General features: G+C 69.5%; 48 protein-coding genes, 1 tRNA gene, 1 pseudogene and 1 other annotated feature (1 of these 51 running past the window's edge). Of the genes and pseudogenes, 18 read left to right on the top strand and 32 right to left on the bottom strand.

Features of this window, described 5'->3' with window-relative positions:
• The 3 genes from GSY69_RS00785 to GSY69_RS00775 all read right to left on the bottom strand — a co-directional run.
• A protein-coding gene (locus tag GSY69_RS00785; protein ID WP_160952014.1) for a DEAD/DEAH box helicase crosses the window boundary here: on the bottom strand, positions 1–900 show its 5' end (the start). Its footprint begins 2,556 nt before the window's first position; 900 of the gene's 3,456 nt are visible here — the first part of the coding sequence; it begins with the start codon at positions 898–900; the stop codon falls past the left edge of the window.
• An 88-nt stretch (positions 901–988) separates the two neighbouring features.
• Positions 989–1,720 (bottom strand): hypothetical protein, encoded by a 732-nt coding sequence (locus tag GSY69_RS00780; RefSeq protein ID WP_160952013.1) that lies wholly within the window; start codon positions 1,718–1,720, stop codon positions 989–991.
• Complete coding sequence (locus tag GSY69_RS00775) at positions 1,717–2,424, bottom strand: hypothetical protein (protein ID WP_160952012.1); 708 nt, start codon at positions 2,422–2,424, stop codon at positions 1,717–1,719. Before GSY69_RS00775 ends, GSY69_RS00780 begins: the two co-directional genes overlap by 4 nt.
• A 420-nt stretch (positions 2,425–2,844) precedes the next feature.
• Here GSY69_RS00775 and fdh point away from each other — a divergent pair.
• The 3 genes and pseudogenes from fdh to nrfD all read left to right on the top strand — a co-directional run.
• A pseudogene (gene fdh / locus GSY69_RS00765) lies at positions 2,845–6,132 on the top strand (formate dehydrogenase); the annotation flags it as partial.
• A 242-nt stretch (positions 6,133–6,374) separates the two neighbouring features.
• Entirely contained in the window at positions 6,375–7,601 is a 1,227-nt protein-coding gene (locus GSY69_RS00760) for a 4Fe-4S dicluster domain-containing protein (protein WP_160952009.1), read from the top strand.
• Positions 7,598–8,719 carry an NrfD/PsrC family molybdoenzyme membrane anchor subunit gene (gene nrfD, locus GSY69_RS00755; RefSeq protein ID WP_160952008.1) on the top strand — a complete coding sequence of 374 codons (1,122 nt, stop codon included), beginning with the start codon at positions 7,598–7,600 and terminating at the stop codon, positions 8,717–8,719. Before GSY69_RS00760 ends, nrfD begins: the two co-directional genes overlap by 4 nt.
• 100 nt (positions 8,720–8,819) lie before the next feature.
• Here the strand turns inward: nrfD and codB are convergent, their stop codons facing one another.
• From codB to selD, 4 genes are all read right to left on the bottom strand, one after another.
• Entirely contained in the window at positions 8,820–10,190 is a 1,371-nt protein-coding gene (codB, locus tag GSY69_RS00750; RefSeq protein ID WP_160952007.1) for a cytosine permease, read from the bottom strand.
• Complete coding sequence (locus GSY69_RS00745; RefSeq protein WP_160952006.1) at positions 10,190–10,684, bottom strand: nucleoside deaminase; 495 nt, start codon at positions 10,682–10,684, stop codon at positions 10,190–10,192. The genes codB and GSY69_RS00745 overlap by 1 nt, the downstream gene beginning before the upstream one ends.
• 125 nt (positions 10,685–10,809) lie before the next feature.
• Positions 10,810–10,980, bottom strand: a complete 171-nt coding sequence (locus GSY69_RS00740; RefSeq protein ID WP_160952005.1) for a hypothetical protein — start codon at positions 10,978–10,980, stop codon at positions 10,810–10,812.
• A gap of 29 nt (positions 10,981–11,009) precedes the next feature.
• Positions 11,010–12,089: a selenide, water dikinase SelD gene (gene selD, locus GSY69_RS00735; RefSeq protein ID WP_160952004.1), complete on the bottom strand. Its 1,080-nt coding sequence runs from the start codon at positions 12,087–12,089 to the stop codon at positions 11,010–11,012.
• Positions 12,090–12,315: 226 nt separating this feature from the next.
• Here selD and GSY69_RS00730 point away from each other — a divergent pair.
• From GSY69_RS00730 to selB, 3 genes are all read left to right on the top strand, one after another.
• Positions 12,316–12,410 (top strand) — tRNA-Sec (locus GSY69_RS00730).
• 62 nt (positions 12,411–12,472) lie between these two features.
• A complete protein-coding gene (gene selA / locus GSY69_RS00725; protein WP_160952003.1) occupies positions 12,473–13,843 on the top strand; it encodes an L-seryl-tRNA(Sec) selenium transferase in 1,371 nt (456 codons plus the stop codon).
• Positions 13,840–15,633, top strand: coding sequence for a selenocysteine-specific translation elongation factor (gene selB / locus GSY69_RS00720; RefSeq protein WP_160952002.1), 1,794 nt, complete (start codon positions 13,840–13,842; stop codon positions 15,631–15,633). Before selA ends, selB begins: the two co-directional genes overlap by 4 nt.
• 49 nt (positions 15,634–15,682) lie before the next feature.
• On the opposite strand, the gene GSY69_RS00715 is transcribed toward selB, so the two are convergent.
• The 3 genes from GSY69_RS00715 to GSY69_RS00705 all read right to left on the bottom strand — a co-directional run bounded on the left by GSY69_RS00715 (position 15,683) and on the right by GSY69_RS00705 (position 19,425).
• Positions 15,683–17,422 (bottom strand): ABC-ATPase domain-containing protein, encoded by a 1,740-nt coding sequence (locus GSY69_RS00715; RefSeq protein ID WP_160952001.1) that lies wholly within the window; start codon positions 17,420–17,422, stop codon positions 15,683–15,685.
• Positions 17,423–17,599: 177 nt separating this feature from the next.
• Positions 17,600–17,998: a DoxX family protein gene (locus GSY69_RS00710; protein WP_160952000.1), complete on the bottom strand. Its 399-nt coding sequence runs from the start codon at positions 17,996–17,998 to the stop codon at positions 17,600–17,602.
• A gap of 8 nt (positions 17,999–18,006) precedes the next feature.
• Entirely contained in the window at positions 18,007–19,425 is a 1,419-nt protein-coding gene (locus tag GSY69_RS00705; RefSeq protein ID WP_160951999.1) for a dicarboxylate/amino acid:cation symporter, read from the bottom strand.
• Between the two features lie 178 nt (positions 19,426–19,603).
• Here GSY69_RS00705 and GSY69_RS00700 point away from each other — a divergent pair, with 178 nt between their 5' ends.
• Positions 19,604–19,996, top strand: coding sequence for a universal stress protein (locus GSY69_RS00700; protein WP_160951998.1), 393 nt, complete (start codon positions 19,604–19,606; stop codon positions 19,994–19,996).
• Between the two features lie 151 nt (positions 19,997–20,147).
• Here the strand turns inward: GSY69_RS00700 and GSY69_RS00695 are convergent, their stop codons facing one another.
• From GSY69_RS00695 to GSY69_RS00660, 8 genes are all read right to left on the bottom strand, one after another.
• On the bottom strand, positions 20,148–21,593 hold the full coding sequence (locus tag GSY69_RS00695; RefSeq protein ID WP_160951997.1) for an amidase: 1,446 nt from the start codon (positions 21,591–21,593) through the stop codon (positions 20,148–20,150).
• Positions 21,590–22,249: a CoxG family protein gene (locus GSY69_RS00690; protein WP_160951996.1), complete on the bottom strand. Its 660-nt coding sequence runs from the start codon at positions 22,247–22,249 to the stop codon at positions 21,590–21,592. The genes GSY69_RS00695 and GSY69_RS00690 overlap by 4 nt, the downstream gene beginning before the upstream one ends.
• A gap of 24 nt (positions 22,250–22,273) precedes the next feature.
• Positions 22,274–24,721 carry an aerobic carbon-monoxide dehydrogenase large subunit gene (gene cutA, locus GSY69_RS00685; protein ID WP_160951995.1) on the bottom strand — a complete coding sequence of 816 codons (2,448 nt, stop codon included), beginning with the start codon at positions 24,719–24,721 and terminating at the stop codon, positions 22,274–22,276.
• Positions 24,718–24,906, bottom strand: a complete 189-nt coding sequence (locus GSY69_RS00680) for a hypothetical protein (RefSeq protein WP_160951994.1) — start codon at positions 24,904–24,906, stop codon at positions 24,718–24,720. Before GSY69_RS00680 ends, cutA begins: the two co-directional genes overlap by 4 nt.
• On the bottom strand, positions 24,903–25,361 hold the full coding sequence (locus GSY69_RS00675) for a (2Fe-2S)-binding protein (RefSeq protein ID WP_160951993.1): 459 nt from the start codon (positions 25,359–25,361) through the stop codon (positions 24,903–24,905). Before GSY69_RS00675 ends, GSY69_RS00680 begins: the two co-directional genes overlap by 4 nt.
• On the bottom strand, positions 25,358–26,272 hold the full coding sequence (locus GSY69_RS00670; protein WP_160951992.1) for an FAD binding domain-containing protein: 915 nt from the start codon (positions 26,270–26,272) through the stop codon (positions 25,358–25,360). The genes GSY69_RS00675 and GSY69_RS00670 overlap by 4 nt, the downstream gene beginning before the upstream one ends.
• 6 nt (positions 26,273–26,278) lie before the next feature.
• The gene (locus GSY69_RS00665; RefSeq protein ID WP_202410703.1) at positions 26,279–27,751 is read right to left on the bottom strand and encodes a uracil-xanthine permease family protein; all 1,473 of its coding nucleotides are present in this window, start codon (positions 27,749–27,751) and stop codon (positions 26,279–26,281) included.
• A gap of 200 nt (positions 27,752–27,951) precedes the next feature.
• Positions 27,952–29,631 carry a PucR family transcriptional regulator gene (locus GSY69_RS00660; protein WP_160951991.1) on the bottom strand — a complete coding sequence of 560 codons (1,680 nt, stop codon included), beginning with the start codon at positions 29,629–29,631 and terminating at the stop codon, positions 27,952–27,954.
• A 113-nt stretch (positions 29,632–29,744) separates the two neighbouring features.
• Here GSY69_RS00660 and GSY69_RS00655 point away from each other — a divergent pair, with 113 nt between their 5' ends.
• Entirely contained in the window at positions 29,745–30,548 is an 804-nt protein-coding gene (locus tag GSY69_RS00655; protein ID WP_160951990.1) for an oxamate carbamoyltransferase subunit AllH family protein, read from the top strand.
• A gap of 22 nt (positions 30,549–30,570) precedes the next feature.
• Positions 30,571–33,591 (top strand): bifunctional FdrA/YlbE family protein, encoded by a 3,021-nt coding sequence (locus GSY69_RS00650; RefSeq protein WP_160951989.1) that lies wholly within the window; start codon positions 30,571–30,573, stop codon positions 33,589–33,591.
• 58 nt (positions 33,592–33,649) lie between these two features.
• Here GSY69_RS00650 and GSY69_RS00645 read toward each other — a convergent pair whose 3' ends face one another.
• The 7 genes from GSY69_RS00645 to GSY69_RS00615 are packed head-to-tail and all read right to left on the bottom strand — an operon-like array spanning position 33,650 to position 42,620.
• A complete protein-coding gene (locus tag GSY69_RS00645; protein WP_160951988.1) occupies positions 33,650–34,816 on the bottom strand; it encodes an XdhC family protein in 1,167 nt (388 codons plus the stop codon).
• Entirely contained in the window at positions 34,809–35,966 is a 1,158-nt protein-coding gene (locus GSY69_RS00640) for a VWA domain-containing protein (RefSeq protein ID WP_160951987.1), read from the bottom strand. Before GSY69_RS00640 ends, GSY69_RS00645 begins: the two co-directional genes overlap by 8 nt.
• A complete protein-coding gene (locus GSY69_RS00635; protein WP_160951986.1) occupies positions 35,923–36,846 on the bottom strand; it encodes an AAA family ATPase in 924 nt (307 codons plus the stop codon). Before GSY69_RS00635 ends, GSY69_RS00640 begins: the two co-directional genes overlap by 44 nt.
• The gene (locus GSY69_RS00630) at positions 36,839–37,510 is read right to left on the bottom strand and encodes a nucleotidyltransferase family protein (protein ID WP_268892131.1); all 672 of its coding nucleotides are present in this window, start codon (positions 37,508–37,510) and stop codon (positions 36,839–36,841) included. The genes GSY69_RS00635 and GSY69_RS00630 overlap by 8 nt, the downstream gene beginning before the upstream one ends.
• Before the next feature lie 13 nt (positions 37,511–37,523).
• Positions 37,524–38,471, bottom strand: a complete 948-nt coding sequence (locus GSY69_RS00625) for a carbamate kinase (RefSeq protein WP_160951984.1) — start codon at positions 38,469–38,471, stop codon at positions 37,524–37,526.
• 7 nt (positions 38,472–38,478) lie between these two features.
• Positions 38,479–40,494 carry a hydantoinase B/oxoprolinase family protein gene (locus GSY69_RS00620; protein ID WP_328698702.1) on the bottom strand — a complete coding sequence of 672 codons (2,016 nt, stop codon included), beginning with the start codon at positions 40,492–40,494 and terminating at the stop codon, positions 38,479–38,481.
• Complete coding sequence (locus tag GSY69_RS00615) at positions 40,491–42,620, bottom strand: hydantoinase/oxoprolinase family protein (protein ID WP_160951983.1); 2,130 nt, start codon at positions 42,618–42,620, stop codon at positions 40,491–40,493. The genes GSY69_RS00620 and GSY69_RS00615 overlap by 4 nt, the downstream gene beginning before the upstream one ends.
• 345 nt (positions 42,621–42,965) lie before the next feature.
• Here GSY69_RS00615 and GSY69_RS00610 point away from each other — a divergent pair, with 345 nt between their 5' ends.
• A complete protein-coding gene (locus GSY69_RS00610) occupies positions 42,966–43,958 on the top strand; it encodes a GTP pyrophosphokinase (protein ID WP_160951982.1) in 993 nt (330 codons plus the stop codon).
• A gap of 192 nt (positions 43,959–44,150) precedes the next feature.
• Complete coding sequence (locus GSY69_RS00605; protein ID WP_160951981.1) at positions 44,151–45,341, top strand: acyl-CoA dehydrogenase family protein; 1,191 nt, start codon at positions 44,151–44,153, stop codon at positions 45,339–45,341.
• Between the two features lie 72 nt (positions 45,342–45,413).
• On the opposite strand, the gene GSY69_RS14345 is transcribed toward GSY69_RS00605, so the two are convergent.
• Together GSY69_RS14345 and GSY69_RS00595 are read right to left on the bottom strand one after the other, a co-directional pair.
• The gene (locus tag GSY69_RS14345; RefSeq protein ID WP_407924996.1) at positions 45,414–45,716 is read right to left on the bottom strand and encodes a DUF3072 domain-containing protein; all 303 of its coding nucleotides are present in this window, start codon (positions 45,714–45,716) and stop codon (positions 45,414–45,416) included.
• Positions 45,717–45,869: 153 nt separating this feature from the next.
• Complete coding sequence (locus GSY69_RS00595; protein ID WP_160951980.1) at positions 45,870–46,130, bottom strand: hypothetical protein; 261 nt, start codon at positions 46,128–46,130, stop codon at positions 45,870–45,872.
• 213 nt (positions 46,131–46,343) lie between these two features.
• Between GSY69_RS00595 and GSY69_RS00590 the strand changes: the two genes are divergently transcribed.
• The 7 genes from GSY69_RS00590 to GSY69_RS00560 all read left to right on the top strand — a co-directional run bounded on the left by GSY69_RS00590 (position 46,344) and on the right by GSY69_RS00560 (position 55,271).
• Positions 46,344–46,820, top strand: coding sequence for a VOC family protein (locus GSY69_RS00590; protein WP_160951979.1), 477 nt, complete (start codon positions 46,344–46,346; stop codon positions 46,818–46,820).
• A 234-nt stretch (positions 46,821–47,054) separates the two neighbouring features.
• Entirely contained in the window at positions 47,055–49,868 is a 2,814-nt protein-coding gene (locus GSY69_RS00585; protein WP_160951978.1) for a cation-translocating P-type ATPase, read from the top strand.
• 504 nt (positions 49,869–50,372) lie between these two features.
• Positions 50,373–50,684 (top strand): transposase, encoded by a 312-nt coding sequence (locus GSY69_RS15305; protein WP_160951977.1) that lies wholly within the window; start codon positions 50,373–50,375, stop codon positions 50,682–50,684.
• Positions 50,645–50,774 (top strand) — a sequence feature (AL1L pseudoknot). Its footprint overlaps the gene before it by 40 nt.
• Positions 50,775–50,851: 77 nt before the next feature.
• Positions 50,852–51,043, top strand: coding sequence for a hypothetical protein (locus GSY69_RS00575; protein WP_202410702.1), 192 nt, complete (start codon positions 50,852–50,854; stop codon positions 51,041–51,043).
• A 32-nt stretch (positions 51,044–51,075) separates the two neighbouring features.
• Positions 51,076–52,359, top strand: a complete 1,284-nt coding sequence (locus tag GSY69_RS00570; protein ID WP_160951976.1) for a nitrilase-related carbon-nitrogen hydrolase — start codon at positions 51,076–51,078, stop codon at positions 52,357–52,359.
• Between the two features lie 936 nt (positions 52,360–53,295).
• On the top strand, positions 53,296–54,705 hold the full coding sequence (locus tag GSY69_RS00565; protein ID WP_160951975.1) for a hypothetical protein: 1,410 nt from the start codon (positions 53,296–53,298) through the stop codon (positions 54,703–54,705).
• A gap of 140 nt (positions 54,706–54,845) precedes the next feature.
• Complete coding sequence (locus GSY69_RS00560) at positions 54,846–55,271, top strand: hypothetical protein (protein WP_160951974.1); 426 nt, start codon at positions 54,846–54,848, stop codon at positions 55,269–55,271.
• 524 nt (positions 55,272–55,795) lie between these two features.
• Here GSY69_RS00560 and GSY69_RS00555 read toward each other — a convergent pair.
• From GSY69_RS00555 to GSY69_RS00535, 5 genes are all read right to left on the bottom strand, one after another.
• Positions 55,796–56,362 carry a hypothetical protein gene (locus tag GSY69_RS00555; protein ID WP_160951973.1) on the bottom strand — a complete coding sequence of 189 codons (567 nt, stop codon included), beginning with the start codon at positions 56,360–56,362 and terminating at the stop codon, positions 55,796–55,798.
• Positions 56,363–56,382: 20 nt separating this feature from the next.
• Positions 56,383–56,739: a hypothetical protein gene (locus GSY69_RS00550; RefSeq protein WP_160951972.1), complete on the bottom strand. Its 357-nt coding sequence runs from the start codon at positions 56,737–56,739 to the stop codon at positions 56,383–56,385.
• Positions 56,736–57,170: a helix-turn-helix domain-containing protein gene (locus GSY69_RS15070; RefSeq protein ID WP_160951971.1), complete on the bottom strand. Its 435-nt coding sequence runs from the start codon at positions 57,168–57,170 to the stop codon at positions 56,736–56,738. Before GSY69_RS15070 ends, GSY69_RS00550 begins: the two co-directional genes overlap by 4 nt.
• Positions 57,142–57,366: a hypothetical protein gene (locus tag GSY69_RS00540; RefSeq protein WP_160951970.1), complete on the bottom strand. Its 225-nt coding sequence runs from the start codon at positions 57,364–57,366 to the stop codon at positions 57,142–57,144. Before GSY69_RS00540 ends, GSY69_RS15070 begins: the two co-directional genes overlap by 29 nt.
• Positions 57,367–57,406: 40 nt before the next feature.
• On the bottom strand, positions 57,407–57,671 hold a 265-nt coding region (locus GSY69_RS00535; RefSeq protein WP_160951969.1), incomplete at its 5' end, for an integrase core domain-containing protein.

Below are 57,671 nucleotides of genomic sequence, written 5' to 3'. Positions count from 1 at the left end.
CTTGTCCGACGCCTGCTCGAGCAGGTTCCACAGAAGCGAATCGCGGAAGTCGTCGAGGTTGAGCAGGTTCCCGTCCCCCGGATAGCCCTGGTAGTCCGCGAGGTAGAGGCGGTAGATCTGTCCCAGGAGCGCAGCCTGCTCCCGGTCGTACGCACGCAGGCCGGAGGCGTGCATGAAGGTGCGCCAGCTGAGGTCGCCCCGAATCCAGTTCTCCCGCTTGCCGCGCTGCAGCGGCCGCATGGCGACGTGGACGGGGGTGCCCGCGGCCAGGTCCTCAAACGACGCCGAGCGGGCGGCAGTGCGATCGAACCAGCTGGCGCGGGGTTTGACGATGAGGTCGAAGCCCAGCGCAAGGGGTTCGGCGCGGGCCGTGGTCGGAGCGCCGGCGACCACCGGGCTGAGCAGCCGCCTCCACTCCGGCACGGCCGCCCGCTCGGGGGCGTTCGGCACGTGCGAATCGGCCAGCGTGCCCTGGGCCGCCTCGGCGGGGAGAGGCGGCGGCCCGGCCTGACCGGGGCCGGCATCCGGGGCCGAGGTGCCCGGGCCGGGCAGGGCCGAGGTCAGCTGGGCGCGCATGGCGTCGAGGCTGACCCGGTAGAGCACTGCGGCAGCGTGCTTGCAGTTGACCTTGACCGGGCACGTGCAGATCGCCCGCACGGGGTCGTAGCGGGTCACGCTGCCGCCGGCGGCGGTGCCGACGGCCTGCAGGTGCACGGTGGTGACATACGGGTGCGGGCCGGTTCCGGCAACGTCGCCCACGAGTGTTCCGGTGGGGGTCTGCCATTCGACGTCGCCCACCGAGCCATCACCGGCGTACTCGCGTCCCCGTTGGGCCACCGTGCCTCCCACCAGGCGCGCGATCGCCTGCTCGGTGACGTAGGGCAGCGGGTCCGGGGACATGGCGCCATGCTCTCACGCGGCACGGACACGGGCCCCGTGGCATCCACAGGGCCCGTGCGAGGTCGCTCGGGGGTGCTGAGCGGGCGGCTCAGCGGCGCACGGCGCGCGAGGTGGCACCCGTCGCCCAGCTGGTGCGGCCGAAAGTCACGCGGTAGGTGTGCGCGGGCCGCACCGTGACCGTGGCCCGGCCGCCGCGCAGGCGGGTAGTGCGCACCGTCTTCCAGTGCCCGCCCGTCTTCGCCTGCACCCGAGCCCGGGGGCTGTACGCCGTGTACCGGGCGGACTTCGGGTCGAAGCGCTGCGCGCGCACGCTCAGGCGAGTCGAGCGGCCGTGACGGGCCGGGCTCAGCTGGGTGCGCGCCTTCGCGCGCAGGTAGAACGCGCCCTTCGTGCGGTCCGTGCGCGTCCGGCCTGCCGAATCCCAATCGGCCATGACCACGCGGGAGGGTCCGAGCTCGTAGCGGCCCAACCCGGTGCGCCTGGCACACACGCGCACGGAAACGGTGCCCTGAGCGCCCTCGTAGTTGTAGAACGCGGACGCAACCGTGCGCTTGCCCTTGCGGACCCGCGCGTCCACGGCCCACACCTCGGCGGCGGCCGACTTCCGCTTGACCATGTGCACGCGGACCTTGGAACAGCCGCTGGCGGAGACGACCCGGTCCTTGGCCGACAGGCGGGTCACGTCGAGGGACAGGCGCCCGGCGGCCGCCGCCGGCGCAGCGGGCACGATCCCGGCGCCGACGAGGGCGAGCGCGCCCAACAGCGCGGCGAATCCGAGCCACATGCGCGCACCGGCCGGCGCGGCCGTGCCGCCGCTCATCGGCGAACGCTGCGCGAGGTTGCGCCCGTGGCCCAGCTGACCTGCCCGAACGTCACGCGGTACGTGCGCTTGGCCTTCGACTTCACGGTCACCGCCGCACGGCCGCCGTGCAGCCGGACCGTCCTGAGGTTCTTCCAGTGGCGCCCGGACTTCACCTGGAGGCGGGCCGTCGGGTTATAGGCGGTGTAGCCGAACTTGTCCGGGTTGTAGCGCTGAGCGCGCGCCGTCAACCGCACCGAGCGCCCGTGGCGGGCGGCACCGAGCTGGGTCCGAGCCTTGGCGCGAACGTAGAAGGAACCGCGCGTGTAGTCGGTGAAGCTCTTGTAGCCGCTGAAATCGTACGTATTCACGGACACGCGGCTCGGGCCGATCGTGTACTTGCCGAATCCTGAATAGATACACACCTGAACGCGTGTCTTCGAACGGTCTCCATCGGTACCGAAGTCTGCGTGGCTTTTGACGGCGCCGTTGCGGCTGACTTCGGCCATGACCGACCATTCGTCGGCGTTGGTTCCACGATGTGTCATCCGCACGTCGGTGTTCTTGCACTCGTAATCACTCATCACGACGTTGCCGGCCGACAGCCTGGTGACGTCGTAGGACACGTACGTGTCTGCCGAGGCGGTGCCGACCGGGACGAGGCCGCCCAGGATGAGGGCACCGGAGGCGAGGATGGACGCTGCGATCGCGCGGATGCGCTTCATGGGAACTCCAACAGGGTGATCGAGACGAGAAGGACACAGGGATGCCAGGAGTATCGACCAGAGGAGTGTTATCGGCAGCAATCGGTGAGCGCGCACATCGGCGGCGCGGCCCCGATGGAAAGTTCGACGCTCATATAAGCACATGTCGACGCTTACTGGCAATTCGCTGAGTAAGAACCGGATGGAGGCTCCACCCCTTCCAGCCGCGGTGGAGGAGCCAACCGCCTCGTGTCTTTTCGCAAACCCGGCATGCCGAAAACCCGCACCGCCGGCTCACGTCTCCGACTGCTCCGAAAGACGCACTGCTGCGGAGCCCGCAGATCCCCGCCAACCCGCGGCGCCTCGGCGGCGGGCCAGGGCGACAGCACCCCGCGCCGCGGCGCGGAACCCGTGTCCGGACCCGGGTGTAGCATCCGCACCATGGCGCGTTTGAGCTTCCTCGAGTGGCCTGTCATCCGACAGTTCACCTCAGGCGACGTGACCGGCCGCGGGCCGGCTGTCACGTCGGGCAAGACGCGCGCCGTCGAACCCCGCACCACCACCGCGGACCGGGTGGTCCAGAGCGTGTGCCCCTACTGCGCCGTGGGCTGCGGCCAGCGCGTCTTCGTCAAGGACGAGAAGGTCGTCCAGATCGAGGGCGACCCGGACTCCCCCGTCTCGCGCGGACGGCTGTGCCCCAAGGGCGCCGCCAGCGAGCAGCTGGTGAATTCGCCGCGTCGCGTGAAGAAGGTCCTCTACCGCCGCCCCAAGGGCACGGACTGGGAGGAGCTCGACCTCGACACGGCCGTCGAGATGATCGCGGACCGCTTCCTCGAGGCCCGCCGCAACCACTGGCAGGACGCGGATCCCCAGGGCCGGCCCCTGCGCCGGACCATGGGCATCGCCAGCCTGGGCGGCGCCACCATCGACAACGAAGAGAACTACCTGGCCAAGAAGCTCTTCACCGCCGCGGGCGCCATCCAGATGGAGAATCAGGCGCGCATTTGACACTCCGCCACGGTTCCCAGTCTGGGAGCCTCGTTCGGACGCGGCGGAGCCACGCAGTCCCTCCAGGACATGGCGAACTCCGACTGCATCGTCATCCAGGGCTCGAACATGGCCGAATGCCATCCCGTCGGGTTCCAGTGGGTCAGTGAGGCCAAGGCGCGCGGCGCCAAGGTCATCCACATCGACCCGCGCTTCACGCGCACCACAGCGGTGGCGGACAAGCACGTGCCCATTCGCGCGGGCACGGACATCGTGCTGCTCGGCGCGCTCATCAACTACGCCATCACGAACGAGCTGTGGTTCAAGGAGTACGTGAGCGCGTATACGAACGCGCCCATGATCATCAACGAGAAGTTCAAGGACACCGAGGACCTCGAGGGCCTGTTCTCCGGCTTCGACTCGGAGACCGGTGCATACGACATGGCCACCTGGGCCTATGAGATGGAGGACGACGGGACCTCCCAGGCCGGCGGCGAGCGCGGCCAGGGCGACGGGTCGGCGGACGAGGGCGATGCGGAGGGCCACGGCGCCTCCTCCGGCGAATCCCACGGCAGCGGCGGCCCACCCATCGGCTCCGGGCGGCCCAAGCGCGATGAGACCCTGCAGCATCCGCGCAGCGTCTTCCAGATCCTCAAGCGCCACTACGCCCGCTACACCCCCCAGCTGGTCGAGGAGACCTGCGGCATCTCGCCCGCGGACTTCGAGTACCTGGCGAAGACGATCACGGAGAACTCCAACCGCGACCGCACGACGTGCTTCGCCTATGCGGTGGGCTGGACCCAGCACTCGCAGGGCGCGCAGTTCATCCGCACCGCGGCGATCCTCCAGCTGCTGCTGGGCAACATGGGCAGGCCCGGCGGCGGCATCATGGCGCTGCGCGGCCACGCGACGATCCAGGGCTCCACGGACATCCCCACGCTGTTCAACCTGCTGCCCGGCTACCTGCCCATGCCCAAGGTGGGCACGCACGACACGTTCCAGCAGTGGGTGGACGCGGTCGGCACAAAGGAGCAGAAGGGCTTCTGGGCCGACGCGGACGTCTACGCGGTCAACCTGCTCAAGGCCTGGTGGGGCGACGCGGCAACGAAGGACAACGACTGGGCCTTCGACTACCTGCCCCGCCTGTCCGGGGCCCACGGCACCTACCAGACGGCCATGGGCATGCTGCGCGACGAGGTGGACGGCTACTTCCTGCTCGGCCAGAACCCGGCGGTGGGCTCCGCGAACGGGCGCATGCAGCGCATGGCGATGTCCCACCTCAAGTGGCTCGTCGTGCGCGACTTCAGCCTCATCGAATCCGCCACCTGGTGGAAGGACGGCCCCGAGATCGAGACCGGTGAGCTCGTCACGGAGGACATCGACACCGAGGTCTTCTTCCTGCCCGCCGCCAACCACACGGAGAAGGCCGGTTCGTTCACCCAGACCCAGCGCATGGTCCAGTGGCGCCACCAGGCAGTGAAGCCGCCGGAGGATGCGCGCAGCGAGCTGCAGTTCATGTTCGAACTGGGCGTGAAGATCCGTGAGAAGCTGGCCGGCTCCACCGACTGGCGCGACCGCCCGCTGCTCGACCTCACCTGGGACTACCCCGTGGACGAGGAGGGCGACCCGGACCCCGTCTCCGTGCTCGCGGAGATCAACGGGCGCTTCGAGTCCGGCCCGGACGCCGGCAAGCCCCTGTCCAGCTACACGCAGATGAAGGCCGACGGCTCCACCTCCGGGGGGTGCTGGATCTACACCGGTGTGTACGCCGACGGGGTCAACCAGGCCGCCCGCCGCGTGCCCGGCAAGGACCAGGACGAGATCGCCTCGCAGTGGGCGTGGGCCTGGCCTGCCAACCGCCGCATCCTCTACAACCGCGCCTCCGCGGACCCGGAGGGCAGGCCCTGGAGCGAGCGCAAGAAGCTCATCTGGTGGGATGCCGAAGCCGGCAAGTGGACCGGCCCGGACGTCCCGGACTTCCCAGCCGACCGCGCCCCCGGTGCGCAGCCGGAGCCCGGTGCCGGCGGCCCCGCAGCCCTGGCCGGCGATGACCCCTTCATCATGCAGGCCGACGGCAAGGGCTGGCTCTTCGCGCCCAACGGCATGGTCGACGGCCCCCTGCCCACCCACTACGAACCGCCGGAATCGCACGTGGGCAACCCGCTCTACGCGCAGCAGAACAGCCCGTCGCGCGTCATGTTCGCCCGCGAGGACAACCTCTACGCCCCGGGTGCCGGCGAGCCCGGCGGGGACGTCTACCCGTACGTCTTCACGACCTACCGCCTCACGGAGCACCACACCGCCGGCGGCATGAGCCGCACCCTGCCCTACCTCTCCGAACTGCAGCCGGAGATGTTCTGCGAGATCTCCCCCGAGCTCGCCGAGCTCACCGGCGTGGAGCCCTACGGCTGGGCGACCATCGTCTCGCCGCGCGCTGCGATCGAGGTCCGCGCGCTGGTCACCGAGCGGATGAAGCCGCTCAAGGTGCGCGGCCGCACGGTCCACCAGATCGGCCTGCCCTACCACTGGGGCGTGGGCTCCGAGGCCGTGGTCAGCGGTGATTCCGCCAACGACCTGCTGGGCCTCGTCCTCGATCCGAACACGCAGATCCAGGAGGCGAAGTCCAACGCCTGCGCCATGGTGCCCGGGCGCCGCCCGCGCGGTCCTGAGCTGCTCGACATGATCGACAAATACCGTTCGGAGGCCGGCATCACCCTCGCCACGGGCCACACCCGCATCACCGTTCCCGACGAGCAGTCCGGCACCCTGCCGCCCGGGGTCGACCCCAGCGCCGGGGAGTCCTTCCACTGGCCCTCGGCCGGCGCCGCCGAGGCGGAGGAGGAAGAGGCCGCCGTCGAACACGAGGCCCAGGCGGCCCAGGATGCGCGCACCGGCGCGTCCGGCGCCCAACCGGACGGCGGCCCGAACGGGAAGAGCCCGCACGGCACCGGCACCGCAGGCCACGAGACGAGCGAGGAGGACTGATGCGCGGCAGCCTCACGCACGAATTCTCCGGCCCCACGGACCCCATCGCGGACGTCCACTGGGACCACGAGCACGCGCACAGCCGCAAGGGCTTCTTCACGGACACGTCGATCTGCATCGGCTGCAAGGCCTGCGAGGTGGCGTGCAAGGAGTGGAACCGCAACCCCCAGGACGGCGACCTCCAGCTGCTCGACTCGTCCTACGACAACACCGGGTCGCTCGGCGCCAACACGTGGCGCCACGTGGCGTTCATCGAGCAGAGCCAGGACCGGATCGAACAGGCCCGCGAATCCGGTCGCGCCCTCGTCAGCCTGGGCATGCCGCAGGTCGGGCCCCCCGCCGCCCGCGCAGGCGCGCCGGTGACGAGCGCGCCAGGGACCAGCGCACCCGGGGCCGGCTCGGGCGGCGGGTGCGGGGGCAGCTGCGGGTGCGCCTCGGGCGCGGATCCCGCAGCCGAGGCGCACGCCGGCTCCCAGTCCGGCTGCGGTTCCTGCGGCACGGGCTCCGGCCGCGTCACCGAGGCGCAGGCGATGTCCGCCATCGACGCCGCCATGGCGGGCCAGTCCGACCTCGACGTCGCCCCGCCGGACACTCCGGAGTTCCGCTGGCTCATGTCCTCGGACGTGTGCAAGCACTGCACCCACGCCGGATGCCTGGACGTGTGCCCCACGGGGGCGCTCTTCCGCACCGAGTTCGGCACCGTGGTCGTCCAGGCCGATGTGTGCAATGGCTGCGGCACGTGCGTGGCCGGCTGCCCGTTCGGCGTCATCGAGCGCCGCGACGACGGCACGATCAGCCCGCCGGACGGCCACGCGGAGAAGCCCAAGGTCGACCAGGAGATCCCCAACCCGCGCACCGCGAACAAGTGCACGCTCTGCTACGACCGCCTTGTCGAGGGCCAGACGCCCGCGTGCGCGCAGACCTGTCCCACGACGTCGATCAAATTCGGCGACCACGACGACATGGTCTCCAAGGCCCACGCGCGCGTCGAGCAGCTCCACGCGCAGGGCATGAGCGAGGCCCGGCTCTACGGGGCCAACGACAACGACGGCGTGGGCGGCACCGGCTCCGTGTTCCTCCTGCTCGACGAGCCGGAGGTCTACGGGCTGCCGCCGGATCCGCACGTGCCCACCCGTGACCTGCCCACCATGTTCAAGCGAGCCGGAATCGCCGCCGCGGGCATGCTCGCCGCCTCCGCCGTGGCCTTCCTGGGAGGACGTCGATGACGTCGGAGTACGACAGCTACCGCCCGCCGGACACCGGCAAGAAGAAGCGCCGCGGCGGCCGCGGCGGCGGTCCCGGAGGCCGCGGCAAGCGCGGGGGCATGTTCGCCGGGCGGCGGGGCGGCGGCGACGGCTCGCGTGAGATGCCGATGGTCGAGGACGTCGAGTTCACCTCGTACTACGGCCGCCCCATCGTCAAGCACGCCCCCTGGGGCTCCCCCATCGCCCTCTACCTGTTCCTGGGGGGCATGGCCGGCGGCTGCGGGCTGCTGGCGCTGGGCGCCCAGCTCACCGGGCGGGCCACGCTGCGGCGCAACACGCGCCTGACCGCGCTGGGTGCGATCGGCGTGGGCGCGGCGGCGCTCGTGGCGGATCTGGGCCGGCCCGAGCGGTTCCTCAACATGATGCGCACGCTCAAGGTCACCTCGCCCATGAGCCTGGGCTCGTGGATCCTCTCCGGCTATTCGGCGGGGGCCGGTGTCACCGCCGTCAACGAGATCGACCGGCTGCTGGGGGAGCGGCTGCCGCTGGGTCCCCTGCGCCGGCTGCTGCGGTTCGCCGAGGCGCCGGCCGGGTTCGAGGCCGCCCTCTTCGCCACGCCGCTGGCCGCCTACACCGCCGTGCTGCTGGCCGACACGGCCACGCCCACGTGGAACGCCGCGCGCAATGAGCTGCCGTTCGTCTTCGTGTCCTCGGCCAGCCTGGCAGCGGCCGGCTCGGCCATGGTGACGACACCGGTAGCGGAGACGATGCCCGCGCGCATCCTCGCCGCGCTGGGCGTGACCGGCGACGTCGTCGCGATGCGCGCGCTCAAGGAGAACATGCACCCGGTCGAGGCCGAGCCGCTCGAGGAGGGCCCCTCGGGGGCCAAGCTCGAATGGGCCGAGCGGCTGGCCATCGCCGGCGGGATCGGCGCCGTGGTGGGCGGCGGCAACCGGATCGTTGCCGCGGCGAGCGGGCTGAGCCTCATGGCCGCCTCGGCGCTCACCCGCTTCGGGTTCCTCGAGGCCGGGATCGAATCGACGAAGGATCCCAAGTACGTCGTCGAGCCGCAGAAGGCGCGCCTGGCCGAGCGCCGCGCCCGCGGCGTCACCGACGACTCCATCACGACGGGGGCGTAGGCGCCGGTCGGCACGCCACGCGCGGGGCAGCGCTCAGCGGCCTCGCTCGGCGGCCAGCGCCGACGAAGGACGTCCGCGCCCACCCCGCCCGAGGTGCGGCTCAGGCGGCAGCCTGCTCGCGCCTCGGCGCCGTGAAGCGGCTGAGCGCCCACGCGAGCACGAGCGCGACCACGATGCCGTTGAGCGGCGCGATGCCCAGCGCGAACGTGTTCGACACCCACGCGGCAAGGGAGCCGAGCGCGTAGGGCACGAGGCCCTGCCAGCGGATCCGCTCCGTCAGCGATTCGACGGGCGGCTGGCCGCGGCGCCACCGGGCCAGCCAGTCGCCGATGAGCACTCCGCCCAGCGGCGGGATGAAGACGCCCAGCAGGCTCAGGTAGCCCGTGATGTGGCCCTCGATGCCGGTGAGCGCCAGGATCGTGCCGATGATCACCCCGCCGATGATGTAGGGGCCCTTGCGGCGATCGCCGGTGATCTCCGCGCCGGCCACGCCGAACGCGTACGCGGCGTCCGCGTTGGACTTCCACAGGTTGCCGAAGAGGAAGAACAGGCCCCAGCCGATCATCCCCATGCTGATGAGGAGCGTGGTGAAGTCGCCCTCGCCGAATGCCAGCGCCGCGACGGCCCCGAAGAAGACCATGAGGCCGTTGCCCACGATGAAGCCGATCCCGCACGCCACGACGGCGTTGCGCCCGCTGCGGGCGAAGCGCGTCCAGTTGGCCGCCTGCGTACCGGCCGAGGCGAAGGTGCCGACGATCGCCGTGACCGCCGCGGCCCATGTCATCGAGCTCGAGGGCTCGATGGCGAGCATGCCGGACAGGCCGCCCACCTCGGCGAAACCCTTGAACGTCAGCCAGAAGGCGAGGATGAGGATGAGCGGCGTGGAGACGAGGGAGACCCAGTACATGCCCTCGTAGCCGAACAGGGCCGTGAGCATCATGAGCGCGGAGACGACGATCATGATGAGCGCCGGACCCCACCAGCCGGTCCAGCCGAATGCGAGCCCCGTCATCTGCCCGATCGTGCCGACGGCCACGCCGTACCAGCCCACCTGGGTGCCGCCCAGCAGCAGCGAGGCCAGTTTGGAGCCCACCGTGCCGAAGCTGTAGCGGGCCATGACCACGGTGGTCAGACCGGTGCGAGCGCCGAGGAAGCCGACGGCGGCCACGTACGTGCCGAGCACGAGCGAGCCCACGACGAGCACACCCAGGAACTCGGAGAAGCGGAACGCCGCCCCCACGGATGCGCCGGCCATGAGGGTGGGCGCGAAGATCGTGAAGCCCACGAGGACCACAGTGATCGAGAACGCCGAGCGCCGGGCCGAGCGCGGAACCGGGGTCAGGGGGTAGTCGCGATCGACGGGCTCGGCCGCCCGTTCTTCCGCCGGCGCTGCGCCTGCTGCCGCGGGGGCCGCTCCGGTGTCGACGGCGCCGTCGCCCTGTGCCGGGCGCCGAGGTTCGGGCGCGCCCATCAGCGCGCGCCCTTGGTGCTCGCGCCCTCGTCAACGCCGATGTCCTCGCTCCACAGCGCGGGGCGCTCGGCGAGCATGCGCTCCATGAGCGCGATGCACGCGGGGTCGTCGAGCACGTCGACCTGCACGCCGCGCTCGGCCAGGAGGGCCTCGGACATCTCGAAGCTGCGGTTCTCGCCCACGACGATCCGCGGGATCTCGTAGAGCAGGGCCGTTCCGGCGCACATGATGCACGGCGAGAGCGTCGTGTAGAGGACGCTCTCGCGGTAGACCGCGGCCGGCAGGCGGCCGGCCTTCTCGATCGTGTCCGTCTCGCCGTGGAGGATCGCGCTGTCCTGCTGGAACCGCTGATTGTGGCCGGCGGCGAGCACCCGGCCCTCGTGGACGAGCACGGCGCCGATCGGCACCCCGCCCTCGTCCCAGCTCGTGCGCGCCTGCTCGATGGCGAGGTCCATGAAGCGGCGGTCGTCGTCCGGCGTGGCGGTCCAGGGCATGCGGGCTCCTCGGCGTGTGCGGATGGCTCCGGCGGGGCGGGAGGCGCGTGTCCGCCGGTCGTGCTCAGGATAAGCCCCGCGCACCCCCGCCGAGGCGCGGGCCGGGTCAGCGCCGCCGGGCGCCGCTATCGCCGTCGCAGCCAGGCGACCGCGGCCAGCGTGGTCGCGGCGCAGCAGGCGAGGATCGTCACGAAGAAGCAGGGCACGGCAAGGCCGTCGCCGATGCGCCCGGTGGCCCGCATGCCACCCACCACGAAGAAGAGCACCAGGCTGGCGGCGGCTATCCCTGAGAACACGGGGGCGGGCCAGTGCAGCACCCGGCGCATCAGCGCACCTCGATGCCGGCGCCCTCGACGAGCTCGCCGATCACCGGGTAGCCCGGCACTTCGCCGGCCACGAGGAGCCCGCCGGAGGTCTGGGCGTCGGCGAGCAGCAGGAGCTCCGCCTCGCCGATGCCCTCGCCCGCGCGCACGTGCGGGCGCACCCAGTCGAGGTTGCGCCGTGTGCCACCGGAGACGAATCCGTCCCGCAGCGCCTCGCCGGCGCCGTCGACCAGGGGCACGGCGGCGCTGTCGAGCACCGCGCCCACCCCGGACGCGCGGCACATCTTGTGCAGGTGGCCCAGCAGCCCGAAGCCGGTGACGTCCGTGGCGGCCTGCACCCCGGCGGCCAGCGCCGCCGCCGCGGCGTCCCGGTTGAGCATGGTCATCGTGGCGATGGCCGCCTCGAAGACCTCGCCGGTGGTCTTGTGGCGGTTGTTGAGCAGTCCCACGCCGATCGGCTTCGTCAGCGTCAGGGGCAGGTCCGCGCGGGCGGCGTCGTTGCGCAGCAGGCGGGCGGGATCCGCCGTGCCCGTGACGGCCATGCCGTACTTGGGCTCCGGGTCGTCCACGGAGTGGCCGCCGATCACCGGGCAGCCGGCCTCCTCGCCCACCGCGAGGCCGCCGCGCAGCACCTCGGTGAGCATGTCCATGGGCAGCAGGTCGCGCGGCCAGCCCACGAGGTTGATCGCCACGATCGGGCTGCCGCCCATCGCGTAGATGTCGGAGAGCGCGTTCGCGGCGGCGATCCGGCCCCAGTCGTAGGGGTCGTCGACGACGGGGGTGAAGAAGTCCGCCGTGGACAGCACCGCAAGGTCCCCGCGCACCCGGACGGCCGCGGCGTCGTCACCGTCGTCGAGGCCCACGAGGACACTGTCCCAGCGCTGGCCGGTGAGCCCCGCGACGGCATCCTCGAGCTCGCCCGGCGGGATCTTGCACGCACAGCCCCCGCCGTGGGCCATGGTCGTCAGGCGCACCGGGGAGTCCCGCCGCGCGGAGTTCGGCCCCGCGCTGCGGTCACCGGGGCCCGCTCCCGTCGCCGCACTGCCTGCTGCGCTGTCTGCCGGCACCGTCGCATCGCTCATGGCGCCAGTCTAGGAGCGGCCCCCCTGCCCCGCCCAGGGCGCACTCGCCGCCAGACCCCTCTGGCCAGCCCGCGCGCCTCGGGCGCACCTCGGGTGCGCTTCGGGCGAACGGTGCCGCACCTCGGGCGCGGTGAAATGCACTGAGCGCGATGAGATGCGCTGGACCAGGGTGAGGCGCGCGCGGGGCCGCGGCGGCCGACGGCCCAGCGCTGGTAGCCTGACCGGCGGAGGCGTCTGAGTCCTGGTGGGCTCCCCGGTCTTCAAAACCGGTGAGGCCGAGCATCTCGGCCTGGCGGGTTCGATTCCCGTCCGCCTCCGCCACGGGCGCGGCCGCGGCGCAGCCCCGCCGCGCACAGAGCCGGCGGCCAGGAAGGTGGGAGCGCATGGACGAGCACGACCCCCGCCGCCGCATCCCGCGCACCGACGCCCTGCTCCGGCTCCCCCGGGTCGCGGCGGCCGCCCAGGCCCTCAGCGACGGCGTGGTGCGCACGATCGTGCGGGGCGTGCAGGAGCGCGCCCGGGCCGGCGAGCTCGCCCCGGAGGACGTCGAGGCCGCCGTCATCACCGCGGTCGAGGGGCGGCGCACCTCCTCGCTGCGGCCGGTCATCAACGCCACCGGCGTCATCATCCACACGAACCTGGGCCGTGCTCCCCTCTCCCCCGCCGCCCGCACGGCGCTGGCCGATGCCGCCGGCTACGTCGACGTCGAGCTCGACATGGGCTCCGGGCAGCGCTCCCGGCGGGGCGCGGCCGCCCGGGCGGCCCTCCTGGCCGCATGCCCCGCTGCCGAGGACGCACTCATCGTCAACAACGGCGCCGCAGCCCTGGTGCTTGCGACCACCGCGTTCGCCGCGGGACGCGAGGTGCTCATCAGCCGCGGCGAGTTCGTCGAGATCGGGGCGGGCTTCCGGCTCTCCGATCTCATCGAGTCCACCGGCGCCCGGCTGCGCGAGGTGGGCACCACGAACCGCACCCGGTGCGAGGACTACGCCGCGGCCATGGGCGAGGCCACCGGGTGCATCCTCAAGGTCCACCCGAGCAACTTCCGCGTCTCCGGGTTCACGGCGGAGGCCACACTGCCCGAACTCGCCCGGCTGGCCGGCGCGCGGGCGGTGCCGCTGATCGCGGACCTGGGCAGCGGCCTGCTCAGCGCCGACCCGGCCCTGCCCGCGGAACCGGACCTCGATTCCGCGCTGCGCTCAGGGGCGGACCTCGTCATCGCCAGCGGCGACAAGCTGCTCGGCGGCCCCCAGGCCGGCCTCCTGCTGGGCCGCGCCGACCTCATCGCCCGGCTCTCGCGCCACCCCCTGGCCCGGGCCGTGCGCGCCGACAAGCTGGCGCTCGCCGCCCTCGAGGCCACGCTGAACGGGCCCGAGGCGCCCGTCGCCCGGGCACTGCACACGGACCCCGAGGCGCTGCGGGCGCGCACGGAGGCCTTCGCCGAGGACCTGCGCGCCCGCCTGTCCGCGCAGCCGCATCCCCGGCAGGGACCGGGACCGGATTCCGCGGCGCTCGCCGTCGTCCCGCACGACGGCCGCACGGGCGGCGGGGGCGGGGCCGAGGTCCCGCTGCCGGGCTGGGCGCTGCGCCTGCCGGAGGCGGCGGCGCGGGCCCTGCGCACCGGCGAGCCCGCGGTGCTGCCGCGCGTCCACGACGGGACCTGTCTCATCGACCTGCGCTGCGTGCCCGACGAAACGCAGCCTGCCCTCCTCACCGCGGTCGCGGTGGCGCTGACGGCGACCGGAGCGCCATGAGCCGGTTCGTCGTCGCCACCGCCGGCCACGTCGACCACGGCAAGTCCACGCTGGTCAAGGCGCTGACCGGGCTCGAGACGGACCGGTGGGAGGAGGAGCGGCGGCGGGGCCTGACGATCGACCTGGGGTTCGCGTGGACGCAGCTGCCCTCCGGCCGCGAGGTCGCCTTCGTCGACGTGCCCGGCCACGAGCGCTTCCTCGGCAACATGCTGGCCGGGCTGGGCCCCGCCCCGGTCGTCTGCTTCGTCGTGGCCGTGGACGAGGGGTGGCGGGCGCAGTCGACGGACCACCGCGATGCCCTGGCCGCCCTCGGCATCGAGCACGGCATCATCGCCCTCACCCGCGCCGACCGCGCCCCGGACCGGGTGGAGGAGGTCGAGGCCGAGGTCCGCGCCCACCTCGCGGGCACGGGACTGGCCGCGGCGCCCGCCGTCGCCGTGGCCGCGCCCACGGGCGCCGGACTCGCCGACTTCACGGCCGCGCTCGACACCGTGCTGGCCCGCGCCCCGCAGCCGGATCCGCGGGCCCGCCTGCGGCTGTGGATCGACCGCTCCTTCCCCATCTCCGGCGCCGGGACGGTGGTCACGGGCACGCTTGCCGCGGGTTCGCTCGCCGTGGGCGAGCGCCTCGAGATCGCCGCGGCCGGCGACCTCCTCACAGCGGAGGTCCGCGGGCTGCAGAGCGAGGACCGCCCCGCCCAGCGCCTCGAGCCGGTGGTCCGCGCCGCGGTCAACATGCGCGGGATCACCGCGGGGGCGCTCTCGCGCGGCGACGCGCTGCTCACGCCCGGTGCCTGGCCCCTCGTCGAGGTGGTCGATGTGCGCCGGCGCACCGGCGAGGATCTGGGCAGCGCCCCGCGCGAGCTGACCGCGCACGTCGGCACCGCCTCGGCGGCGGTGCACGTGCGCCCCTTCGACTCCGAGCACGCCCGGCTCGCCTTCGCCCACCCGCTGCCGCTGCAGGTGGGCGACCGGATCGTGCTGCGCGGCAGCGGCGAGCACATGGTGTTCGGCGGTGCGGAGATCCTCGACATCGATCCGCCAGCGCTGAACCGGCGCGGGGCCGGCACGCGGCGGGCCCGCGAGGTCGCCGCCTACCCGTGGGGCGGCAGCGCGCTGGTGGAGGTCGCCCGGCGCGGGGCGATGGAGGGGGCAGCCCTGGCCCGCGCCGGAATCACCGTGCCCTCGCCCCTGCCCCACGGGCTGCGGCGCGAGGGCGCGTGGCTGGTGAGCCAGGAGCGCTTCGAGGCCTGGGCCGCGGATGTGCGCGAGCGGGCAGCGCGCGAGCACCGCGATGATCCGCTGTCCGCCGGGCTGCCCGCCGGCGCCGCGGTCAGCGCGCTCGGCCTGCCTGCCGCCGACCTGTTGAATCCGGTGCTGCGCGCGGCGGGCCTCGCGCAGGCGGGCGGGCGCATCGTGGACCCCGGGCGCGCGGCGGGACTGGGGGCCGCCGAGGCGGGTCTGGCCCGGTTGGAGCGGCACCTGGCCGCGCAGCCGTTCCGCGCCCCGGAGGCCGAGGACCTCGCAGCCTGGGGGCTGGGCCCGCGCGAGCTCGCCGCCGCCGCGCGGGTGGGGCGCATCCTCCGCCTGCCCGATGGGGTCGTCCTGCTGCCGCCTGCGCCGGCGCAGGCGATGCGGGTGCTCAGCCGGCTCGGCCAGCCATTCACCGCCAGCCAGGCGCGCCAGGCCCTGGAGACCACCCGACGCGTGGCGATTCCCCTGCTCGAGCACCTCGACGCGAAGGGCTGGACGCGGCGCGTGGACGGCAGTCGTCGCGAGGTGGTGCGCTGACGCGCTCCGGGTGCTGCTGCGACCCGGCGCCGGTGGCTGCGCGGGTGCCTCAGCCCTCCTCGAGGACCTTCGCGATGCGCAGCAGCCGGTAGCGGTTGACCGCCGCGCAGATGTCGATGGTCCTGGGACGGGCGTAGGTGCCCGGGTTGCCCGCATGCGGCGAGAGGGCGTCGAGGCCCTCGGCGTCGACGAGTCGGTCGAGTTCGGCGACCCCGTCGACCAGGCTGAGCCCGCCGTCGAAGCGCTCGGCCAGGCGGTCGAGCGCGTGGGCGATCGCCTGGGTCTGGGCCGCGTCGGCGATCTGCGAGACCGCGGCCAGGTCGATGTCCTCGCGGCCGAAGCGGATCTCACCGCGGCCGGCGGCCTTGGCGGGCTTGCGCTTGTCCGCTGGGCGCAGGGTCCCGTCGGCCGGCACGCGGCGGCGTACGGCGAAGTCAACCGCCCCGGCGCCGGCGTCCGTCTCGCCGCCGGGGTCGCCCGCCTCCGCCGCGATGCGCTTGGCCTTGTCCGTGACATCGTGGGGCACGTAGGCATCCATCGCGATGACGTGGTCGGCCACGTCGAAGAACGCCCCGGACCCGCCGGCCACCAGGACCGTGGAGACCCCGCGCTGCTCGTAGAGCGGGCGAATGCGGTCGACGAACGGCGTGATGGGCTCGCGATCGGCGGGGATGAGCCGGCGCATCCGCTCGTCGCGGATCATGAAGTTCGTGGCCGACGTGTCCTCGTCGATGATGAGCGCGGTGGTGCCGGCTTCGACCGCCTCGGCCAGGTTCGCCGCCTGCGAGGTGGAGCCCGAGGCGTTCGACGTCGAGAAGTGGACGGTGTCCGCACCGGAGGGAAGATCGGAGATGAACGGGGCGATGTCGACATCGGCCACGCTGCGCCCGTCCTCGGCGCGGATGGCCGCGGCGTCCGGGCGGGTGATGACCCATTCGCGGCCGTCGCCGGCGATGTGGGGGTAGACGCCGCGCTCGATGGCCCGCAGCAGCGTCGACTTGCCGTGGTAGCCGCCGCCGGCGATCACGGTGATGCCCACGGGCACGCCCATGCCCCGCACCGTGCGCCCGCTGCGCAGCTCGAAGCCCACCTCCAGGGACGCAGGACTGGCGAACGGCACGGCGCCCTGTTCCAGGGGAGCGTCGGAGTCGCCGGAGCGCCGCGGGAGGATGGCGCCGTCTCCCACGAAGGCCACGAGACCGCGGTCCGGCAGCTGCGAGCACAGGTCCACCTGGTCGCGCAGCAGCGCCACGTGATCGGCCAGGGCGGTACGGTCGGCCGGTGAGAGGCTCTCCGCCATGAGCGCGTGCCGGGCGAGGTCCGGAATGGTCTGCGTGAGCAGCGTCGCGGCCTGGCGGCCCAGCGCGCGCCGCCCGGCCGCGGGCAGCTCGGCGGAGAAGCGGGCCTCGATCGTGTCCGCGCTGATGAGGATCGAGGTGCGCTCGAGGACCTCCTGGCCGGGGCGCCCGATGCTGATCCGCGGGGCGCGCGCGTCCTTGCCCTGGCTGCGCTGCGGGGCGCGGGCCGCGGCTGCGAAGCGGCGGGTGAGGAAGTCGCCCACCGCGGTCTGCCCAGCCGCGTCGTCCATGAGCGCGGCATCGAAGCCCGCGTCGGCGCGGTCGACGATGATGCGCATGAGCGAGGGCGGCGCGTACGGATCCGTCTGCACCCGGTCGATCGCCAGGTCGAAGGGCCCCAGGTCATAGCGGCCGCGCAGCTGCTTATAGCCGCCGTAGCCGCGCCCGTCGATGGAGTGGAGCATGCGCTCGAGGTCCGCCGTCGTCTGCATTCCCCCACCCTACGCGCGCGTCCCGGTGTGCGGGGCGCGGCGAAGTGCCGCGGGAGCGCTGCGTGCCGTGCGGCGTGCCGCGCCGCTGATCCTGCTGTGCCGTGCCGTGCTGTGCGCCGCGCCGCGCGACGAGGGGGAATCGCACGGGCACCCGGTGCACGGTGCCCGGGTCCGGGTTCAGGCGCGGGCGCGCGCCGCGCTCAGCGCCCAGGCCACGAGCACGGGCTGCAGGGGCAGCCGGCCGTAGGCGATCGCCCTGCGGCCCGCCGAGGCGCGGCGCCAGTCCCAGGCCATCTGCACATTGGCCGGGAAGACGGCGACGAACAGGGCGGCTGCAGCGCGGGCGCCCAGGCGCCTCGTCCGCGGCACGGCGACGAGCGCGCCCGCGGCCAGCTCGGCGACCCCGGAGGCCAGGGTGTAGAACCGGCGCGTGCCCGGGAGGACGGGTGGCACGATGCGGTCGAAGTGCTCGGCGGCCGCGAAGTGGAGGGCGCCCGCGCTCAGCAGCGTGCCGGCCAGGAGGGCGGTGGAGGCGGTGCGCGCGCGGCTCGTCGCGCGACTCGCTGCTCGGTTCATTGCTCGGTTCATTGCTGGGCCTTTCGGTTCGCGGTCGCCCCGCCGGTCGCACCGGCGGGGTCTTCGGGTGCGGGTGTGCCGACGGGAGCCGTGGGGACGGCGGCTTCTGCCGGCGCCTCTGGCCCTGCGGTGCCTGCGGGTGCCTCGAGCCCGGTGGCAGCGTTGGCCCGGCGCGCCTCGGCGAGGCCCTTGTCGCGCCAGCCGCGGCCGTCGACGATGCGCGCCACCAGCATGGAGCTGACGTTGTCGCCCACGGCGTTGACGGTGGTCGCCGGCGGGTCGATGACGGTGCCGATCACGGAGATGACCGGCAGCGCCGCCGGCGGGAAGCCGTACATCGTCACGATCATGAGCTCGCCGATGAACCCGCCGCCGGGGATCCCGCTCATCGCCATGCCGGACAGCAGCGCGATGCCCACCGCGGTGAGCATGGTGAGCGGGTCGAAGAGGTCGCGGTCGAAGATCGCGAAGAGGAACGCGATCTTGAGGATCGCGCTGAGGACCGAGCCCTCCATGTGGATCGTGGCGCCGATGGGGATGATCGTCTCCCGGATATCGGCGGGCACGCCGAACCGGCGCGCGGCCTGCAGGTTGGCGGGGATCGCCGCGACGCTGCTCGAGGTGCCCAGGGACACGGCCGCGGGCTCGGCGATGTTCTTCCAGAACGCGCCGATCGCGCGCGGCCCGCCGGCCAGGAAGGCGTAGAGGGTGAAGGCGGCGAAGAAGTAGACGATGGCGACCGGGTAGAACAGCAGGACCGCGTGCACGTAGCCGCCCACGATCTGGGGGCCCAGCTCGCCGATGAGCGCCGCGAAATAGGCGCCCAGGCCGATGGGCGCGTAGTACATGATGAGCGAGGTGAACGACATGAACACCTCGTTCGCGGAGTTGAGCAGCCCGCGCACCGGGGCGCCGCGCTCGCCGAGCCTGCTCGTCGCGAGGCCGACGAGGACCGCGAAGACGATGAGCGCGAGCATGTGCTTGGTCGAGATGATGTCCGCGAAGTCCTCGACGGTGAAGGCCTGGACGATCTGGTCGCCGATCGAACCCGGATCGTCCTGGTCCTGGGGCGCCTCGAGCGCGATGTCGAGACCGCCGCCGGGGCCGAAGATCCGCAGTGCGACGAGCATGACGATCGCCGCGACGATGCCCGTCCCCACGAAGACGCCCAGCATGGAGCCCAGGATGCTGCCCAGGCGCTTGGCGCTGTCCATCCCGGCCACGGCCGAGGAGATGGAGAAGAAGACCAGCGGCACCACCAGGGTGAACATCATGTTGATGAAGATGCTGCCGAACGGCTTGACCACCGCGGCCCGCTCACCGAAGACCAGCCCCACCACGGCGCCCAGCGCGACCCCCAGCAGGATGAGCAGGGGGAAGCGATAGTTGCGCAGGATATTCACGGCCGTCTCCGTCCAGGGGTCCATTCGGGCTGGTAACGGGCCACGCTACACACGCGGAGCAGCAAGGGCCACGCATCCGCCCGCGCGGCTATGCTTGCCTCACTGCCATATCCCGCCCGGCGCCGGTCCGGGCGGCTGCTCCCCCATCCAGCCAGGTTCACTCAGGCGCGAACGGACCCGCCTGCGTCACAAGGAGAACAGCATGACCGTCCTCGTCGGCTTCACCCCCAAGCCCGAAGGCTACGCGGCCCTCGATTTCGCGATCGAGCAGGCGCGCGCATTCGACGAACCGCTCATCGTCATCAACACCGGCATCGGCGAGCAGGCCGAGGAGAAGGGCGTCGCCACGCCGAGCCAGCTCGAAGAGGCCGATCGCCGCCTGCGCGCCTCCGGCGTCGGCTACGAGCTCAAGCAGTTCATCCGCGGCAACGACCCGGTCGACGAGCTGCTCGCCCTCGCCGAGTCCGATCCGCAGATCCGCCTCATCGCGATCGGCGGGCGCCGCCGCTCCGCCGTGGGCAAGCGCATCATGGGCTCCAAGGCCCAGCGGATCATCCTCGAGTCCGCGATCCCCGTGGTCTCCGTCAAGGCATAGGGCGGGGCGGCGGCCTTCCGGGTGCACCAAGGAGGCCGCGCACGCGATCACCCGCGCCAGCGCCAGGCACCGGCACTGGCACCGGCACTGGCACTGGCACTGGCACCGGCACTGGCACTGGCACTGGCCCGATCGTGCCTGCCTGCGCGGCTCAGACTGCGAGTTCCGGCCTCCGCTGGCCCCAGCCCGTTGCGAGTTCGAATGCGCGCGCGACTCGGAGCACCTGAGCGTCGACCCCCGGCCGCCCGACGATCTGCAATCCCACGGGCAGCCCAGCCGCACTGAAACCGGCGGGAACGCTCACGGCGGGACAGCCCGTCGCCGAAATCAGCGTCGTCGCCTCCATCCACGCCAGGTAGTCGGTCACCCGCGCTCCGTTCAGCTCCGCCGGGTATTCGAGATCGGAGTCGAACGGCAGCACCTGGCTTGTCACGGTGACGAGAACGTCGCAGCGCGCGAAGAAGTCGCCCATAGCGGTCAGCAGCTGAGCGCGCTCACGCAGCGCATCGAAGATGTCCGCACGGGAGAGGTCGAGACCGGCCTGGATGTTCGCGCGCAGAGCGGGTTTCAGCTGCTGGGCGTGCGCGTCGAGCAGCGACCCGTAGTTGAACCCGAACTCGAACGCCCGGGCCACGCGGAAGACTCCCGCTGCCGCAGTGAGGTCAGGGGCCTCCCACGCAACCCGTGCTCCGAGATCGTCGAAGACCTGGGCCGCGGAACCGACGATCTCCGCCACCTCGGCTTCGACTTCGATGCGGCCCCCGAGATCAGGCGCGAAGCCGACCCGCAGAGTCCGCAGCTCAGGCTCCCAGTCGGCGTCCGCATCGAACGCGGGCCCGGTGAAGCCGCCCGGTTCGCACCTGGACTGGGGGGCGAGTGCGGCAGGACCGGAGCACAGCTCCATGAGCAGCGCGACATCGCTCACGGAACGGGCCATGAAGCCGTCTTGGCTCAGCCACTCCCACGGGTTCTCCGGAATCGCGTGGGGCAGCCAACCGTCGGTCGGCCGGAGCCCGACGAGATTGGTGAAGGAGGCGGGCAAGCGCAGCGAGCCCCCGGTATCCGAGCCGTCGCCGGCGGGCTGAATGCCCGCGGCGATCACCGCCGCCGCTCCGCCCGACGAACCGGCGGCCGAGCGGGTCGGATCGTACGGATTCACCGTGGTCCCGAAGAGGGGGTTGAACGTGTGCGCGCCGGCCGCGAATTCGGGGACATTGGTCTTGCCGGTTGCGATCACACCGGCGGCGCGCAGGCGCGCTACGACGAGGCAGTCCCGCTCGGACACGTGGTGGGCACGGATGGGCGAGCCCCAGGTGGTGCGCATACCGGCCACCTCGTGCGTGTCCTTGTGCGTCATCGGCACGCCGGCCAGCGGACCGAGCGGCACCCCCGCTGCCCGCGCATCGTCGACCGCGCGTGCGCTCGCGAGTGCGGTCTCCGGCTCCCACGTGACAACCGCGTTGAGCGCCGGATTCAGCCGGGCGACGCGCTCCACGTGCGCCGAGACGGTCTGGGTCGCGCTGAGCTCACCGGCGGTCAGCAGGGCGGACAGCTCCCGCAGCGACAGCCACGCAAGCTCGTCCGCGACTGCGGTCACCGGCGTCCCGCAAGCAGCCCGATGCACACGCCGAGCAGCGCGGCACCCGCCCCGACTGCGGCACCGACCGCGAAGTCCCCCACGCCGCGCCCCGGGGCGTGGACGGGAAGGACGGGCGCGGGAGCCGCCCGACCGCGCGATTGCTCGGCAGCGGGGGAGCCGATCGGGGCCGGGGAGGCTGCATCGGGCTGGGGTTCTGCCGCCGCGGCTTCGGGGCCGGCCTGAATGGCCGCGTCGATGTCCGTGAAGAATTTCGCGGCGATGCGCTTCGCCACGCCGGAGAGCATCCGCTGACCGACCCCGCCGATCGCACCGCCCAGAATCGCATCTGCGGTCCAGTCGATGTCCGTGCCGCCGTCGGGCGCTGTGGCGAGCCGCACCGCGATGTCGGCGCCGATCGTCCCCGGTCCGCCGGAGCCCTTGGCACTCAGCACGAACGCGCTAGTGGGCTCCTCTTGGGAAAACGACACCGTTCCCTTGTACGTGCCCTTGATCGCGGCGACGCCCATCGTCAGCACGACGTCGTACGCACCCTCCCCGGCCGGGGTGAGCGATTCGACGCCGGGAATGGTCTTCGCCAGAATGCGCTCGTCGTGGAAGGCCCGCCAGGCGGTATCCGGATCGGCGCTCATATGAGCCGTCGAGATGATCTGCACGGGTTCTCCTCTGCTTCGCCGCGTTCACGCGGATGTGCGGGTGGTCTCGTTCGCAGCAGGCCCGTCGGTCTGCTGTGCGCTGCGCCGCAGGCGGTCAATCTCCCCGTTGGCGCTGTGGCGGCGCAGCTCCCACAGCGTTGAGGGGTCCAGCGGCATCTGCCGGATTTCGAACCCCTCTGCGTCTTCGATGGCCGAGGCGATCACGGCAGCGGTCGGAATCGTCCCTGCCTCACCCGCCCCCTTGATCCCCAGCGGGTTGAGCGGGCTGGGCGACTCCAGATGATCGGTCTCGACCGTGGGAACCTCGGATGCGAATGGCATGAGGAAATCCATGAATGAGGCATTGAGGAGCTGGCCGTCGGAGTCATAGGCCATCCGCTCGTACAGCGCTCCCCCGATGCCCTGCGCCACTCCCCCGTGCACCTGTCCTTCGACCACCATGGGGTTGATCATCGGCCCGCAGTCGTGGACCACGCAATAGCGCAGCACGGAGATGTCCGCGGTTTCCGGATCGATCTCCACGATCGCGGCGTGCATGCCGTTCGCCACAGTTGAGCGCATCGGCGAGAAGAAGTCCTGCTCGTCGAGACCCGGTTCATCCCCCGGTGCCACAGGCGGCGCGTCCATCTTGGCCGGACGGGCGAACTGAGTGGCTGCCTTGGCGCTTTCGTCGAACGCGTAGCGCAGCGGATTCGACAGCACCGAGACGGCCGCCAACGGCATGGCCGAACTCGGATCGCCCTTGACGCCCACCATGCCGTCGACGATCTCAAGATCCTCCGGCGACGCCTCGAGGGCTTCCGCGGCGATGCGCAGTGCCTTCGCCTTGACCTTCTTGGCGGTCAGATGGAGCGCGTTGCCTGCCATGACACCGCCGCGCGAGCCCCACGTCCCCACCGAATACGGCATCTTCCGGGTGTCGCCGGTGATGACGTGCACATCTTCCATCGGCACGCCCAGTTCGTCGGCGACGATCTGGGCGAAGACGGTCGCGTGCGCCTGGCCCTGTGTGGTCAGCCCCGTCCAGACGTTCACGCGTCCGGACGTCTCGACCTCGATGTGCCCGCCCTCATAGGGCCCGGCACCCGTGCTCTCGATATAGCATCCGATCCCGAGCCCGACCCGGCGGCCCTCAGCACGGGCTCGCTCCCGATACTCCCGGAACTCATCCCATCCCACGAGGGCCTTGAGCTTGGCCATCGAAGTGACGAAGTCACCCGAGTCGATACACCCTTCGGCGCCATCCTGCATGACGACGCCCATCGGGTGGGGGAACTCGCGGACGAAGTTGTTCAGCCGCACCTCCGCACGGTCGAGGCCCAGGCGGTCGGCGATGGCGTCCATCGTGCGCTCCATCATGAAGACCGCGTGGGCGCGCCCCGCCCCCCGGTAGGGCGTCACAATGACGGTGTTCGTGTACAGCGACCAGTATTCGCACCGGTACGCAGGCACGGCGTAGGGGCCCATGACGTGTGTGGAGGTATTCAGGGGGACGATCACGCCGTACGGCAGATAGGCACCGTTGTCGTGCCAGAACTTCACGTCGAGCCCCAGAATGCGCCCGTCGTCGTCGAAGCCGACCCGCACGTGCTGCACCTGCGCCCGCTCGTGGGCCGATGAGATGAAGTGCTCGCGCCGGTCCTCGGTCCACTTCACGGGCACGCGCAGGGCACGGGCGGCGCAGGCCACGGCGAGTTCCTCCGGCCATGGATGGTTGATCTTCACCCCGAAGGCCCCGCCCACATCGGGCGCGATGACCTCCACCTTCGTCAGCGGTACTTCGAGCTTGGCCGCCAACGCGGCTCGCAGGCCGGTGCTCGTCTGCGTAGACGAGTGCACGAGGAGACTCTCGTCATCGGTATTCCACTGGGCGAGAACGCCCTTGCCCTCCATGGGCATGCAGGCGCTGCGTTCGATATCCAGTTCGAGCTCGAGCACATGCGCAGCTGCATCGATGCTCGCCGGGGCTTCGCCGACCTCCTGCACGTAGTGAGCGGCGACATTGTCCGGGGCGCACTCGTGCACGGTCCGCTCCGCGGCGCGGGCCTGCCTCACACCCACAACCGGGGGCAGAAACTCGTAGTCGACTTCGATCCTGCCGGCCGCATCCTCGGCCACGTAGCGGTCTTCTGCGATCACCATCGCAATCGGTTCGCCCACGAAGTTCACGTGGTCCTTGGCCAGCGCAAAACCCGTCATCGGTGCGACGATCGACGGGTGCGGAAGGAGCATCGGAAGACGCTCCGCGGCCTGGCCCGGCAGATCCTCGTGGGTCCAGACGGCGATCACACCCTCAACGTCAATGGCCCCGGACACGTCGATGTCGACGATGTCCGCGTGCGCGTGGGGGCTGCGCACGAACGCCGCGGCCAGCGCACCGGCGCCCAGGTCATCGAGATAGCGTCCGTTGCCGGTGACGAGGCGGGGGTCCTCGCGGCGCGCGACCTTCTGGCCGAACATCCGGGTCGTCATCGCCGCTCCTGTCCGCTTCCGAGGTGCTCCACAACCTCCGCGGCGTCGCGCGCCGCCTCCTGCTCCTCGCCGGTGACCTCGCTGCCCTCCCCGGCTCCTGGCCGGTCGGCCGGCGCGGTGCCGTTCGGGTCCGAGCCGGCGGCGCGGGGGCCATGGCCCCGCCTGAGTTCGGCGGCGCGGCTCACGGCTCGACGATGTTCTGGTAGCCCGTGCAGCGGCACAGGTTTCCCGAAACCGCTTCTCGGGCTTCATCCTCCGAAGGGTTTGGATTCTCATCCAGGAACGCGTCGATGGTCGTGATGAAGCCCGGGGTGCAGAACCCGCACTGCAGGCCGTGGCAGTCGATGAACGCCTGCTGCACGTCGGAGGGGTGCTCGGGATCCCTGCCGATGCCCTCGACCGTGGTGATCTCATGGCCCTGCGCGCTCGCGGCGAACACGAGGCACGAGCGAACCGGGGCTCCGTCGAAGCGCACCGTGCAGGCACCGCACACCCCGTGCTCACAGCCCACATGGGTGCCTGTGAGCCCAAGGTCGTGACGAAGTACGTCGGACAGCAGTCGACGGTCGGGCACCTCCACGGTGTGGGAGATTCCATTGACGTTCAGTCGGAGCGTCGTGTGCGGTTCGGCGACGGTCATGCGGCTCCTTCTGCGGGGGCGAGCGAATCGCGCGGCTGGGCGGACCCGGCGGGCGGTTGGGCCAATTCCTCCAGCAGCCGCCCGGCGAGCACGCCGGCCAGGCGACGCCGGTAGTCGGCGGTGGCATGGATATCTCCGACGGGGTCAACGCATGCTTCCACGGCGGCCGCGACGGCGGGGGCTGCGGAATCCGCTGCGGCGACCGGAACCCCCGCAACGGCTTCGCCAAGGTCCACCACGACCGGCATATCGGTGACCGAGACAAACGATGCGCGCAGGCCCGTCATCGTCTCGTTCTCTATGGTCAGAATCATGCCCACACCGGCCAGGGCGTAGTCCCCCGTCCTTCGGGTCAGCTCTTTGAAGCCACCGCGCTGGCCCGGTGCCAGGGCGGGGAAGGTCGCGCTCGTCAACAGCTCGTGCGGCTCCAAGGACGTTTCCAGCGGGCCCACGTTGAAGTCCTCCCAGCCGATCCTGCGCTCTCCGGAATCACCGCGTGCGGTCACCCAGCCGCCGGTGAGCGCGAGGATCGCCGGCATCTCGCCGTTCGGGTCCGCGTGCGCGAGTGAGCCCACCGTCGTTCCCCGGTTGCGGATCGCCGGGTGCGCCACACAGCCCAGTGCCGCCCGCAGCAGGGGCTGGGCCGCCCGCGCTTCCGGGCTCCGCTCGAGCCTGCGGTGCGTCACGAGGGCACCCACCTCGACGGACCCCTCGGCCACGGAGATCCCGTCAAGACCGGTCAGCGCCGTGATGTCGATGAGGTGCTCCGGGGCCGCGAGTCGCATGTTGAGCACCGGCACCAGGCTCTGTCCGCCGGCGATGACCTTTCCCTTCGCTCCGTAGGCGCGGAGGAGTTCAAGTGCCTCGTCGAGCGTGGTGGGGCGGTGCATGGTGAAGGGGGAAGGTTTCATGGAATATCACTCGACTCTCCTGGCGTGGCGCCCATGGTCGTGCTGCAGTTCTTCGCCGATACGGCCTTCCTGGCCCTCTCGGCCGACCGTGATCGCCGTTCCACCAGCATCCGCCTCGGACGCCCTGACCAGCGATTTCGGTGCAAGCCAGTGCGCTACATGGTACATAAGCACCATCACGATGGTGCCGAGTGCGATGCCGGAGAGCGTGAACTTGTCCGAGAACTTCAGGCTCACGCCGCCGATCGCCAGGATGAGGCCAGCGGCGACGGGCACCATATTGAGGGGCGTCGCGAGGTTGACCTTGTTCTCAATCCAGATCTTGGCGCCGAGCATCCCGATCATGCCGTAGAGCACGACCGTGATCCCTCCCAGCACACCACCGGGCACCGCGGAGATGAGCGCACCGAACTTGGGGGACAGCCCGAAGAGAATCGCGACGATCGCGGCCACCCAGTAGGCGGCCGTCGAGTACACGCGGGTCGCGGCCATCACGCCGATGTTCTCCGCGTAGGTGGTCGTGGGGGACCCTCCGACGGCGGTTGCGACGACTGTCGCAACACCGTCGCCGATCACCGCGCGTCCCATGGAGCCGTCCAGGGAGCGCCCCGTCATCTCCTCCACGGCCTTGACGTGCCCGACGTTCTCCGCGACCAGCGCGATGACGCCCGGGAGCATGACGATGATCGCCGCGGCGTTGAACACCGGCAGGTGGATGCCGACGATCCCCGCTGCCGGATCGCTCAGCGGAGGAAAGCCCACCCAGGCAGCGGACTGCACCCCTGACCAGTCGACGCGGAAGTGGGTGTCCACGGCCCCGGTCACAGCATTGAACGCGGTGATCTGCCCGAAGACCATGTCGAAGACCCAGGAGAGCGCATAGCCGAACACGAGTCCGAGGAAGACGGCGATGCGCCCCAGGAAACCGGGGACGCAGACGGAGAAGAGGATGACGAACGCCATCACCAGGAGCGCCACCCACTGGTCCTGGGGCCAATAGGTCTGCGCGACGACGGGGGCCAGGTTGAAGCCGATGAGCATCACGACACCACCGGTCACAACGGGAGGCAGCACCTTCGTCAGGGCGGCGGCTCCCGCGAAGTGGATGAAGACGCCCACGAGCGCCAGCACGATGCCGGAGACCAGGATGGCGCCGGTCACCTCCGCAGGCGTTCCGCCCTGGGCGGTCACGGCTGCGACGCCCCCGACGAAGGCGGCGGACGTACCCACATAGCTGGGTACCTTGCCCTTGACGATGAGAAGGAAGATGATCGTGCCGACACCGCTCATCATGACCGCGAGCTGCGGGTTGAGCCCCATGATGACGGGGAACACGAACGTCGCGCCGAACATGGCGAAGACGTGCTGGATGCCGAGCCCCACGGTGCGGCCCCACGACAATCGCTCGTCCGGAGCGACCACCTCGTTCGGGCCCACGTGCCTGCCGTCGCCGTGCAGCTTCCACGCGAACATCCCCATGATCTTCTCCCCTGCTCAGGACGCGGTGTTGGATTCCGCGGGATCCGGCTGCCGCCGACCCACCACAGGCCCGGCCGAGGTGCGGTGCCGAGCGCTATCGTTCGACTCTAGGCCCAGAATGAGGTCTGCATCACGTCAGATCCTGCCAAATATTGACCGGTCTTCACGGCCGAACATGTTCACCCGGGCAACCGCGCAGACTAGGGCAACCGGGTGATCTGCAGCGCCAGAGCGAGCGCGAGCCTGAGATTCGGGTCGGTGGTGAACGGGCCCACCATCCGCTCGAGCTTCGTGATGCGATACCGCAGAGTGTTGTAGTGGAAGAAGAGGGCACGGGCGGTCTCGGCCACGTTCAGGCTGTGGTCGAGCAGCGCCTGCAGGGTCTCGCGCAGCCCAGCATTCTCCGGCCTGTCGTCATCGGCCAGCGGTCCGAGCACTTCGCGCGCAAATCGCCTCAGCTCCTCCTGCTCGCCCACCTGCAGGAGCAGGCGGTAGACGCCCAGTGAATCGAAATGGCTCAGACCCCGGCCGTGACTGAGCTGGCGACCGACCTCCACCGCGCGCATCGCCTCCTGATACGCACCGGCCAGCCGCTCCACGTGGTCCGCTGGGCGCGAGACGCCAACGGAGAATTCCCGCCGGCCGCCTCCTCCCTGTCCCCTGACCTCACCGCTGTAGCCGCGCAGGCGCTCCAGGATCTGCTCCGCGGGCTCCGCCCGGAGCAGGAGGATGACCTGGTCGCCCGAGCCCACCACGGCCGCCTGCGGGTCGTCGTGGGAGACCACCCGCGTCCACGCCGCGGTGAACAGCTCCTGCATGGTGCGCTTGTTCTCCGCCTCCGTGCCATCCGTCTCCGGGTCGATCTCCGCGACCGCCACGCTCAGCGGCCGGTCGAGGCGCCAGCCCAGCGATCCCGCGTGGGCCAGGACCTGCTCTGCCGAGGTGATGTGCCCGCGGAGCACCTCGAGCACGAAATCGGCGCGATACTTGCTCTCCACCGCGGCGATCGATTGGTCGCGGGTGATCACGAGGGCGGCCGCTGCAGCAGTCTGCTCGATGAGATGGAAATCCGCCGCGGTCAGGGGCCGATCGGCGAATGCGGCGATGTGGCCCAGCGACCGAGCCCCCGCCTCGATGCGAACATTCCCCCACCACAGCGGGCCGCTCCCGCGTGCCTCCCCGGCCGCCTCGGCTTCGACGATGAAACGGCCCGAGCCGTCGAAGCACGGCAGGGCGGTCAGCGGTGCGGAGTGCGCGGGAGGCTGACTCGCCGTCCGCACACGGCCGTCGACGCTGGTGATGACGGCACCGGCCCCCACGCGCTCCCCCAGCGCAGCGCAGAGATCCTCGAGCGAACCACCGCGGATGACGACATCGACGAGTTCGCGCAGCGTCCGCTCGGTGCGACGCATCTGGCGCGACTGCAGCGCGAGGCTGTGGGTGAGCACATCGTGGATGATCTCGTCGAAGCCCACGCCGTCGCCGAGGCTGATGAGCGGCAGATCGATTTCCTCGGCCGTCTCAAGCGCCCCGGCCGGAATTCCCTCCAGGTAGCGACCGGGTTTGATGCAGATCGCGGACACACCGCGCTCCTTGAGTCGGCGCAGCAGCCCGCTGAGCTCCTCCGGTTTTTCGCGCAACGGGTATCCGGTGGTGAGCAGGAGCTCCCGTTCCTTCACCCACGGCAGGATGTCCGGCACCTCCATGACGTTCGTCAGCTCGACGGGCAGATGCAGTCCCCCGCCGCCGGCTACGAGTTGAGCACCGGCCATGGTGGGGAGGACGAGGACATCCTCAACGGTCAGCCAGTCTGCCGAATCACCGGGTGCGCCAGGCGCTTTCTCGACGGGATCGCCGGCATTTTCGGCATTCTTTGACATGCGCTGACGCTAACAGCCCACGGTAGCCTGCTCGAATGAGGCCCACATCACGTACATTCGTCGGTGCTGCCTCCCCCCTTGCCGGAGCGGATCCGGTCCCGGGCCCCGGCACCGTGGCACAGGTCTTCACCAGGGGGTTCTACGCCCTCGACGCTGCCGGCCGGATCGTCCCGGTCCTAGGCGCCCGAGCCCTGCGCCTGCCGACGGGGATCCTTGTTCCCGCGCTCGACGCAGATGACCTCCTCGGGCTGCGCTCCGGCACTCCGATCCAATTCTCGAACACCGGTTCCGGGCCTCGAATGCGCATCGCTGACCTGACCATCGCGACGGGCCGCCGATGGGCCCCCGCACGCGTGGCGCTGGCGCCGACGGTCAAGTCCCCGCCGGCGATGGAACCGCCGGCCGCGAGCCACCGCACCGGAGTCGAAGCGCTCCCGGGCCTCGTTCGCACATTGGCGACGCAGCTCTTAGCACCGGAGACGGCCTGCAATCGGGTGGCAACGGCAGCGGCCGTGAGGGCCCTGGTCGGCCTGGGGCCGGGGAGCACGCCCTCGGGCGACGATGCCCTCTGCGGTGCTGCGCTCGCGCTGCGGTGCCTGGGCCACGGACGCCGGCTGGCACGGCTCCGCCGCGCGGTCAGCCCGCTGCTGCACCGTACAAGCCCCTTTTCCGCGTCACTGCTCGCAGCGGCGCTCGACGGGTGGTGCCTGCCGCAGACCGCCCGGCTCATTGCCCTCGTGTGCCGGCCCCGGTCGGCCGGGGCCCTGTGCACGGCGGACCGGCCAACCTCGTCGGGAGAGCTCCTTGAGCTCGCCGATCAGATCGGCAGCACGTCAGGGCACGACCTGCTGGCCGGTGCGACCGGCCTCGCAGCAGCGCACAGCTCCCAAGCCGGCCCCGCAGTTCGCGTCGCCTGACCCCCACAGACAAGGAAGTTCCATGTCGGATCTCTTCGACGCCCGCACCGGCGTCTACTATGACTCGGTCGCCCTCATGCAGGTCTCCGCCCGAGTGAAGCGGACCACCGGGATCAGCGACGCGCTGATCGGCATGGGAACCCCCCTCAATCTCGACCTCATGCGCGCGGCCGGCTTCGACGTCTCCGGAGACGTCGGCCCCGGGGATCTCGTCATCGCCGTGCGCGGTGACGGCGAACAGGCCCTCGCGGCGGCCCGCACCGAACTCGAGGCGGCGTTCGACGAACTCGCGCGGGCTGCCCGGGCATCGGAAGGGCCCGGCGGGCAGGATCAGCCTCCGCTCACAGTCGAAAGTGCGGCAGACCGTCACGGGGCCAACCTCGCCGTCGTCTCCGTCGCCGGCGAGTACGCGGGGATCGAAGCTCTGGCCGCGCTCGACGCCGGTTGCTCCGTGCTCCTCTTCAGCGACAACGTCGACGTCGCAACCGAGGTCGAGCTCAAGCGAATCGCGGGCGAGCGCGACCTCCTTCTCATGGGCCCCGATTGCGGCACTGCGATGATCGGCGGCGTCGGACTCGGCTTCGCGAACACCGTCCCCCCGGGGCCGTTCGGCATCGTCGCCGCCTCGGGGACCGGTTCCCAGCAGGTCGCCACCCTCCTGGCCGCGGCAGGCACCGGAGTCTCCCACCTGCTCGGAACCGGTGGGAGGGACCTCGGCGCAGAGGTGGGCGGGGCCTCCGCCGCGCAGGCGATGAGGGCGCTTGCCGCCGATGCCCGGACCGAGCGCATCATCGTGGTCTCGAAGCCCGCGGACACCGCGGTTGTCGGCCGGCTCGAGGCACTCGCCGCCGACCTCGGCGTCCCGGTCAGCTGGGCCGTACTCGGTCCGGACTCCCCCGACCTCACCGCCGGTGTCGAGGCCGCGCTCGAAGCGGCGGGCCACGAGGCCGTCGAGTGGCCCGTGTGGGGCAAGGCCGCGCAGTGCACTCCCGACGGCCCCCTCGTGGGGCTCTTCGTGGGCGGCACCCTCGCCGACGAGGCAATGCTCATCGCCAGCCGGTCACTGGGGCCCATCGCCTCGAACATCCCCCTTCCCGGGGCCCCGCAGATCGGCGGCAGTAACCTGCCGGCCGGCCGGCACGCGATCGTGGACTTCGGCGACGACTCGATGACGGAGGGCAGGGCGCATCCGATGATCGACCCCAGCCTGCGCCTGGCGGCCATTCGCGAGCAGGGTGAGAACGCGGGAGTTCTGCTCCTCGACCTCGTGCTGGGCCACGGCGCCCACCCCTCGCCCGGTGCCGAACTCGCCGCGGCGATCTCGGATGCGCGCAGCGCCGCGGCCGCCCGTGGACGCGAACTTCCGGTGCTGGTGAGCCTCATCGGAACCACCGACGATCCGCAGGATCTCGAGGCGACAGCGGCGGCACTCGTCAACGCGGGAGCCCAGGTATTCGCGTCGAACTCACAGGCAGTGCGGCAGGCGCTCGCGCTGGTCGACGGCGCGCGCGCCGGCGCCGGCACCGGTTCGAGTGCGGACACGCAGGGGTGGGCGCAGGACCCCGGCCCCGACAGGCCCGCGGAGCACCGGATGCCCGACGGAGCGTCGACCGGGGAGGAGCCGCTGCGCGGTCTGCTCGGCTCGGAGCTGATCGCGGTCAACTGCGGCGTTGGGCTCTTCGCACAGTCGCTGCGCGATCAGGCGATCGAGGTGGCGGAGGTGTCCTGGCAGCCGCCCAGCGCCGACCCTGCCGAGATCTTCGCGATCATGGCGGACCCGCGCCGACTGACGGCGAATGCCCTCGCCCTTGAGCGCATGCTCGGCGCCGGTGCCGAGCTCATCGGCCTCCGGCCAGCTCGCGAGTGCCTCGGGCTGCGAGATCACGAATTCCTCCACTCTGGGCCCCCGCTCCGCTGGGAGAATGCCTCCGGACCGATGCGCGGAGCACTCGCGGGCGCGGTCGTCTTCGAGGGCCTCGCGGAATCCCTGGCGGAAGCGGAAGCCGGGCTTGCCGCCGGGACCTTCACCACGGCGCCGTGCCACAGCAGGGACGCGGTCGGCCCGATGGCCGGTGTGGTGAGCCCGTCCATGTGGATGTTCGAGCTGCGCGACCCGGTCTCCGGCAATCGCGCCTACTGCTCCCTCAACGAGGGTCTGGGCAAGGTTCTGCGCTACGGGGCCAACGGCCCGGAGGTACTCGACCGCCTGCGCTGGATGCGCGACGTCCTCGGCCCCGTACTCGCCCGCGCAGTGGAGTCGCACGGACCCATCGACACCAAGAGCTATGTCTCGCAGATGCTGCAGTCGGGCGACGAGGGCCATAACCGCAATCGCACGGCGACCCTCCTGTTCCTGCGCGATCTCATGCCCGACCTGTTGGGCCTGCAGTGGCCAGCCGAGCAGCTGGCCGAGGTCTGCCGCTTCCTCGGCGCCAATGACTACTTCGCCCTGAACCTCGTCATGCCCACGTGCAAGCTCGCGATGGCGGCCGCGAAGGACATCCCAGGATCCTCCCTCATCGTCACGATGGCCAGGAACGGCACCGAGTTCGGTGTGCAGACGGCGGGCGCCGGTCCGACATGGTTCACCGGGCCGGCACAGGTCGCCGACGGCCTCTACCTGGGCTCTTACGGCCCCGAGGACGCGAATCCCGACATCGGCGACTCGGCGATCACCGAGACCGCGGGCATCGGCGGACTGGCCATGGCCGCGGCCCCGGCGGTCGTCCGCCTGGTGGGCGGTGACGTCGCATTCGCCGTCGAGACCACCCGGCGGATGTACGAGATCACTGCGGGAGAGCACCCCGTCCACCAGATTCCGATGCTCGAGTTCCGCGGCGTGCCGAGCGGCATCGATGTCGTCGCGGTTCTCCGCACGGGCGTGCTGCCGCAGATCAACACCGGAATGGCCGGGCGGGTGGCCGGTGTCGGTCAGGTCGGTGCGGGGCTCGTCACCCCGCCGTGGGAATGCTTCACCGAGGCGGCCTCCGAACTGGCGCGTGCGACGGGGGAGCGCGACCGCACAGCCGCATCCGCGGGGTGAGCAGCGCCGTGCTCGTTCGGATCCGGCACCCGGCAGGCGCGCATCCCGCGGGGGGTTCTCAGCGGTGTATCGGCCCGCGGAGTCGGCTGAGCGGCCGTCCTGTCGCACCGCTCTGACGGGCAAGCACCTCGGCGAAGATCGACACGGCGGTGGCCTCGGGGGTCTGCGCCCCGATGTCCAAGCCGATCGGTGCGCTGATCCTCGCCAGCTGATCGGGTGCCGTCCCCCGCTCCTCGAGCACCGCCCGGCGGCGTTCGTGGGTTCGGCGGCTGCCCAGGGCCCCAATGAATCCCGCCCGCGACCGCAGCGCCTCCTCCAGCACTGGGACGTCGAACTTGAGGTCGTGGGTGAGGATCGCCAGCACAGTGCTGGGATCGATGCGGCCACCCTCCCTCTCCTGCGCAAGGTAGCGGTGCGGCCAGGCGACCACCACCTCGTCGGCGGCGGGGAACCGAGCCTGGGTGGCAAAGATCGGGCGCGCGTCGCACACCGTCACCCGGTACCCCAAGAAGCGCCCCATCTCCGTCAGCGCTGCGGCATAGTCGATCGCGCCGAACACGACGAGCCTCGGGGGGTGAGCGGTCGTCGTCACGAAGATGCGGGTGCCCGCCCCCAAACGCCGACCGGTGGCGTCGTACTCGCGAATGCCCGTCCGCCCGAGGCGCATCATGGCCCGCGCGTCCTCGATCACATGTCGGGTGAGCCGCTCGGGGCCGACACCGCCCGCCTGCTCCTGCGCGGAGACGAAGACCGCTCCTTCGATCGGTTCCACTGGAGGACCGTCCGGCGGTGCTCCGGCAGCCTCGTCACCGTCTGCGAGCTCCCCGTGCGCTGCGAACGGCACCGGAAGCGCGAGGGCGGCTGGCGCGGTGCCGGCACACGCGAGGAATGAGCGCAGCGCGGTGCGCACGCGATCGCCTACGGGCACAACGAGCACGTCGAGCCTGCCACCGCAGGCCAGCCCCACGGAAAGCGCCTCGTCATCGCTGACTCCATAGTGGGCGATCTCCGATGTGCCGCTGTCCAGGCACGCGAGCGCGAGTTCGTGCACCGCCCCTTCCACACACCCGCCGGAGAGGGAGCCCAGCACGGTGCCATCGTCGGCCACGGCCATCATCGCACCGGGGGGACGGGGGGCGGATGACCACGTCTCGACGACGATCGCCACCGCGCACCTGCGCCCTGAGGAGAGCCAGTCGAGCAGTTCCGCAGCGATATCAGGCATCGGCGACCGCCCCGCTCACCCGATTCGCTCCGGTGGAGAGCCGCAAGGCCGAAATCGCATCGGCCGCCGCCTGCCAATCACGCACGTCTGTGCCGGCAATGAGCACGTGCGCCTGCGCGGCGGCAAGCCTCATGCCACGCGCCGCCGGGGAGAATCCGGCACGGCCAGACCGCGGGTTCACCCAGACGAAGCGGTGAGCGAGCCGCCGCAGCCGAGTCGATGCGGCCTCGAGGGCGGCGAAGTCTCCCTGCTCCCACCCGTCGCTGATGAGGACGACGACGCTGGCCCGGACGGCCGTCGAGTGCTCGGCTAGCAGGGTTGCGAGGACGTCACCGAGCCTGGTTCCGCCTCCGAGGTCCGGAACCGCCTCGCGCGCGCGGGCAATGGCGGGGCTCGCAGCACCGGACCTCAGCATGTCGGTGATCTCACTGAGGCGGGTCCCGGCGGCAAAGCAGCGAGCTCCCGTTTCGAGTGCGGCCCGCCGCGCGAAGCGCAGGCTCGCGGCCATCCACTGCTCCATCGAAGCCGACACATCGCAGATGACCGTCACCCGCCGGGCCCGCTGCGCGGGGGCGCGTCGGGGAAGTCGCTCCAATTCCTCACTGCGGAGGAGCTGGCGCACCACCCGCCGCAGCTCCGGCCGCCCCGCACGTGCACGGCGCAGGCGCCGAGTGCGGCGCAGCGCCGGGCCGAACCGGACTTCGTCGATCAACTCGACCGCCTCTCCGCGCAGCTCCGAGCGCCCCAGATCCGCACGGCGCAGGATCTCCCGCCGGCTGGCCCCTGCCTGCATGTCCTGTGTCCCGACTCCGGCGGGCGGCGGGCCCCCAGCCTGAGCGGCGGCGGGCTCCGGGACCTCGACCTGCGCGCGGGAGCGCACGAACGGCGGCGCGCCGGAGGCGAAGAAGCGGGCGAAAACACGATCGTGCACCGCGAGCTGTTCGGGGTCCCGACAGATCACCGCCCGCGAAGCGGCGCACACCCGTGCCCGATCGAGTGGGCCCACCTCGGCGACGGCCGCCTGGAGGTCTGCCACGGCGCTCGGTGGCGCCGGCAGTCCCGCACGTCGCAGATCCCCCGCGAAGGCGGCGAGCACACCCGCGAGTTCAGGCACGATCGTCACCGCCGAACCGAGCGACGTCGTCGGCATCCTTGAGCACTGCGCTCAGCGCTGCGCGCGCGGCGGGCTGATGGAGCTCCTCGACCCCGAGGGCACTCAGGGCCCGCAGCCAGTCGATCGTCTCGGCCGTGCCTGGAGGCTTGGCCGGACCGGCGGCGCGCAGTCGGCCGGCCTCGGCGACGACCGCCGCGCGCAGGCGAGCTGCGGATTCGGGGACGCGCTGGGCGAGGATGCGCTCCTCCTGGTCGGCGTCGGGCTGGGCGAACCAGTGGTAGAGGCAACGCCGCCGCAGTGCGTCGTGGAGCTCGCGCGTCCTGTTGGACGTGAGGATGACAAGCGGAGGAATCGCCGCTGTGATGGTGCCGAACTCGGGCACAGTGACCGACCATTCGGAGAGGACCTCGAGCAGGAGCGCGTCGAACTCGTCGTCGGCGCGATCGATTTCGTCGATGAGCAGCACCGCTCTGCCGCGTTCGGTCGACGACTCGAGTGCCTGCAGCACTGGCCGGGCCAGCAGAAAGCGGCGGTCGTGAAGCTCGTCTGCCAGCTCCCGCGCGCCGATCGGCCGCCCCAGGGCCTTCGCCTGCGCCTCGATCGTACGGATATGGAGGATCTGCGCGGCGAAGTCCCAGTCGTACAGCGCGTGAGTGGAATCGAGGCCGTCATAGCACTGGAGCCGAATGAGCGGGCCACCGGTCAGGGCAGCAAGGGCGGCGGCCAGACTCGTCTTGCCCACTCCGGGCGGTCCTTCGCAGAGGAGCGGGCGGGTCAGGCGGGAGGCGAGAAAGCAGGCTGCGGAGAGATCGGGCTCGGCCAGATAGCCCTGCGCGGCCAGTGCCTGGCGCACGGCGGCCGGAGAAGAAAGCACCCCATCGCCTGCGGCCTGGGCGGGGTCGTGCCGCTCAACCATGTGCTTCCACTCCTTTTTCGGGCGCCGGGATGCGCATACCCCGCTGCTCTGCGGCCTCACGGGTGTCGATATCGAACCCGCCGCTCATGCCCGGTGCGAGGAGATCGGCGCACTCGATTGCGACGGTTTGCGCCGCGTGCTCGCGCAGGTAGCGACGAGCACCGGTGTCACCGCTGGCGCTGGCCATCACCGCCTCCAACAGCCCCGCGCCGAAGACGACGGGGTGCCCCGGGTGCCCATTCCACGCACACCTGGCGAGCGCCTCGGCAGGCGGACGGGCGGTGCCGTTGACGACGGCACCCGCCAGCCGGGCGTGCGCGGTTGCGGGAACGTCGACAAGGTCGGCGAGCATGACGAGAACGGCCGACGGGGCACCGGCGGCTGCGGCTGACAGCCCCGCGCGCAGTGAGGCCGACAGCCCGCGGGCCCAGTCCTCGCAGATCACCGTACGAACACCGTGCGGCACCAGCGGCACGGCACTGCCCGCCCGCGCTCCGAGCACGACGATCGACTCGAGCGGTTCCACCGCAGCCATTCTGCGGGACTGCTCGGCGATGAGCGGCGTGCCGTCCGGCATCCGCAGCAGCGCCTTGGGACAGCCCAGCCGCGAACCCACCCCGGCCGCTAGGAGCACCGCACTGAGCCGCGGGCGGGAGGTCGCCATCATCTGGACGATCCTAGTCGGCCGCGCCGGCGACCGCCGTGACCACTGTCCCCGCGGCGCCTGCCACGGCTTCGGGAAGAGCATCGAGGGCGGCGATGACCCCGACCGGGCCGCCGGCCTCCACGAAGCGGAGCACCGCCTCGACCTTCGGTCCCATGGAACCCGAGGCGAATGTGCCCGATTCGCTGATCCCGCGCAGCTCCGCTGCCGTGATCGGGCCGATGTCCCGCGCGGAGGCGGTCCCGAACCCCGCGACGGCGCACGACACGTCCGTGGCGATGATCAGCCGATCCGCCCCGACAGAAATCGCCAGCTGCGCCGCACTCAGGTCCTTGTCGATGACAGCCGATGCTCCGTTGTAGCCCGTGCCATCGGGCACGACGGGCACGCCGCCGCCGCCGGCCGCCACGACCACCCAGCCGGCATCGGCCAGCAGTTCGACGGTGGGGGTCTCGAGGATGCGAAGCGGAGTCGGCGAGGCCACGACGCGTCGCCATCCCCGGGCTCCGAAGTCCTTCCACACCTGCCCGTGCGCCGTCATCGCGCGCGCGTGCTCGGCATCCTGGTAGGAGCCGACCGGTTTGACCGGGTTCTCGAATGCCGGATCCTCCGGATCCACGACGGTGCGCGTGATGAGCGCGACCACGCCGCGCTCGATTCCCCGCGCGCCAAGCTCCTTCTCGATGCGATTGACGAGCGTAAAGCCCAGGGTGCCCTGGGTCTGCGCACCGCACCAGTCGAGACTGACCGGCGGCAGCTCGGAGGCGGCGAGCTCGTTCTTGCGCATGATGTTGCCCACCTGCGGTCCGTTGCCGTGGGAGACGACGACCTCGTGACCGGCAGCCACGAGGTCCGCCAGGTGCACGGCGGCTCCCGCGATGGCGCGACGCTGGCTGTCCGGTGAAGCGTCGCCGTCGGGGCCGGTCATCGCATTGCCGCCCAGTGCGACCAGAACCCTCATGGGCGTCTCACACCCAGTCGACCGCAGGGGCCTGCGAACCGTCGCCGCTGAGGGCGGCGAAGCCGGGCCCACGGTCGAAGAAGGGCTCTGCAGCGCTGCGCTCGGCCCGCATCCGCTGACGCAGTCCGTCCGAGCCCGCCGCGTCCACGGCGATGTTGTCCGCCGCACCGGAAATCACGACCCCATAGGAGTCGCGCGCTCCATCAGCACTGACCTTGCCCCACTGCACGTCGCGCAGCACCTCGCCGTAGGGGCGCTCCAGCGGGTCGCCCCATCCCCCGCCGCCCGTCGTGCGGATCCGCACTACCTCACCTGCGGCAATCGGCTCCGCATCGGCAAGCGCGTCCACCGTGCGCTCATGGGCGCCGCCGGGTTCGATGGTGACCTCGAACGGCCTGCCTGCCTTGCCGCCCTTGACTCCCCAGCACGCGAGGATGGATCGGTCGGCGATCGACATGAAGTTCCCATCCTTGAGCATGCGGATGTGCTTCTCATAGCCGAGCCCGCCTCGGTAGCGGCCGGCGCCGCCGGAGTCCTGGGCCAGACCGAGCCGCTCCACCCGGAAGGGGAAGCGCGATTCGGTGAATTCCGTCGGGAGATTGCGCGAGTCGGGCACCACGTGGATCGTGTCCTCCCCGTCCGCGTAATAGCGCCCACCGGACCCACCGCCGAGCACCTCGCGCATGAGGTAGTCATTCCCGTCCCGGTCCTTGCCATAGACGCCGGTATAGCGGATCGTCTCCTGGTCAGCGGGCATCTGCCCATCGACGGCCTTCGCCACAACGCCCGCAAGGACGCCCAGCAGGCGAAGGATCACGAAGGTGCGCGCATTCGTGGGGCCTGGGAACACGGGGGTGAGCAGCGTTCCCTTCTCGGGGAATCGCATCTCGATGAGCGGCACGATGCCCTCGTTGACGTCCAGCTCCGCCATCCGCTCGGGGCTGTCGGCGAGGTTGCGGAGAATGGGGGCGAGCCACTTCTTGAGGAAGTTCCCGCCCACGTAGTCGCCGCAGTGGTTGATCGGCCCCGCTGCCTGGGCGGCAGTGCCGGTGAAGTCGACGATGAGCCGTGGCCCGTCATCGGGCCCCCCCGTCGAGACCTTCGTCAGCGTGATCCGCTGAGTATGGAGCATGGGGTCGGAGACTCCATCGTGCTCCGCATAGTCCTCCCACACGTACTGCCCATCGGGGATCTTCGAAAGAATCTCCCGCCGGTAGATCTCGGTGGTGTTGTCGAGGATCGTGTCGAACGCGGCCTCGACGGTGTCCACTCCGTAGCGGGCGAACAGCTCGCCCAGCCGCCGGGCGCCCATCAGGCAGGCGGAGCATTCGGCGTCGAGGTCAGCGGAGAGCGAATCGGGCATCCGCGAATTTCGCGTCATGATCCTCAGCGCGGCCCGGTTGGGCCTGCCGGCATCCCACAGTTTGATGGGCGGGATCATGAGGCCCTCTTCGAACACGCTCGTCGCACCCGAGGGCATCGAACCCGGGCAGGCTCCTCCGATGTCGTCGTGGTGTCCGAAGGCCTGGACGAAGCAGACCACCTTCCCATCGGAGAACACCGGCACCGTCACGCACATGTCCGGGAGGTGGCCGATGCCGCCCTCGGACTCGTAGACGTCATTGTGGAAGAAGACGTCGCCCTCCCTCATCTCCTCGATGGGGAAATCCCGGACCACGGGATGCACGAGTGCGGAGTAGGACCGCCCCGTCAGCTTCCGCAGCTGCCTGTCGTGGATGCCGGCACGGAAATCGTGGGCGTCGCGGATCATCGGGGACCGCGAAGTGCGGGAAATGGCGGTCTCGACCTCCATCTCCACACTCGCAAGGGTTCCCTCCACGATCTCCACCACGATCGGGTCGACCGTCGTGCCCGCGGCAGTCAGTCGCTCGCCGTGCTGGTAGGGCGTGGGGAGGCCAGCGGGGTTGATCGGCTCGGCGGCGATGTAGGCCGCGAGGGCATCACCGGTCAGCGGCTGTTCGCCGAGCATCGAACCCGAATAGGTCTGCTGCGTAGACGTCACTGTGCTGCCTCCTGGCCTGTACTGCGGGTGATGATGATGTTCGCGGCGGAGTCGATCGCGGCGGTGAAACCGGGGTGAAGGGGAACGGTGGAGCCGAACTCCTCGATGATGGCGGGGCCGTGGATGCGGTCACCCGCCAAGAGCTCGGGCCGCCAGTAGACCTCGCTGTCCGCATAGCCGTCGGCGGCGTCGAAGCACACGGCACGCGTGGCCGTGCGCGCCCGTTCCGCGAGCGGCGCGGCCCCTTCGGCGGCTGCGATGCTGCGGGTTGCCGGGCGGGTGATGGGCCCTACCCCGGAGACGCGCAGGTTGACCCATTCCACGTGCTGATCGTCCGCGTCTGCGAAGTCGTAGCCGTAGAGCTGGCGGTGCTCGGCATGGAATGCCCGGGTCACCGCGTCCGCCCATTCGCGCGAGATGGCCCCCTGCGGCGCATTCACCCGCACCTCGAATGCCTGGCCGAAGTAGCGCAGGTCAACGGAGCGATCGAAGACGTGGTCGTCATCGGCGAACCCCTCGTTGCGCAGCGCCTGGGTGGCGCGGTCCTGCAGGCCGGTGAACACGGCGCCGATTTCCTCGAGGTCCAACCGGTCATCGCGGGAAACGTGCGTTTGCACGTAGTCGTTCTTCACGTCGACCGTGAGCAGCCCGAATGCGGAGACGTTCCCGGGATTCAGGGGCACCACGACCCCGGCGAGGTCGAGGATGTCGACGAGGGTGCAGGCGAGGAGGGAGCCCGAACCGCCGAAGGTTGTGAGCATGAAGTCGCGCACGTCGAGCCCGCGTTTGACCGAGATCTGGCGGAGCGCGTTCGCCTGGTTCCACGCGGAGATCTCGAGGATTCCCGTGGCCGCCTTCTCCGTGCTCAGTCCCAGGCGCGAGCCGAGAGCGGCGATCCCGCTGCGTGCCGCCTCGGCATCGAGGGGGATCTCACCCCCCAGCAGATGCGGAGGGATGCGCCCCAGCAGTACGTGGGCGTCGGTGATCGTCGGCTCAGTACCACCGTTGCCGTAGCAGATCGGCCCCGGGTCGGCGCCTGCGGATTGGGGGCCGACCTTGAGCTGGCCCTCCGCAGTCGTCCACGCGATCGACCCGCCCCCGGCGCCCACGGTGACGACGTCGATCATGGGGATCTTCGAGGGGTACGCGCCCACCGAACCTTCGGTCGTGAGCGCGGGCTCGCCATCGAGGACCACAGTGACATCCGTGGAGGTTCCTCCTCCGTCGCAGGTGAGGACCTTATCGAAGCCGGCTTCTCGGGCGATGAGCCCGGCTCCGAGGGCTCCCGCCGCTGGACCGGAGAGCACGGTGGTGATGGGCTGGTGAATGACCTCGTCGGCGGAGAGCACGCCTCCGTTGGACTTCATGATGTAGAAGGGAATGGCCTCCCGCTTGCCCGCTGCGGTCCCGGTGTATGCGTCGAGTCGCTCATGGATGTTGGTCACGTAGGCCGACACCTTGGGTTTGACGGCCGCGTCGACCAGTGTGGTCATGGAGCGCTCGTACTCGCGGTACTCCCGCAGCACCTCCGAGCTGAGGGACACGATCGCAGTGGGGTGGACCTCCTCGAGGATCTCCCGCATCCGCTGCTCGTGGGCGGGATTGGCGTAGGCGTGCAGAAAGTTCACACCCAGGGTGTTGATGCCGCGGTCCTTGAACCACTGCGCGGTCTCGCGGGCCTGACGCTCATCGAATGGCCGGACCTCCGTGCCCTCGAAGTCCATTCGACCGCCCACCGTCTTGACGAGGTCAGCGGGAACGATGCGGTCGGGCTTCACCCAGAAGTAGGAGTTGCCGTAGCCATCCGGCACCGCCTGCCGGGCGATCTCGAGCACGAACTCATAACCTTCGGTCGTGATGAAGCCCAGTTTCTCGAGCTTGCCCTCGAGGAGCTGGTTGGTCGCAACCGTGGTGCCGTGGCTGACCGCCACGATGTCTTCACCGGACGCTCCCAGGATGCCCAGCACCTTGTCGATGCCGTTGATGAACCCATCGGCGGGGTTGCTGGGCGTCGATGGCGTCTTCGTGGTCGTCAGCTCGCCGGTGGCCTCGTTGAACGCCACCACATCGGTGAACGTGCCCCCGGTATCGATTCCGATCCGGATTCGCGAATTCTCCTGCGGCATCTGTGTCCTTCCGGGTGCGCGGCAGCGCCGTGTTCGACGAGGGGAACAATGACCCCAATCATTCCCCGTGGCGCAGATCACTCCACCGGCACAATCTGCTGAACCCTCGGGAGGCCTTCGTCGACAATTGCGCCGGCACCCGGAACGGGGAGTCCCCGGTGTCCGCCTGTGCACACCGGTCCCGGTGCCACCGCAACAGTGCGGGGCGGGGCAGTGCGCAGCACCCCGCACTGCCCCGCAGCGGCCGCTCCCCGCTCGCCATCCGGCCGACGGCTTCGCCAGCAGGTTCGGTCAGTTCGGCCGGTGCCCACGCACCGCGTCCGCCCCGTCTGCTTGGATGGGACCATGACACGGAAGTCACTCGAGCGCGCCACCGCTCGCTACGCGGAGCGGTTCCCGGCCATGAAGCGCCACGCCGCCGAATTCGTCGACGCCCTCACCGCCGTCATCGACGATGCGGGGATCAACTACCTCTCGGTCACGGGGCGGGCGAAGTCACCGGAGTCGTTTGCCGACAAGGTCCGGCGCCGCACCGCCGAATTCGGCCACACGGACTTCGACCCCGCCGTCGAGGTCACCGATCAGGTGGGGGCGCGGATCATCACGTACGTCCACAGCGACATCCCCCCGGTCGCGCAGCTGCTCGCGGACAACTTCACTGTGCTCGAGGACCGCGACATGGGCCGCGAGACCGCCCGTGAGGGCCGGTTCGGCTACGCCAGCCGCCACATGCTCATCTCCGACGACCCGCAGGCCACGGGCTTCGACGCCCGCCACTGCGCCTCCGTGCAGATCCGCACGGTCCTCCAGCATGCGTGGGCCGAGTTCGAACACGATGCCCGCTACAAGGGCACCGTCCCCGAAGAGCACGCCGCCGAACTCGACCGCCGGTTCACGCTGGCCGCCGGTCTCATCGAGCTTGCCGATCGCGAATTCTCCATCATCCGCGACACCCTCCAGTCCGGGCTGCGCCACGCAGACTTCGACTCCGACGGCGCCCGCGATGCCTCCCACATCGATCCTCGCGAACTCGCCTCGTTCCTGGCCGGCTGGTACGAGTCCGCGGGATTCTCCCGCTCCGAGCACTACCTGGCCCAGGTGCGCCTCCTCACCGAACTCGACATCACCTCGATCCCCCAGCTGCGCGACGAGCTGCAGCAGGTCGACACCGAGCGGATCCTGCGCGCCATGGGCTATCGGCATCCGCCGGGTGCCATCCGCAGGCTCGACGACGACCTCCTCGCCCTCTTCCGCGAGCGCTACGCGGACCTGCCCGGCAACGCCGAGCGCCGCGATGCGCTGCGCCGGCGGATGCAGCGCCTCGGCAGCCCGGACTGAGGCCCGAGCGGGCGCTCCACCGCGGGTATGCCGGATGCGCGCGAGTGCGGGGCGCACTGGAACCCGCCCCGGCGGATAGGAGCGCACGCCCCCTTGGGGCGGAACGGCCTGACGGACCCGGCCGGCGGCTCCTAAGCTGGGCCCATGACCGGCCGCACCGCTGCGGCCCCGCCCCCTCCGAAAGGACGCGCGATGACGAGCGCAGCCCACGTCGAGCCCGCCGATCTCATCTCCTTCGACTCCCTGCTGAGTGCCGAGGAGATCGCCCTGCGCGACGAGGTGCGCGCCTTCGTGCAGGCGGAGATCAAGCCGCACATCTCCGGCTGGTTCGAGGACGCGCACTTCCCCCTCGAGCTGGTCCCGGAGCTCGGCCGCCGGGGGCTGCTCGGCATGCACCTGACCGGCTACGGCTGCGCGGGCCGCTCGGCCGTGGACTACGGGCTGGCCGGAGCGGAGCTCGAGGCCGGTGACTCGGGCCTGCGGACGTTCGTCTCCGTGCAGGGCTCGCTGGCCATGTCCGCGATCCACAAGCACGGCACCGAGGAGCAGAAGCAGGAGTGGCTGCCGCGCATGGCCGCGGGCGAGGCGATCGGCTGCTTCGGGCTGACCGAGCCGGAGGCGGGTTCCGACCCGGCCTCCATGCAGACGTTCGCGCGCCGCGACGGGTCCGGCGATGATGCCGACTGGATCATCAGCGGCACGAAGCGCTGGATCGGCCTGGCGAACGTCGCCGACGTCGCGATCATCTGGGCCCAGACCGACGACGGAGTGCGCGGCTTCGTCGTGCCCACCGAGACCCGGGGCTACACCGCGCGCGTCATCGAGCCCAAGCTGTCCATGCGCGCGTCCATCCAGTGCGAGATCTCGCTCGACGAGGTGCGCTTGCCCGCCGCCGCGGTCCTCGAGGGCACCGGGCTCGGCGGGCCCTTCTCCTGCCTCAACGAGGCCCGCTACGGGATCATGTGGGGCGCGATGGGGGCTGCGCGCGACGCCTTCGAAGACGCCCTCGCCTACGCGCAGCAGCGCCGGCAGTTCGACCGCTCGATCGCATCGTTCCAGCTGACACAGCGCAAGCTCGTCGACATGGCGCTCGAGATCAACAAGGGCTTCCTGCTCGCCCTGCACCTGGGCCGCATGAAGGACGCGGGCACACTCGACCACCGGCAGATCTCCGTGGGCAAGCTCAACAACTGCCGCGAGGCCATCGCGATCGCCCGCGAGGCGCGCACGATCCTGGGCGGCAACGGCATCACGCTCGAGCACTCGCCGTTGCGCCACGCCAACAACCTCGAGGCCGTGCGCACCTACGAGGGCACGGACGAGGTCCACACGCTCATCCTGGGCAACTGGCTTACGGGCGAGGCGGCGTTCGGCGCGGACTGAGCAATCGCCCTCAGGGCAGCGGAGCGCGGTACACGCGCATGCGGCGAAGCCCGGGCACCCCGGTCGCTGAGCTCAGGAGTGCTTGCCCTGGAGCCGGTCGATGTGCTCGGATGCCTGCGCCTTCGTGAGGTTCGCCGGCAGCTCCTCCCCCGCCTCCTTGGCGAGCGTGTCGAGGTAGGACTTCTGCGCCTCGGTCATCGGATCGTCGCCGCTGACCCACTCCTCGGGGTCCTTATGCAGGTTGGAGCCCTGCGCATCGCCGGTGGCCCCGATCGTCTCCTGCTGCTCGGGTCCGGCCTGCTGGGACTCCGGCGGCTTGGCTCCCGGCTGTCCCGGCTGGGGCTGCTGGGGTTGCTGGTCCATCGACTCGCTCATCGCACTCTCCTTCTCGACCGGCTGCCGCACTGCTCGGCGGAATGCCCCATGCTAGTACCGACCCCCGGCGCCTCCCGGGCTCGCGCCACACGCCTGCGCCCCGGCGGATCACCACCCGGGCACAGGCGCCGCGCTTGTCTCAGAGCGATGGTCTCAGGCGTTCTCGTCGCGCGCCCTGTCCGCCTGGGACAGGTCGCTCGCCGCAACCGAGCGCTCTGCCTCGGTGCCGCCGTTCTGCATGACGTCGGAGGCCTCCGTGGCGACATCGGGGCTCGTCTCGCCCCCTCGTCCGCCGGACTGACGCAGGGCGCTCGCGGCTACCGCGCGCTCCTCCTCGGTGGAATTGGGGTCCTGCATGATGCGGCTGGCCTCGGACGCATCCATGTTCCCGGTGTGTGCGCTGTTCTCGGACATGGCTCCACTCTCCTTCGCTGGGCCCCGCCCCGTTGCGGCGCCCGTGTTTCGATCGTCGCACCGGCAACCGGTGGTGTCCAGGCCCCGCCGCCGAGGCGCGGGCCGGCTTCCCCACCCGTCCCGCGCCTCGGGCGCGAGCACCCGCTGCGGCTCCGCCGCGCGACACTGGGAGCGGTGGGAACCGCCCGCCGACCCGTTGCCCCGGGAGGCCCCATGCGCATCGACAGACTCGACCACCTCGTGCTCACGGTGGCAGACATCGACGCGACCGTCCGGTTCTACACCGAGGTGCTCGGCATGGAGCTCGTCCGCTTCGGCGCGGGCAGGCTCGCGCTGCGCTTCGGGGACAGCAAGATCAACCTCCACGAGGCCGGCCGCGAGGTCGAACCGCACGCACTGCGTCCCACCCCCGGCAGCGCGGACCTCTGCCTCGTCCTCGCCGGGGAGCCCTCCGAGGCCCTCGCCGGTGCCCGGGCCCGTCTCGCCGAGCACAGGGTGGCCATCGAACTGGGTCCCGTGGAGCGCACGGGTGCGCGCGGAGGCATCGAGAGCCTCTACGTCCGCGACCCCGACGCCAACCTCATCGAACTCAGCGTCTACCCCGCTGCCGCACCGGGTGCGGGTGCCGGGATGCAGCCTGGCGCGAATGCAGGTACCGACTCGGGCGCGGACGCGGCCGGCATCCCCTGAGCGGCCGGGCCCCAGCACGCAGCCCACCCTCCCCACCCCAGCCCGCGAACCGGCTCCGGGCGGCAGGCTCCCCTGCCGGCATCATGCATTCCGCAGGACTCCGCGTCGGCACCGCTGACCACCGCGCCACCGCCATCGCGCTGCACCGCCGGCCCGCGGTCAAGCGGTGAGAGCAGCGGTCCCGGGCGACGGGAATCCGCGCACATAGATCGATGAGATCACTAGGCTCGGTCTATGGAAGCCCACCCCGATCCCCGTCCCGCCTCCGCACCGGCAGCACCCGGTGCACCCGCCGGACCCTCCGACGGGACGCCGGTGGACCAGCCGTGGGCGCGCAGCGGTGAGGAGGCGCTGGAGGCCCTCGCCGCCTCGGGAACGGAGGGCCTGAGCCAGACCCAGGCGGCCGAGCGCCTGGCCGCGCACGGCCGCAACGAGCTCACGGCCGCCCCGCCCACTCCGTGGTGGGCGCGGGTGCTGCGGCTGCTCAACGAGCCCCTGACCTATCTGCTGCTCGCGGCGATCGGCGTCTCGCTGGTCGCGTGGGCGATCGAGGGCCGCCAGGGGCTGCCGGTGGATGCGATCGTCGTGGGGGCCGTCATCGTCCTCAACACCGTCATCGGGCTGGTCCAGGAGCTCAAGGCCGCCGATGCCGTCGCCGCGCTGCGCACGATGGCCTCCCCCACCGCCGTCGTCACCCGCGACGGCGCCCAGCGCAGCATCCCGGTCGCGGAGCTGGTTCCCGGCGACCTCCTCCATCTGGACGAGGGCGATGCGATCCCCGCGGATGCGCGCATCCTGCGCGCCGGCCGGCTCATGGTCGCCGAGGCCGCGCTGACCGGCGAATCCGTGCCGGTCGAGAAGTCCGCCCCGCCGGTGGCGGCGGACGCTGACCTGGCCGAGCGCACCTCCATGGTCCACGCCGGCACCGCCGTCACCCAGGGCAGCGCCGTCGCGCTCGTGACCGGCACGGGCGCGGATACGGAGATCGGCCGGATCGCCGGCATGATCGCCGCGGCCCCGGAGACCGTCACGCCCCTGCAGCGGGAGATGGCGGCGGTCGGCAGGATGCTCACGGTGGCGGTCGTCGCCATCGCGCTCGTCACCATGGTCACGGCCTACCTCGTGACCGATGACCACTCGCTCGAGAGCGTCGTGACGATCCTCCTGCTGGGCGTCTCGCTGGCCGTGGCCGCGGTGCCGGAGGGCCTGACCGCCATCGTCTCCGTCGTGCTGGCACTCGGCGTGCGCCGCATGGCCACGCGCAACGCCATCGTCAAGCAGCTCGATGCGGTCGAGGCGCTGGGCTCGGCCGGGGTCGTGGCCACGGACAAGACGGGCACGCTCACCCTCAACGAGATGACCGTCGAGGCCGTGCTCACCGGGAATGGGCGCGTGGAGCCCGCCGACCCACGCGCAGCGGAGGTCCTGGCCCTGGGGTCGCTCGCCTCGAACGCCCGTCTGACGGCCGATGGGGCGATCGGCGATCCCACCGAGCTCGCGTTCCTCACCGCCTGCCGCGACGAGGGCGTCGAGGTGCCCGCCTGGCGGCGCCTCGACGAGCTGCCCTTCAGCTCCGAGCGCAAGCGCATGTCCGTCCTCTTCGCCCCGCCCGAGGCGCCCACCCGCCTGGTCACGAAGGGCGCACCCGATGTGGTGCTGGGCCTGTGCGAGCGCGTGCGCACCGCCGAAGGCGATGTCGAGCTCACCGCCCAGGCGCGCGAGCGCCTCGAGGCCGGCATCGAGACCCTGGCTGGGCAGGCGTACCGCACGCTGGCCGTGGCGGAGAAGGAGGTCCCCGCGGCGACCCCGGCACAGGCGGAGGAAAGGACTGCCCCGGCGGGCGGCATCGCCGAGTCCGACGAGCGCGGCCTCACGCTGGTGGGTATCGCGGCGATGATCGATCCGCCGCGCCCCGAGGCGGCCCAGGCCATCGCGCAGGCCCAGCACGCGGGCATCCGCGTCATGATGATCACCGGGGACCATCCGGTGACCGCGCAGCGCATCGCCTCGGACCTCGGCATCGAGCACGCGCACGCGCTCACCGGGCGCGAGCTGCGCGCGATGGACGATGCGCAGCTGGCCGAGGCCATCGAACGGTCCTCCGTGTTCGCCCGCGTGGATCCCAGCCACAAGCTGCGAATCGTCGAGGCCCTCCAGCACAGCGGCAAGGCCGTCGCCATGACCGGCGACGGCGTCAACGACGCCCCGGCCCTCAAGCGCGCTGACATCGGCGTGGCCATGGGGATCACGGGCACCCAGGTCTCGCGCGATGCCGCGACAATGATCCTCGCCGACGACAACTTCGCCACGATCATCGCCGCCGTCAAGCAGGGCCGCGGAATCTTCGCCAACCTCACGAAGGTGCTGCGCTACCTGCTGTCATCGAACATGGGCGAGGTCTTCACCGTCTTCGGCGGGGTGGTGCTGGCCGGGCTTCTGGGCCTCGTGGGGCCCGACGGCGCCATGCTGCTGCCGCTGCTCGCCACCCAGATCCTGTGGGTCAACCTCGTCACGGATTCAATGCCGGCCCTGGCCCTGGGCGTGGAGCCGGTGGAGGACGAGGTCATGGACGCCCCGCCGCGCGACATGTCCAAGCGAGCACTCGACCGGGGCGAGTGGCTGCGGATCCTGGGCACCGGCCTGGTCATGGGGGTCCTCGCGCTGGGCTCACTGGACTGGTGCCTGCCCGGCGGGCTCTTCGACGGCGGTGACGACATCACAACGAGCCGCACGGTGGCATTCACGGTGCTCGTCTTCCTGCAGCTGGCGAACACACTGAGCGTGCGGCACGCCCGCCGCTCGATGTTCTCCCACCTCTTCGCCAACGGCTGGCTGTGGTCCGCGATCGGCCTCACGGTTGCCCTGCAGGCCCTCGTCGTCTACGTTCCGGTGCTCAACACCGCGTTCTCCACGGCCCCGCTCGACGACGCGCACTGGGGCATAGTGGGCGCCTGCGTTATGCTCTTCATCGCGTGCGAGGAGCTGCGCAAAGCGATCGCGCGAGGACTGCGGCGGCGCAGGCAGGCGCTCAGCCCCGAGACTAAGTGAAGCGAGCGCTGCGCACAGCAAACGGCCCCGGATCTCCGCTGCTGCCAGCGGCGATCCGGGGCCGTTCGACGAGTGCTGTCTCAAAGTACTCGAGTGGAGGTAAGGGGACTCGAACCCCTAACCCCCTGTTAGCGGGCACCGTTTTTCGTGAGTTTCCGTGGGGTGCCGTGTGCCGCGGATTCTAGGGGCGCAACAGGGTTAGGTGCCCCAGACTGTTTCCGCTAGTTTCCGTGGGGTTGCGTTGAAAAAGATGAGTAAGCGTGGGGTTGGTCAAGTCTCTGCACTCATCGAGGAAGCACCCCTGTTGGGCGCGCAGCGTGCCGGCTGACAGCGCGACCGTGGCTCCGCGACCCCTGGGTACACGACAGCGTGTAACCCAGTGCCTCACTACTGAGGACCCATGCAGGGGTCCGCGCTAGTGCGGACCCTCGCGGGCGCCGTGAAGTGTTCCTGGTTTGATAGAGAGTGAGCGGGTGATCCCGAACCAAGGAGCAGACACTCACTATGCCAGCAGTATCGAAGTACCCCGAGGAGCTCAAGGCCAGGGCGACGCGGCTGACCGTCGAGGCCCGGAAAGACCCGGACACGCGTAACGGCGCGATTGCGCGGATCGCTGACCAGTGCGGGGTGAAGCGGGAAGCCCTGAGGATGTGGGTCCGCAAGGCCGAAGCCGACGAGATCCCCGTTGAGACAGAAGACGCCGCCGCGACCATCCGCCGGCTGGAGAAGGAGAACCGGGAGCTGCGCCGCTCGAATAGCATCCTGAAGTCCGCCGCGGCTTTTTTCGCCGCGGAGTTCGACCGCCCACAGAAGTAATCGTCCGCTTCATCGACGAGCACAAGCATCGATGGGGTATCGAACCGATCTGCCGCGTCCTGACCGAGGAATTCGGCATCAAGATCGCCCCGTCAACCTACTACGCCTACACGTCCCGGCCGCCATCGCCGCGGGCCGTGCGGGATGCTGCCCTGAAGAAAGAGATCATGACTATCCATGCCCACGAGCACATGAAGGTGTATGGGATCTTCGAGGTCACCGACGACATCGTGGAGAACTGGGAGAAGTACGCGCTCATCGTCAGCGATGTGTTGCCGTTCGACCGTGCGCTGGACGCGCTGGAGCTGGCCCGGACCCCCGGAGCCGCGGAGAAGGTCGTCGTCGTCAACGAGGACTGAGGTCCACCGTCCGCTCGGTTAGAGTGAACGGCATGGCGCGAACGAGCCTACGGGAGCAGGCGACGTGGGGCATCGTGTTTCTGTGCGGCGGCGCGCTGGCGACTGCGACGTTTGTCGACCGGTGGTGGGTTCAGGTGCTTCCACTGTTCTGCATTGCTCCCGTGTTTGTCGCCATGCGGCGGGCGAAGCCCAGTCGTCACTACCCGGCCGGCCTCGTCTTCTTCGGCGCGTGGCTGCTGCCTACGACGTATTGGTATTACTCGTTCATGCCCGTGTGGCTCGCGTTCTTGGCCAGCGTCGGTTTCGTCGCCCTGATCGCGAACCTCTTCAGACTCTTCGCACTGCGCCTCCCGTTCTGGGCGGTTCTGGTTCTTGTGGCGGCCGTGTGGTCGGCGCTGACATTTGCACGCATGCACCTCCCGGTGACCGAGGACTGGTGGCTCCCTCACCTGGGGTACGCGGTATGGAGGAACAGCGGGCTGCTGCAGTTCGCGGCGCTTGGGGGCGAGGCCGTTGTCGAGGCAGGGGTCCTCGCCTCGAACGTCGTGGTGGCGCTGTTGATCGTGTCGTTTCGTCCCTGGGTGGCGGTGGCCGGAATGTGCGCCCTTGGCGGCGCGGTCGTCGTGGCAGATGTCCGGGTGTGGGATTCGGAGCCGGATGCGGTGCCGCAGGTGGTGAGCGTTCAGCAGATGACCGTCGGCGGGGTCGATGTTCCGGCCACCGCGCGAGACATCCGCACACTCACGGAGACAAGCGCCGCCGCGCTCAAGACTCTCGATGGCGACGCACGGCGAATAGTGGTCTGGCCGGAGAACTCCGTGCCGGAGGCGCAGCGTTTACTCGTCGAGTCGGCCGCTCGAGACCTCGACGCCTCCGTTGTGTATCACTCGGCCGAGATGCGCGGCGATGAGCGCTTCAAGCGGGTCATCGTCCTCAACGAGCGCGGCGACGAGGTGCTCTCGAACACCAAGGCACACATCGCACCCGACGAGAGCGGCACGGGGGCTTTCTCGAACCGCCACGTCTCGTGGGCAGACTGGTCGATCACGGCCTACGTCTGCTACGACATGCACTATCCCGATAGCGTGCGGCGAGTCGCGGGAGCCGACATCGTGTTCGTTCCGATCAACGATGCGGCTTATGGCGGGTTGCAGCAGCGGTTCCACAAGGCCGACCTTGCCATCCGGGCGGTACAGAGCCGCGCCAGCATGATTTCCGCTTCGACGAACGGGCCAACCGTGTTCATCGACAAGCATGGCGTCGTCCGGGACGAGCTTCAACCGGTGACCGCCGGTGTCATCACGGTCAAGAAGTAGGACGGAGCGGGTTCCGGATGACGACGCCTGCTGGTCGTGACCTGGCTTGGCTGCGTCATACGACAGCCGGATCATGTCCCGACCGAGTGCAGCACATCGACGATCTCTTCGCGTGCCCCGCTTCCGTGCCATCCGCCGGGCACCAGAACAGATCGTTTAGTAATGGTGTGAACACTGCGGTGATGGCTAGGCGGTTGCGGGTGAGTCAGCGGTCGGTACAACGATGGGTCCGGCACGGGCTGCCGACAGTTCGGGAGGCGCGGCTCTTTCGTGGTTGGCGTCCGTTGCAGAGCACCCTAAACATGGAACAAGAGAAGCTGCGGAACGCTATAGAAGCTCGGCGTTCGTTGGCTCTCGGACGGGGGCGGGGTGTCCTTCCATCGTGGCAAAGAAGCGGATGGCTAAAAGAGCATGTGGTCTGGGTAAGGCGCGTTAGCCGCGTGGGTGAGTGGCAGCCGGTGCTGCGTGTGCAATCTTCTCGTGTAGATGCAGAAGAAGGTAGTCGAGTTCTGAGATGGCTTAGTGCCTCGATAGAGGGCAATGACCAGTTGGCATGGGAAGCCGGTCTGCCTGATCAGTTCCGCAAAGATACGGGCATAGTGGCGCTGATGCGAGTTCCTACATCGTTCGATTCGGAAACTGTTAAATACCGACTCCTGGAGGAGATGCGGCAATACCGGATCCGAGGAAAGATGATCGGGTGGTGTAGAGCGGGGCACAGCTTGCTTTGGCTGGAGAACGGAAAAATTTCCCACTCTAGCTTCGTTTGCTTGAAAAGCAAGAGGGTAGAAAAATTCAGCGAAGGCCATGAAAATCAGCAATGTGGGTGTAGAGTCGATCGAAATCGGCCGAGATTCAGTAGATATATTGAATACTCAATGTATTTTAACTTCAGACGTCGATTGCCACAAATAATCACCGATAAGGAGAGAAATTGTGAAACGGATGCTAGCTGCTGCGACATTGGGTCTGATAGTACTACCTGTCGCTACTACGCAAATCGCTGCGCAAGCAGTAGAATCTAAAACTGCCAGTTCCAGTTTTCAAAAGGTTGTTAAAGCAGTTCCACCTGCTGGTAAAGCTAAAACACTGCGGACCAACAGCGCGGTACCTAAAACCTCCTCCAAACTAGTGCTAGCGCAACCGAACGCGAATTCGAGCCAGTTAACTACTCTTAACAGGGAATTGAGTAAACAGGCAAGAGCTGCGTCAGCAGAAGCATCGTCATTGTCATCTCTAAATACGGTTTATTTTGAAACCGATAATAAGAATCGCATTATAGATCGGTATATTGGTTCCAGCCCGCAACGCGTCATCGATGACAGAACTGGACAGACTTCATTTAATTGGTCTGCGAACAGTAAAAGCGTTAATCTGTCCTGGTGGAAGCCGAAAGGGGTTTCTGCGACTTGGGTAATTAGCAAAAACGGTCAACCAATAGCGAAAACCGATTCTACGAGTTTCACTGATAACTCGGTTGACCGCAGTCGAGTTAACGAATATTTTGTCGAGGCGCAGGTAGAACAGCTGAAGAAGTCAAACGATCCAGACTCGAAGTATACACATGCGTATAGCTACGGCACAGAAGTTCCTAAAGGCGAAAAAGTTCCGGTCAATGAGTCAGTCGAAAGCAAATCGGTTCTAAGTGCTGCGGCGAACGCGGATATTATGCCTAAGAATGCTGCACTAGCGAAGGCCAAAGTAGCACAAGGCTCGGCCCAGTTCCGGTACGCATCTTTCATTCCAGATAAGAAGATCAAGCAGCCTCCGTTTTGCTCGAATGGATTCGACTCCTATCACGGTGACGGTAGGGCCTTCAGGAACTCGAAGACCATCAACAGTAATCTGAGTTCTAGGGGCGAGAACCAGGCTGGGGTTACGGTCCAGGGTAATAAGAACCACTTGGACTTTACGAAAAAGCACGTCGGAGAGACTATCGCTTACAAAAAGGATGGATCTGTAGCGGATCGTAAAACTGCTAGCGATTCAGGACTTAGCACCACACTGGGCAGTTATGGGATACTCCCGGATATTCGCTTTAAACAGTCTATCGGAAACCCTCTGTGTGATGTTCTTGCTGTGGGGAAAGCACCGGCAATCGACGTAGATATGCACGCGATTTTCGACCCTTCTGGATCAACTGAAGTAAAGGGTAGTCACGACGGGGCACCAAATCACGAGCTAACCTACAATTTGGCTAATAGTAAGGGACGTAGTTACGGTTGCCTCTACCGCTTCCAGTACAGCAGCTTCAATAGCTTGCTGCCACCTATGGACGTGACGGTTAATAGGTACTCGACTCCTATGAACGGTAAGTTCCCAAGGGACTGTGCCATACGCAAATGATGGTGGTTGATAGGCAGTAAGAGCGTCAGAGCTTGAGGGTTGGTGGACATATCGTTTCCATCAACCCTCAAGCAGTCTTGTTTAATGCGCCGTTTCATTTACTGAGGCTCCACGGTTAGAATAACACACATGAAGCAGGCGTGTTAAATCTTGACACTTATTATCATGGAGGCACTGTGGGGTTTGTAAATGTGATAAATGTAGGCGCGCGACGTCTTCAGTTTTCGTTCGCGGTAGCAGCCGTTGTTGTTTTTTGTGTTGCCTTCTCGCTGTACCGTTTTTCGATTTCAAGTGCCGGATTTTTGGCGTTTTACGCGCTTCTTCCGGGGCTGCTATCGTCTATCGTTCTTTATTTTGTGTTTTGGTCTCGAGAAGTTTTGCAATGGATCGTGTCTATAGCTTCTCTTCTGATAGTCCTTGGTGTTTGCGAAGTCATTTATAATACTTGGGGAGAGTGGTGGACGCCTGGTGATTATCTTGGGTATCTGCTATTTGGTGTGCCTGTTCTGGTGCTGGCTATTATTATCCGCCTATTAATAGGTGTGTTGCCCAGTAGACAAAAATGATTGTGTTCCGCAGTCTCTTTTTGCTTCGGGGTTGTCCATGTTATTGCGGCCGTATATGACTGCGATCAGGCGCCGAGCAGGTGAGGTTTGGCAGAGGAGTTCTTCGAGAATACTTGAATCGTGCCCTTCTGGCTGTGTCTGTTGGTGGCGACGCTGAGATTGTGGGTACCGGTTTCTCGGCGAGGTGTGAGACTTAACGACAGAACTGTCGCAAAGGTCACCAGGAGTCCAACACAACGGGCGGGGTACGCGGCCGGTTAGTGCTAGATGCTCAAAATTGAGCACAAGGCCACCACACCACGGGTACACGAAAGCGCCCGCCCCAGCCGAAACCGGGACGGGCACGAACTACCAGCAGCACACCAGTCAGCGGAACCGCTCGAGGCGACCACTGATCTGCGAGAGCATCTCGAGGTCCTCCCCCTCCACCACACCGGCGTGCTGCGCACGCTCCTCAAGGTCCGCTAGACGCCGCAACTCCACCTGCAACAGTGTGTGATTGCGCCAATCCCGCCAGTCCACTCTCACAGCTGCACACCCGCCGCGATGACCTCCGAGAGAGCCTCGTTCGGTTCGACCGCGTAGAACTCATCCAGTGGGCCAGGACGCTTCCCGTGCTCGAGGTAGAAGCGGATGAGGCCGGCGTGATTCTTCGCAGCCTCCACCTTGTCGCCCAAGTCCTCCGACTTCGGCACGTCGCGCCACCTGCCCTGCGGCCCCTCGTGCCACTCTTCAACCGGCGCGTACTCCACACCGTCAAGGTCGCGCAGCTGATCCACCAGAGCTCTCACCCTCCCGGCGTGCTTGTCTGCCTCCCGCTGGGCCTGCACCGCGGCCTTGTCCAGGTTGGCTGCTTCGTCCTCTAGGTGCTTGCGGTACACGTCCACTAACCGCTGCCGGGCCTCCACAGCCGCCGCGTCATAGGCACGTGCCTCCCGCTCCTTGGCCTGCACCTTCACGGTGATGCGCTCAGCGGCAGACGGGTCATCCAAGATCGCGGCCCCTGAGGTCTGGTCAAGCTCCGCACTCTCAGCGCGGGCACGCTCAGCCTTCGCCTCCCACTCCTCAACGGTCGCAGTCGCCTTGCTCACGGCGGCACTCAGGCTGCGCATCACCGGGCCTCCCGCATCTCCGTGAACCGGTTGAGCAGCCGACTCGTCTGCGCGATCCGATCCAGGGGCTCAGCATCCGGATTCGTCATCTCATACGCCTCCCGCACAAGCGCATCCGCGTCACCACGAGACGAAGCGATGATGTGCCGGCCCGCAGCCTGGTGCAGGCCCTCGATGACCGCCCACCGCTTCACCGCCTCCCCATCACTCGGAGGCACGGGCAGCCCGTAGAGCCACTCCTCGCCCTCGAGGGCTGCGCGTACCGCGCTGTGCGCCTGGGGGTCGGCCTCCGACACGTGGGCGGTCGTGGGCGGCTCACCCCGCAATGCCCTGAGAATGTCGTTATCACCGGTCATGCTGCTCTCCTCAGATTCGTGTAGGTATGGACAGCCTCGCGGGTGAACGTCCACTGAGACCCGACACGTTGAGCGTCGATGTGGCCCGCCGCCGCCAGCTGCCGGACCCTGCGAGTCGAAACCCCCAAGAGCCCGGCAGCCTCCCGGCTGTTCAAGCGGCCACCAACAAGGCCGCTCGGGATTGACTCTGCCGCCTCAGTGCCGATTTCCGCCCTGATGTTTCCGGGAACGGAATCTGGTTCGAAGTTCGCTCGTGCCGCCCGCAACCGCCGCATCGTGTCCTCGAACTCGCGCAACATCACAGGCGGCAGACTGCGCGCCAGCCGCTTGCGCGCCTCCTCCTCCGGCCCCAGCAAGGTCAGCAGGATCACCGCGCCGGCCGGGGTCACCGCCGCCGACAGGTCAGCGTTCGAGGTTCTGCGGTAGATCACCGGGAGCCACCCCCTCGAGCGCCTTGCCCACCCACTCCCGAGCCACACTCAAGGAACGCTCGTGCTGTTCCGCACTCAAGTCCAAGTCGAGGAACACGCCCTGCAACACGAACATGAACAGGCGGGCAGTCTGCTCCTCGACCTGCACTCGGCGCGCCTCAAGGTCATGCCGGCCCAACACGTCCAAGACCTTCACCGTGCGGTCGTGTGGTTCCCCCCGAATCGTGGAGGACTTCCTATGCGGCCTCGGGCAGCGTAGCCGCGTTGCTGGTCTCGTAGTCGACGGGGCTCATCATGTTTGCTGAGCTGTGCCGACGGTCGTGGTTGTAGAACCCGTAGCACCAGTCCAGTACGACGGCCTGGGCTTGGCGAGTGTCGGTGAACTGGTGGCGTGAGAGGACCTCCCACTCCAGGCTGGAGAAGAATGCCTCGGCGGCGGCGTTATCGAAGCACGAGCCGACGCGGCCCATGGACTGCCGGATGCCCATCGTGCGGCACAGC

The organism is Brevibacterium rongguiense, assembly GCF_009857845.1.
In the GTDB taxonomy this organism is placed as follows: domain Bacteria; phylum Actinomycetota; class Actinomycetes; order Actinomycetales; family Brevibacteriaceae; genus Brevibacterium; species Brevibacterium rongguiense.
The sequence above is the reverse complement of the archived record's forward strand: the minus strand, read 5'-3'. Positions and strand labels throughout refer to the sequence as shown.

Coding starts and splice junctions, on each gene's coding strand:
- GSY69_RS00780 (WP_160952013.1), bottom strand. CDS start 1,720: ATGAGCGGCGGCACGGCCGCGCCGGCCGGTGCGCGCATGTGGCTCGGA.
- GSY69_RS00775 (WP_160952012.1), bottom strand. CDS start 2,424: ATGAAGCGCATCCGCGCGATCGCAGCGTCCATCCTCGCCTCCGGTGCC.
- GSY69_RS00760 (WP_160952009.1), top strand. CDS start 6,375: ATGCGCGGCAGCCTCACGCACGAATTCTCCGGCCCCACGGACCCCATC.
- nrfD (WP_160952008.1), top strand. CDS start 7,598: ATGACGTCGGAGTACGACAGCTACCGCCCGCCGGACACCGGCAAGAAG.
- codB (WP_160952007.1), bottom strand. CDS start 10,190: ATGGGCGCGCCCGAACCTCGGCGCCCGGCACAGGGCGACGGCGCCGTC.
- GSY69_RS00745 (WP_160952006.1), bottom strand. CDS start 10,684: ATGCCCTGGACCGCCACGCCGGACGACGACCGCCGCTTCATGGACCTC.
- selD (WP_160952004.1), bottom strand. CDS start 12,089: ATGAGCGATGCGACGGTGCCGGCAGACAGCGCAGCAGGCAGTGCGGCG.
- selA (WP_160952003.1), top strand. CDS start 12,473: ATGGACGAGCACGACCCCCGCCGCCGCATCCCGCGCACCGACGCCCTG.
- selB (WP_160952002.1), top strand. CDS start 13,840: ATGAGCCGGTTCGTCGTCGCCACCGCCGGCCACGTCGACCACGGCAAG.
- GSY69_RS00715 (WP_160952001.1), bottom strand. CDS start 17,422: ATGCAGACGACGGCGGACCTCGAGCGCATGCTCCACTCCATCGACGGG.
- GSY69_RS00710 (WP_160952000.1), bottom strand. CDS start 17,998: ATGAACCGAGCAGCGAGTCGCGCGACGAGCCGCGCGCGCACCGCCTCC.
- GSY69_RS00705 (WP_160951999.1), bottom strand. CDS start 19,425: ATGGACCCCTGGACGGAGACGGCCGTGAATATCCTGCGCAACTATCGC.
- GSY69_RS00700 (WP_160951998.1), top strand. CDS start 19,604: ATGACCGTCCTCGTCGGCTTCACCCCCAAGCCCGAAGGCTACGCGGCC.
- cutA (WP_160951995.1), bottom strand. CDS start 24,721: ATGACGACCCGGATGTTCGGCCAGAAGGTCGCGCGCCGCGAGGACCCC.
- GSY69_RS00675 (WP_160951993.1), bottom strand. CDS start 25,361: ATGACCGTCGCCGAACCGCACACGACGCTCCGACTGAACGTCAATGGA.
- GSY69_RS00670 (WP_160951992.1), bottom strand. CDS start 26,272: ATGAAACCTTCCCCCTTCACCATGCACCGCCCCACCACGCTCGACGAG.
- GSY69_RS00665 (WP_202410703.1), bottom strand. CDS start 27,751: ATGGGGATGTTCGCGTGGAAGCTGCACGGCGACGGCAGGCACGTGGGC.
- GSY69_RS00660 (WP_160951991.1), bottom strand. CDS start 29,631: ATGTCAAAGAATGCCGAAAATGCCGGCGATCCCGTCGAGAAAGCGCCT.
- GSY69_RS00650 (WP_160951989.1), top strand. CDS start 30,571: ATGTCGGATCTCTTCGACGCCCGCACCGGCGTCTACTATGACTCGGTC.
- GSY69_RS00645 (WP_160951988.1), bottom strand. CDS start 34,816: ATGCCTGATATCGCTGCGGAACTGCTCGACTGGCTCTCCTCAGGGCGC.
- GSY69_RS00640 (WP_160951987.1), bottom strand. CDS start 35,966: ATGCCGACGACGTCGCTCGGTTCGGCGGTGACGATCGTGCCTGAACTC.
- GSY69_RS00635 (WP_160951986.1), bottom strand. CDS start 36,846: ATGGTTGAGCGGCACGACCCCGCCCAGGCCGCAGGCGATGGGGTGCTT.
- GSY69_RS00630 (WP_268892131.1), bottom strand. CDS start 37,510: ATGGCGACCTCCCGCCCGCGGCTCAGTGCGGTGCTCCTAGCGGCCGGG.
- GSY69_RS00625 (WP_160951984.1), bottom strand. CDS start 38,471: ATGAGGGTTCTGGTCGCACTGGGCGGCAATGCGATGACCGGCCCCGAC.
- GSY69_RS00615 (WP_160951983.1), bottom strand. CDS start 42,620: ATGCCGCAGGAGAATTCGCGAATCCGGATCGGAATCGATACCGGGGGC.
- GSY69_RS00610 (WP_160951982.1), top strand. CDS start 42,966: ATGACACGGAAGTCACTCGAGCGCGCCACCGCTCGCTACGCGGAGCGG.
- GSY69_RS00605 (WP_160951981.1), top strand. CDS start 44,151: ATGACGAGCGCAGCCCACGTCGAGCCCGCCGATCTCATCTCCTTCGAC.
- GSY69_RS14345 (WP_407924996.1), bottom strand. CDS start 45,716: ATGAGCGAGTCGATGGACCAGCAACCCCAGCAGCCCCAGCCGGGACAG.
- GSY69_RS00595 (WP_160951980.1), bottom strand. CDS start 46,130: ATGTCCGAGAACAGCGCACACACCGGGAACATGGATGCGTCCGAGGCC.
- GSY69_RS00590 (WP_160951979.1), top strand. CDS start 46,344: ATGCGCATCGACAGACTCGACCACCTCGTGCTCACGGTGGCAGACATC.
- GSY69_RS00585 (WP_160951978.1), top strand. CDS start 47,055: ATGGAAGCCCACCCCGATCCCCGTCCCGCCTCCGCACCGGCAGCACCC.
- GSY69_RS15305 (WP_160951977.1), top strand. CDS start 50,373: ATGCCAGCAGTATCGAAGTACCCCGAGGAGCTCAAGGCCAGGGCGACG.
- GSY69_RS00575 (WP_202410702.1), top strand. CDS start 50,852: ATGACTATCCATGCCCACGAGCACATGAAGGTGTATGGGATCTTCGAG.
- GSY69_RS00570 (WP_160951976.1), top strand. CDS start 51,076: ATGGCGCGAACGAGCCTACGGGAGCAGGCGACGTGGGGCATCGTGTTT.
- GSY69_RS00550 (WP_160951972.1), bottom strand. CDS start 56,739: ATGACCGGTGATAACGACATTCTCAGGGCATTGCGGGGTGAGCCGCCC.